Here is a 57,671-nt window from a genome sequence, read left to right on the forward strand (position 1 = left end):
CCGGATGGATGCCTGGAAAATCCCGCAATCGTCTCACTCCCGACTTGACAGAAACTTCCTCATGGATGCTCTACCGTTTGCCCGTGAAGAACGCATTTGTCTAGGAAAAATACTGTTCGCCACGAGGCAGAACGCGAGCATCGTATTGAGAATGGCTCCGAAACAGATTCTGAAGTCTGATTTCGTTCTCTCAAACTCTGTAGACGTCAGTGAGAAAAGCGACGATTCCACAAGTTTTCTGGCCGGTTCGGTACCAAATTCGGCTGGAAATATGCGTTCAGCCTCTTGAAGTTCAGCACTCTTGCTGAAAGAACCGTTTCTTCACATGCACAAATTTTCACAGGCACAAAAAACAGAGAAATCCTCTTTTTCGCACAGATTCGAGGCGGCAAAAGATGGGCTTTCGCTCATGAACCGGTTTTATCATGAGCGTTTTTTGATGCAACGCAGCATTTTCTAGAAGAACAATCGGAATAATCGTTATTTTCGTAAAGTTCTTCTCATGTAACGTCCTCCCAAGAGTCGAAAACGAAGATAGCTGGAACTTGGACGGAAAAGTTGTTCCGGAAATTTACGAATCAGAATCATTGACTGAATCGCGTTCAAACGGATTTGAATGCCTCGTGAGTTATCACAAGTCAGTCGAACCGGGGTTTTGTTTGACTCAAACCTCACTGCGGCAGGGAGAATCACATGCGACGGAGTGCGTGCTTTCTAACAATCGTTGGTCTCAGCTTGAACAGCGTCGCTGCTCAAGACGTGTTTGGTCCCTCTGCTGTCCAGCCGAAACCAGCTGGAACAAGCCTTCAGTATTTCAGTTCCGGACAAAATAAGACACAAGAGCAAACGCAAAGCCAGCGTTCTGCCGGGCTGAAGCAAGCTCCGCAACCGGTCACCATTTCTCCGGCAGCTCAGACTCCGAATTACTATTCGGAACTATTCGGTAGTAATACTGAAACGAGCAAAGCCGAAACGAGTGAATCCCGATCACGGCTCAAACCTATCATTACACCTCAGAATTCGAATGCAACATTTGGACCACAAGGTGTGGTTCAAGCTGCTTTCGAAGAGGACACAGAAGTCGCTGGCTCACAAATTGAACAAGTCCGGGCTGAAGGCCGAGGAGCTCGACCATTCCCCGGCGTCTCGCCAGTCGCGACTCAATCAAAATTCGCTCCTGTTGCTCCGCGCGTGCCTGTTGCAAACCCGAATACCGCTAATCCGAATGATGCAGTTCCTGGCCAGAGAACTTCACTGACAACACCGATCGCTGTTGAGACCACTTCACCAGCGATGAGTGCAAAAGCAAGTGAGACAGCTCCTGCAAATCGAGGAAATGTCACTTTCAGCCAACGATTTACCAAAGCTCCTCTCGCGGAACCGGTTCCAACCGTCTCAACGATCGAAGCCTCCGGACCACAAACTCCGACTGTCACAATTGAGTGGAAGCAGCAGGGAGCGATCAATGTTGGACAGGAATGCCAATGTGATCTTGTCGTGAAAAACTCTGGGGAAACCGATGCCTCGGGCGTTGAAGTCGAAGCATACTTCCCAAACAACGTGCGACTACTCGATGCCAGTCCAAAGCCTTCAAAGAGCGAAACCTTCTTAGGCTGGCAATTCGCAGCTCTCAAAGCAGGTGAAGAGCGGGTCATCAGAATCAAGATGCTTCCTTTAGAACGAGGAAATATCGCCACACGAGCCAACGTCCGCTTCACTGGGACAGCAAATAATGTCTTCACAGTGGCAGAACCTTTGCTGGCTGTGAAAGTGCAAGGTCCACAGCAAGTCATGATCGGTGAAAGTGCTCCACATACTGTCGTGGTCACCAATCCGGGAAATGGAATTACCTCGAACGTCCAAATCGAAGCTGTCATTCCCGACGGACTTGAGCATGCTCGCGGAAAACGTTTACTCATGGAGATCGGGTCATTGAACCCGGGAGAATCTCGGAGTATCCGACTTGCAATGGCTGCAGTCACCGGCGGGGAACATCAAATTCAAGTACAGGCGAGTGCCGACGCAGGGTTGATTCAAAGAACCGTCGCTGAAGTTTCTGTCATCGCTCCAAGTTTGAATGCCACGATCGACGGCCCTGGTCTTCGTTATCTGGGACGTCAGGGAGTCTTCACTCTCACAGTTGCCAACGACGGAGCTGCTGCCACGAGCAATGTTCAGCTGATGCACAAAGTCCCGACTGGATTCGAGTTCATCAGTGCAGACAAAGGTGTTCAGTTTGATAAATCAACACGACTGCTGACCTGGTTCGTCGGACGCCTTGAAAAGGGTGAGAAAAGCGAACTCAACGTCACGCTCTCTGCCAAGACACTCGGCGAACACAAACACCTGGTTCGTGCAACTTCAGAGCACGGAAGTCTGGCAGATGCTGAGTTCACCACACGAATTGAAGGAACGTCCTCCCTCTCAGTGGAAGTCGTCGACCTCGACGATCCTGTCGAAACCGGCACAGAAGCCATTTACGAAGTCCGCTTGAAGAACGAAGGCTCAGCCGCTGCCAAAGATGTTGGACTCGCTTGCGAGATGGCAACCGGAGTCAGCTTCGTAGGAGCGACTGGACCAACACAGCACATCGCTGAACAGCAAAACATTGTGTTCCGAACGATTCCAGAACTCGGCCCAGGGAAAGTGGCTGTCTACCGCGTCAGAGTGACTTCCCAGACATCCGGAAACGCTCGTTTCCGAGCCCGAGTCACCAGCGAATCGGTCGAAGAAGCACTCACTGCTGACGAGTTGACCAAGTTCTACGGTGAGTAAAATTCCTGCTGACCACACTCGCTGTGGCACCTGACATGTTGAGATCATTCGATCTGCACTCCGAAAAGCCGCGACTGAGGAATCAGTCGCGGTTTTTTTATGCGCCGAGATCATTGCAGAATAATGAGAATTTGTAGATGCTGATGGGATTAACGAAGTCCAAATTCAATCATTACGGACGGAATCACGCGCGGTGCGAGGAAGTCCATCGAGGGATCAGATGAAACCAATTCAAAAACTTTCAGCCATTGTCATACTTCTCTGTCTGGGGGCGCTCACGAGTGTGGCATCTGCTCAGGACTGGACGCGATTCCGAGGACCGAACGGAGAGGGCAAAAGTGACCTGCAAGGTCTTCCGACTCAGTGGTCGAAGGATCAGTATGAATGGGTGATCGAACTTCCAGGCAAAGGGCATTCCTCACCGACTGTTGTGGATAATTTCTTGTTTCTGGCCAGCGGCGAAGCGAACGGAAATCGAACACTGCACTGCTTCAACGCGACCACTGGAGAACAGATCTGGAAAGATTCGATCAAACTCGAAGCGAATCAACTGCATCGCAAAAACAGCTACGCCTCGGGAACTCCAGCCGTGGGAGATGGTTTTGTGTATGTGGCCTTCGCGGATGAGCAGCATTACGTGTTGCTGGCCTACAATTTCAAGGGCGAACGTCAATGGTCACAAGACCTGGGAACGTTCACCAGTTCCCATGGTCAAGGTGTTTCACCAATTGTGTACGACGGAAAAGTGATTGTCCCCTCGGATCAAGCAGGACCGAGCAAAGTCGTCGCCCTGGATGCCAAAACTGGAGAGCATGTTTGGACTTCCGAGCGGAACTTTCGCAAAGCATCGTACGCCACTCCGATCATCATCAACGTGAATGGTGAGGACCAACTGGTCTGCTTGTGCGGAGCTTTGGGACTCACAGGACTCGACCCACAAACCGGCAAGTCACTCTGGCAATCCGGTGAACTCCCAAAACGAACAGTCGCCTCACCGGTTTATGGGAATGGGTTGCTCTTCGCCACTTGTGGCTCAGGTGGACGGGGCTCGAACCTTGTCGGAGTCGACCCGGCAGAGCAGGGGGCTGTGAAAAGTGAGCGCAAACAAAACCTGCCTTACGTTCCAACTCCGATCGTTCACGAAGGACACATCTACCTATGGAACGATGACGGCATTGTCTGTTGCGTCGACCTCAGTGGAGACTTTTCTAAGAACGTCTGGCGCGAGCGTGTCGGCGGAACCTATTCCGGTTCGCCAGTCATGATCGATGGAAAGATTTACTGCATCGCAGAAGATGGAGAGATCGCCGTTATTGATGCCAAACCCGAATACAAATTCTACGGAAAAAGTCCCCTCGGCGACGAGTCCTACGCCACCCCCACCGTTGCCAACGGAAGAGCCTACTTCCGTGGCTTCCACACATTGGCCTGCCTGAAAGCCCAAAACGATTAGAGCAGTTTGCTCTACCGTGTGCCCGTGAAGAACGCATTTTTCTAGAACTGATCCTGAAACTTGAAATTGCTCACTCAAACGTTGAGGAAAGCATCTATTCCAGAGGTTTTCGGACTGGTTCTAATAAAAATGCTTTCCGCCACGAGGCAGATCCTGCAAACCAATTCGAAAGATGCTTTAGAACTCTCCTCACACCGGCCGTTCATGAAAAAAACTGCCATGTGAGTAGGATGCTCGGAATAGCCATCGCAACGCACCAGATTGGACCTCCAGTCTGGTGCGTTTCGCAATGGCATCGCGCCCCAACGGGATTACCCTTACAAGACATCACCGTTCACCGGGTCGCGAAGAGCAACATTAACTTCAAAACCGTTAAAATTGCGCCACTGTGTGCAACGGATGTTATCCGCCGGTGGCGACTTCCAACTGCAGAGTCGGCACCGTGGTCGTGCCGTCGCTGGCAACGATAATATAGGGCTGGTTACGGCGCCACTCCGTGACGGCAAACCGTGAATCAGGATCTGGCTCTAGATGGTATTGGTATTGTCCCGGAGTCAGGGGGCGGTGAAGAGGAGCCAAGCCTGACTCTTGCGTGACAAAACAATAAAAACCACCATCACCGCCGTCTGGTCCGATCAAAGTCATCCCGATAATAGTCCCCTCGACTGGTTCTCCGCTATCAATCGCAACGACCTTTGCTAACGGAGAGCCGGTGACATTCGCCTGCTTTTTAACGACACGCTGATAGAACGCTGCCCGGTTGATCGCTCGTTGAGCATTGGCTTCTCGATGCTTGAATTGAACGAAGGCGAAGATCGCCGCTGCAACCGCCGTCGTAGCGAGTAGTGAAAACAGTTTGATTCGCTTGCGTTGAGTGAAAAGCATCGGTCTCAGCAGGCTCCGGTGACTGGGGAGGTTCATTTGCACTTCATTGCAGAGAACATGTCATCCTACAGAATTGAATTCCGTAGGACACTTTTAGTATCCTGAACGACATATAAACAGCTGTCAATTCGAAACAGGTTGATGTTTTTCGAACGCTGTGAATTCGCCGAAGCGAATGCATATTCTGATACGGGTGAAGGGCTGTGCAATTCTCAGCGATCAATCCTTGAGTCAAATGAATTGCCGAGTCCATCCCGACCGGAAAAGTGGCTGGGGAGAATCTATATTTTTTGATATTTGAACCCTTAACGAGACGCAAGCAGATTGCCCCTAGAGACTCGGCTTCTCAGCCAACGTCGACGGACAACTTTCACGTTGCGTCAGGCGAAAAGAGCCTGACCTACTTCACTTATTACCCTGAACAATTCTTTCAGACTCGGGTCTGAATCCGAAAAGGAACAAGTCTAATCGGCTAGCTTGAAGTGATCTGGAGTTGAGAGTGATGTCGGAGAAGGAAACTAATTTGAGCGACGACGTCTTACAGTTCCATCGAGCTGTAGAGAATGCTCCGTTGGAGAGTCTCAGAAAGATTTTGGCGACCGGCACGAACGTAAACGCACCGGGACGACTAGAGCAGACAGCACTGATGGTTGCGATCGCTGCAAAGGATCTTGATAAGGTCCAGCTGCTGCTGGAATATGGAGCCGACCCTGAGTTGACCGATTGTTTCAATTCAACAGCTCTTGGACATGCTGTTGATCATGATTTTGTCGAAGCTGTCCAATTTCTCATCACACATGGCGTCGACCGTGGATATCACCCTAGGTATCCGCTCAAGCAAGTCCATTACGATTGGGATCTGCTTGAGAGCATGCAAGTACCAATGCCAGAGGAACTTCGAGGCATTATGTCCGAAGACGAATGGAAGCTTTCGACGAACCCTCGGGACATTCTCGAAGAGCATGGACAGAATCCATCTGTCGAGCCACTGATTACTCAGGTCCAAAGTGTGGAATGCCTACAATTGTTTCTCGATGTTGGAGATAACCTGAGTCTGGCTCCAACCGAAATCCAACGTGACTATATAGGTATAGGGAGCACGACAAAGTTCCAGTGCACAAAGAAGGAGTATTGGTCCCACAAGTCACCTCGTTTCGGGAGCAGCAACCCGGAAGTTATAGGCAATCCGTTCTGGAACGACATGATCAGGATTGGCTGTAATGCTTACGTGGCACGCAAACGCTTTAAGGATGATGATCCCTTTTCAAACCCAGGTCCTGTCTGGTGCTACGACCGTTTTGGAGCTACCTTGACCCCGTTGTCGGATGGTCGATTTGTCCAAATCGGGGGAGAGCACGAAGATTATTACGATCCTGATTTCTGCATCTACAACGATGTTGTCGTCCATGATGGAACGGGAGGATTTCAGATTTACGGGTATCCGAAGGAGAATTTTCCGCCAACGGACTTCCACACGGCGACGCTTGTTGAGAATGCGATCTACGTCATCGGCTGTCTCGGATATGTCGATCAAAGAGAGATTGGGGTCACTCCTGTCTATCGACTCGAACTGGATACTTGGTGTTTCGAAAAGGTCGAGACGGACGGAGACATGCCGAGTTGGTTGCATCGTCATTGTGCAAAGTTTGATGCATCTAGAAACGTCATTACTGTTGAGGCGGGAGACGTTCAGGTCTCTGGGGATGACGACAACGCAACACTCTCCCCCAACACGGACCAATTCGAGCTTGATCTTGGCTCGCTGAAATGGCGGACGGTGGATCATCAACCGAAATGAGTAATCGTAGGTTGGGTGAAGCGAATGAGAGTTTGCTTTGGTTGCTGGAAACCGTTGGGATTGTTTCTGGCAACTCTGTTTCAATTGGAGATTCACGTAACCCAACAAAGCTGAGGACGATGGTCATTCACTCGAAATGTTGCAATTCAACCCGCACATCGTGAATTGCTTCATTGTTGTAGTTCCTTCCGAGCTACGTAGGCAAGATCGATGCCAGACGGTTTGTGACAACCGTAAAGAAAATGACTTGTCGGAATTCGACCGACGATAAATCGCAATGATTTCAAGTACTCCAAATGTTGGGTTACGCGAATCTCTGCTGCGATCAACGCAAGAATACGATTTCACTCCTTGACGATTGCATGGGATCACATTTCATCATTCGCTTCACCTGAACGTTCCCCACATCTTTGCTCGAAATCTCGCCTGTTTCCCTGCGTTTTTTGATATTCCAGAGGCAACTTCACGGCATAGGATATGCGGTTAGCGAACTTCTGCCTCTTGACGAGGAAGACATTTCATAGATTCGCCACTCAAGCTCTTTCATACAATCATTCTATTTCATTACTGACTATCGAGTTACGAAGTGTCGTGCTTTCGTTGGTGAGCATCACGTGAAAGGTACGCGCTGAAATCATTACAATTCATGATTGTAAATGTGGGTAACGTTGACCCAACCTACGATTACTAAACAAGGCCACCACCCTGCCCAAATTAAACGTCCATTGGCACTGCTGGACAAGCCAGCAGTGGCACTCTGAGCCTGACCTGCTTCATAGAGCATCTTTCGAATTGGTTTGCAGGTTCTGCCTCGTGGCGAACAGCATTTTTACTAGAACCAGTCCGAAAACCTCTGGAATAGCCGCTTTCCTCAACGTTTGAGAGAGCAATTTCATGTTTCAGGATCAGTTCTAGAAAAATGCGTTCTTCACGGGCAAACGGTAGAGCAAACTGCTCTAGTGCAGCGTGCTTGAATTCATCACCGGGCGACCTCGTCATTGTTCCTTCATTTTACGGGACAGCATGATAGGACAGTGGTCTGTTCTACTGGAAAAGACAAGCTGCGAGGCAATATGTGATGAGGTGTCAAATCATGTTCTTGCCAGTCATTGCATCAATGGCATTTGATTCACGCGGAAACGATCGTTGAACGCTACAATGGGCCAAGCGATTCGTTCCATCGTCTGAAACTTTTGCCTGTTGAGAGAATTGACGCCTTGTTAGACCGGACTGAGATATCACGCACTTACGCCGAAGTGACGCAAGCTGCCTTTCTGGGGCTTGTCGTGAACCTGTTGCTGGGAGTCGTGAAACTGATCGGTGGCATCTTCGGCAACTCATTTTCGCTGATTGCGGATGCAGTCAACTCGATTGGTGACGTGGTGGCGACCATCGTGGTCCTGTTTGCTCTCCGCGTCGCTCAACGTCCAGCTGACGCCGAACACCCATATGGACACACACGAGCAGAAGGGATCGCTGCCTCAAATGTAGCGTTGCTCATCATCGTCTCCGCGGTGTTCGTCGGTTGGGAAGCGATTCAACGGATCAACGCGCAACACGAAATCCCGCCAGTCTGGACGCTCTGGATTGCAGGAGCCAATGTTCTCATCAAGGAGGGGCTGTACCAGTATAATGTGCGAGTCGGAATTCGAACGGGATCATCCTCGATCATCGCCAATGCTTGGGATCACCGTAGCGACGCGTTCTGCTCTCTTGCGGTCCTGACGGGGCTCGCTGTCATTCTTCTCGGTGGGCCTCAATATATCTGGGCCGACAAGGTTGCCTCTCTCGTTGTTGTTGCCGCCATCGTCTGGTCCGGCACACAACTCTTTCGTTCCAGCGCCAGCGAACTGATGGACGTGCAGGCCAATTCCGAGTTTGTAGATCACATCCGAGAAGTGGCGATGTCGGTTGAGGGCGTGGAGGATGTGGAAACGCTCTGGGTACGAAAGTCGGGGCTGGAGTTCTTTGCCGACATCCACATCGAGGTCGATCAGCACCTCTCCGTTGCTACGGGGCATCGCATCGGGCACCAAGTGAAAGACAGGCTCTTACTGGAGTTTTCAAACTTGAGAGATGTTCTGGTCCATCTGGAGCCTTTTCCTCATACGCACGAACTCCTCCAAACCGTTGAAGAGTCACCTGAGAACAGCGAAGAGTGACAACCAGGCGGCTCGATGAAATTTGCTCGCACCAGAGCATCTTTCGAATTGGTTTGCAGGTTCTGCCTCGTGGCGAACAGCATTTTTTAGTAGAGAAATGCGTTCTTCACGGGTACATGGTAGAGCAAACTGCTCTAATCCAGGTCGAGTTGCAAGCTCTGCCGTCGTTTGAAGCACGGAAAAGTGACACAGAGAATCTGTTTTTCGTTGTCATTAACACTTCACTGGCCCATCCGGGGGGGATCTTTCTCTCATTAAAAGTCGACTTGAAAAGAAAGCTCATGGTGAGTTCATCTTGTCGCTCAATCGCCCCAACCGACAAGTCAGTCGGGCCAGCCCGCCTATTACTGAACCAGGATTTATAGAATAAAACTACTTAAATCAGGCGTATTCTGATTTAATGAACTGTCCCAAGCCTGTTTATAATGAACTATTACATTCAGAAATCCAGGATTATTTTCGTTAGACATATCTGGAAGCTCTCCTTCATAGTCGTCCCATTCTCTCACGTCAGATTCAATCGAACTTCCAACGATTAGCCCCTTCGGGGGAACAGTGAAGCGTTTCTTATGCCAATCATAAAAAGCGTCTCCACTCCAGGATACCCATTTTTTTTTGTATGTCTTACTTCTTTGAGAGATGCAAGAAATGGCTGTAAGTCTGAAGCTCTTGCCGTCAATTTCAAAATCTGTTGGTTGATCAAACTTGACTGTCAAAACAAATGCCTTTCCTGGTTCAGAAGGTTCAGCATCCTTATGAGTTGTGAACAACTCACGTAGAAACCAGTTGAACACAGGCTTGCCTTGCCAGAGCACAGACTCGCTATCAAACTTGAAAGGTGTGTTGTGTATAGTCTCGGGAGCAAAATGAATTTGTAAAGAGGTGTTTCGCCATAGATCCACGACACCATAGAACATTTGACCGATGCTGAAGCCTGCTTGATCAGGATCATCGGGAAGTAAGGACAAGCATCCGATATTTTCATGCTCAGCCAATCTCAGCGCTTGTTGTGTAAACCCCTTTCTCGAAAAAAATAATCTGAAGTTGGCTCTCAAGTGCTCAGTCTTCTTGGCAAAGGCTTCAATTTCATCCGGCCCTTTTTTTCTTGAATGATCTTTGCATTCAATGATTCCAAGTATTGGCCAGCCAGCATACTCCCCACGGATCACAACATCGCATTGCCGATTGTTTCCAATCCGGTCCAGAAGTATTTCATCATGAAGAACCTCTGAGTTCGGGGCCATCATTTTCTGAATCCTGGCGACTGCTATCTCAAGGCTAACCCCGGGTAAACTTGACTTCTTCTTTGCTGACATTGAAATAGCCCCAAGGTTTCTGAATTCCAGGAATGCGATCAGCAAACTCTGTCTACTTTAATTTACTGCAAATCGACATCTTGCGCTGGGTGGCCCGACCGAGACGGTTGGGTGCTGTAAGCACAAGATGTTCTACCATTCCCTGTCGATGTTCAATAGAAGGCACTGTCATCGACAGCTTTTAGAGCATCTTTCGAATTGGTTTGCAGGTTCTGCCTCGTGGCGAACAGCATTTTATAGTAGAACCGACGGGCTCGACTGACTTGTTCGGTTGGATTGTGTGGCACGACCCAGAACGGAACGGAGTGGAGTGATGGGCGTGGCGAGTATGAAGTAGAGACTCAATCATCGACAAGGTCTCGAATAAAATGAGAGTTCACGACTCAAATAACGGCAAGACGTACTTTCTCAAGCAGCGTCGGCGATACGATCAGCGGGGTACCATAACGGCTTTCCCGGATTGTTTGAATTTGTTTCCATACCAGAGGCGCAGGGGGGAGAAAATTGAACAGCGATCTGGTGGGTTACGTCCTCGTCATACCTTGTTCAAAAGATATGATTTCTTTCTTAATTAAGTTGCGAATCCCACCATTAACACCGATCGACGAAGTCCACCCACCTTGCTAGCTGAGACAGCAGTTGATTGAAAATGGTCGAGTGCTCGCTGGTATGCAGGAGAAGAAGGCGTCCCGCTTCAAATGGATAGAACATTACCAATGGTGGAAGAATGAGAGTCAATACGAAATTCGCCACGCCCATCCTTGCGCTTCGCTCCAGTCTGAGCGTGCCACCCACCCCGCTGGTACGCAGGAGAAGAAGGCGTCCCGCTTCAAATGGATAGAACATTTACCAATGGTGGAAGAATGAGAGTCAACGCGAAATTCGCCACGCCCATCCTTGCGCTTCGCTCCAGTCTGAGCGTGCCACCCACCCCGCTGGTACGCAGGAGAAGAAGGCGTCCCGCTTCAAATGGATAGAACCTTACCAATGGTGGAAGAATGAGAGTCAACGCGAAATTCGCCACGCCCATCCGTCCGCTTCGCTCCAGTCTGAGCGTGCCACCCGCCGCTTCAGTCTGAGCGTGTTATCCGTCCGCCACCATCTGAGCTTGCCACCCGTCGCTAAATTGAAATGCTCTCTACAGGTCAGAGTCTCCTCAAGAATGAAGCGAGAAAGTTTATCCTGTGAACTTGCCCGGCTTCAGGAACGGTTTCAGCGACTCGAATCTCCATTCGATTTCGGCGATTTCCTCATTCGAGAGTGTCAGGTCTTGAATGATCGGTTGAGCGGGAGTAGTCCCATTTGGACCATATTGCCTCGAAACCATCGTGCTGAAGACACCACGCATTTTTAACAGGTAAAGACTATAGCCACGTAAATTGCCGGGGTGGGTTTGCGAAAGATTGAACATCAGCGTCAGCTTGCTGTACATATCCTTGAGCATAGCGGGATCGTCACCGCTTCTCATCAGCTTCCAGATTTTTGCGAGGATGTCGGCGTAGGCGAGACGTTCCGTCACAAGCCCTTCGGTTCCGAGGCGCGACTCATAGAGCCATCCATAGGCCCCTCTGGCGCTGAACACACTACGAATCGACGGTGATTCGAGTAACTTGCGCACGCGAGGGATGACCGGATTCGATTCTTCCTTAACGTATCCGAAATTGGGGAACTCTTCAGCCAGTTCGATTAGCAATTCAGTAGAAGGGGAGACTCCACCGCGGCGGGCGGTTGTCTGGATCATCACTGGCTGCTCGGTGATGACAGAGGCGAGTGCTCGCCAGTATTGTCGCAAGTCCTCTTGTGTCTTGCCGGTGTCGGGTGGTCGAGAGATGATCGCTGTGGGTGAGAGCTTCCTGGCATGTTTGGCATAGACGAGCATGTCGTCGGTATCCTCACCCTGTACACCGAGGCAAAGGGCTGTCGTTTTCAGGTTTCGACTCGTCTTGGCGAGTACTTCCATCCCTTCGAGTTTTTCGTTTTGGGTTAACAGATCGACACTATCATTCGACTGCGGCCAGATCATGCCGGGGCTCTCACACCAATCGGCAAACCGTGCCTCGCGGGCAAGCACCTCGAAGTCCACGTCACCAGAGTTGGTAAAAGGAGTTGAGAGAATTGGAAACGGTCCGCGAAATCGAGGATAGTCAGGGCTTCTCAATTTCACTGGAACTTGCTTCGCAATTGTTTCTGAAGGTGCCGCACCGATCGAAGTCTGCAACAGCGTACCAGTTGCGACGCTCGAGGCCCCCAGCAGAGTGGACTTCAATAGACTTCGTCTGGAGACAAGTTCTTCGTTCTTCATCGGTGTTCCTCATTCAGAGATGCTTCGTAAAGGTTGCCAGCGGTTATACTGAAATCTGTAGAGATCGGCCAGAAAACGTAGCGCTCGATGATTGGATTGTGACGAAATCTAATCGAACAGCTGTCGGCACTGGTTTCAGTTTTGTGTCACAAAGAGAAATCGAGAAGTGACGTCGTTACCCAAAATGGTCATGACATGTCGGACAGAAAACTCATCCAACAGTTTGTCGATTCATTCGCAAAACTTGACGACATGCTTCTATTGGAATCAAACTATCCCGAACTCGTTGTAGATCAAACAGCTGAGGACTGGGAGACATGGAACACGATTCCAGTTTGGCAACCTGCAAGCATTTCAACACCACTGGAAACTCTTGGCTCACTCTACAATGCTATCGGGGGCGGTCCGCTCCCGTGCTTGTACGAAGCTCTTGTACTTTCCTTTCGCTGGTTAGAGGTGGATCTCAAAGTTTTCCAGCTATTCGCAAACCCTCCAGGCGAAGGGCTTGAGGGGCTTATCAATTCGATTTCCCAAAGCCAATATTCCACAGAGAGTTTACTGTTCCCTCGGTACATTCCATTTGCCAGAGCAGGTGCCGGGCTCCACGACCCAGTCTGTTTTGACATTAGCCAAATGAGTGATCAGCTGGATTGTCCAATTGTTCGGATCGACCACGAAGCTCTCCTGTGCGACTCTAAAATCGTTGAACGTGCGTGGCCTTGGAAATCCTTTCGAGATGCTGTCATCGAAGTCATCTTCTCGAGCTAACGATTTCCAACATTTACCATTCCTGAGGTAGACAGTCGACGCAATCAGGCTGGCCTGGAATAGAAAGATAAGCCTGAAGCAAGGAAGATCAGTTCCTTAAGGTGAATGGCTCAATCTGTTGATGCGGTCGTGAATGAATCATTTTTTGAACTCCTTGACGCCTCTTGAATTTTTTTGATACGTTGCAAAGCGGGCTGTCGCATTTTTCCTCAGCGACTCTCAAAGAATATCCTAGAGTCACCTTCAGATGTCGATCGTTACTGGAAATAAACCAGGAGATACAATGCACTACAAAGGGCAATTGCTAACTTTCACTTTGATGCTGGGCACATTGGCGACAAGTTGCGCGCCGTCATTTGCAGAAGACAAAATCGTGGGCATCATTTGGCAAATCGGCACAAAGGGGGATGATGGAAAGACTGGCAAGTTGAAATGGGGCCCCCGATTCCGGGCCACGCCTGATGGGAAAGTTTGGAATTCTCCAAACCAAGGTGTTCCTGTGGTCATCGGCAGTTGGAACGGTGACGAAGAAAAAACAAAAATGAAAATCGACAAAGTTCCATCTTCGATGAATCAGGACGGCGAAGGTGACTACGAATTCGTACTCGTCGGAAAAGATCCCAAGATCTGGCAGGGGATGTTTACGCGACAAAGTTCCGGTGCCAAAATCCCGTTTCTCATACGTCTCGTCAAAGACTGAGCAAGGTACCAAGCCAGAAGTTAGGGCAGGCTATGCGTGTCCGAATTAGCGGGCGATTGCTCAATAAAAAATGCAAGACCGGATTGCGATTCGAGTGATCTTTCGACGGTACTCGAAACGTACCCAACGGTGCTCAATCAAAAAATACACACCCTGAATGCGTACTTTGCAGTGCTCGTCGAACGTGTTCCATTCATCAAGATGGTGTCTTTCGCCACGAGGCAGAACGCGATCACCAGCTCTAAATTGTGATAGTGAAGTCCTGTTTGTGTTCCTTGTCATTGTGAGGGGCGGGGCATTTTCAGTGACTACCAATGAGCGGATGCTCCACCAAAGCTCGTGGTTCGATTTCATTGTGGATCGCCGATTCTCGCGATATAATTCAACTCACATCCAAGCACTTCAATGCACTTCCATTTCGAATGGACGTGAAAAACTCTTACGACTCACTCTCTTCGAACACTTTTCATCCGTTGTCAAATCGCAGTGGGCGAAGCCTGTCCTCACTTATTATTGTTGGATATCGATATGAAGATTCTGCTGCTTTCCGTTTCGATTTTCCTCTTGGGCTGCGTTTCCTCGCACCACGCAATTGCACAGGAGTCTGCTAAGGCGGACTCTGCGAACCCTCGAGACCCTGAGGTCGCTGCGATCCGTCAACAATCAAAATTGTTTGCAGACGCTTTCAACAAACATGATGCTAAAGCGGTCGCGGGATTCTGGACTGAGGATGGTGAATACATTGATGAAACGAGAAATGGTGGCACGCTGACCGGTCGAGAAGCGATCGAGAAAGCGTACGTCGGATTCTTTAAAGCGAATCCCAAGGCGAAGATCAGCATTGCGATCGCTTCCGTAAAAATACTAAGCGATGATGCTGCTATTGAAGATGGGCGTACGTCGGTAGAACCCGCGACTCCCGGTTCAACAGGAATGGCTCAATATCGAGCCATTCACGTGAAGGTCGCTGGCAAGTGGAAGATGGCTTCGGTTCGTGATAGCGAGATTCAGGCACCGGCTGCTTACCATTCTCTCAAGGATCTTGATTGGCTCGTTGGTTCTTGGGTGGCGGAAGAAAATGGAGTCAAGCTTGAATCGACTTGCCGCTGGATTGCGAACAAGACATTCCTCGAACGACGCCATTCTGCGACTCATTTAGACGGGTCGACAAGCGAGGGTTTGCAGATCATCGGCTGGAATCCGGATGCAGGTCACGTCCAGTCGTGGGAGTTCAGCTCCGATGGTGGAAGTGCTACCGGTGCCTGGCTTCCAACGGAGGGGGGCTGGACAGGGGCGATGCAGGGGGTCGCTGGAGATGGAAGCGTCACTTCGGCTGTCAACTATTACATCCGGATCGACGACAATGCCTTCACCTGGAGGTCAACCGACAGAACTCGTGGAGGCTTTTCACTTCCCGAGGCGGACGAAGTGGTCATCAGACGCAGCGTTCCAGTTAAGTAAAATCACAGATTTCAAAATCGTTCTTTAATCTTAAAGAAAGTCCAACCGATGGTTCGACAAACTTCGCGCATCGTGCTCATGGTGGTTCTCTCAGTTTCTCTTCCCGCAGAGACCTGTTGGGGACGAGGTTTCGGCGGAGGCGGTTTTGGAGGTGGTGCTCACCTAGGTGGTGGGGGTGGCTTTGGCGGCGGTGCTCATCTGGGTGGAGGTGGTTTCGGCGGAGGCGGCGGTTTTGGTGGTGGGGCTCATCTCGGCGGAGGCAGCTTCGGTGGTGGATCTCATCTCGGCGGAAGTGGTTTCGGCGGGGGCAACTTCGGTGGTGGATCTCACTTCGGTGGAGGTGGTGGCAACTTCGGCGGTGATCATTTTGGTGGTGGTGCTGGAGGCTTTGGCGGTGGTGACCGTGGTGCAGGATTAGGCAGCGGTGGCCGAATGAATAGCGGAGGCTTTGGAAGTGGCGGAGGCTTCGGAAGTGATCGCCCCGGCGGTGGAGGTCTTCCAGGATTTGGTGGTGGGGCAGGGGCCTCAGGCCATAATGGACTTGGCTCTGGATCGTTTGGTTCTGTTAACCGTTCACAGCTGAACAGTTTTCTTGGCCTCCCCTCGGATGGCGGCGCGAACCATCTCAATAATACGACTCACTCGAATAATTACTCTCGTCCCAACGACTTTGATTTCAATCACGGGGCGGCTCAGGGTCCTCGTGGCGGAGTCGCTGCCGGGGCAAGCGTCACAGGTCCACAAGGCAATACAGTCTATCGCGGCGGAGCAGTGGGGCCAAACGGTGGATCAGCTGCCGTACGCGGAGCAGACGGAGCAAATGGTGGAAACGTGCAGCAGGGAGCGGTAAGAGGCCCCAACGGGGGAGTCGCTGCTGGTGGAAGTGTGACTGGACCAGGTGGTAATACGGCGTATCGCGGTGCGGCTGTTGGCCCTAACGGAGGAGCTGCTGCGACACGCGGTTTCAACGGCGCCAACGGTGTTGATGCCCGGGAAAGCGCCGCTGTCGGTCCTCGCGGAAACGCCGCAGCAGGCGCAACTGTTCGTGGTCCCAATGGTGGATACGCTGCGGGGCGAGCTTACTCAGGTCGATACGGGGCAGGAGTCGTCTACGGTGCAATGACTCCCGCTGGCCGATACGCCGCAGGTGCAGCCGTTCGCACAAACTTCAATCACTGGGGCTACTACGGAGCTGGCTGGTACGGAGCACATCCCGGGGCCTGGTACGCAGCTGGCTGGGCAGCAAATTCAGCATGGCGCTGGGCGACGTGGGGTTCCGTCGGAGCCTGGATGGCTTACGAAGATGCGACTCCCGTGTATTACGACTATGGGAACACAATCGTCTACGAAAACAACAATGTCTATGTGAATGGGCAGGAGACCGCCACGACCAACGAGTACTATGAACAGGCCAAAAAGCTGGCGATGGTCGGAGTCGAAGCTCAAGTTTCCAAGGATGAAGAATGGATGCCACTTGGCGTCTTCGCGTTGAGCCCCCCTAATTCACAGAAATCTGAAATCACGTTGCAAATCGCGGTCAATAAGGCAGGCATCATTCGTGGAAACGACACGAACGATCAGTCAAACCAAACGCAGATTTTACAAGGTTCCGTTGACAAAAAAACGCAGCGAGTCGCATTTTTCGAAGGCACGAATTACTCCGACGTTTTCGACACCGGGATCTATAACCTGACCAAAAACGAAGCACCGATCCTGCTGCACTTCGGCCCGGAAAAGACTGAGACCTGGCAGCTCACTCGACTGAAGCAACCAGCGAGCGGGGATCAATCCAAAGACGACAATTCCTCAGAGAGCAACTCCTCGAACGAGAATTAATTTCGAGGTTTTTGGAAAATCGTGGACGCGGTCTGTCTCGTAGCGTTCAGCCTTTCCCTCTGATGGAAGACGTTCTTCGCGATCACGAAAAACACGAAGGAGTTGAGCATTTTCAATGATGTCGTTTCTCGTGAAGATCACTTTCATGGCTTCTTAAACAGCTTGCTACGAGGCAGCACGTACAGGCCATTCTGGATTTACTAAAGGACTACACCATGATTCGACCATCCAAATTCGCTCTCAGAGTTTTTGGTTCCTCTCTCCTCACGTTGATATTTGTGGCAGCGACCGGGAGCAATACTCTTGCTCAGCAAGCGACACCACCCCCCTCAGGATCACCCGCTGCCACGACGACAATCGATGGAAAACAACTTCCCGCGCCAGATCCAAAATTCGGCGGTGTCATCAAACCGGATGCTCTGAATTCGAAGCCATGGTGGGCACCTCGAATCGTTCCACCTCAAGACGCACCAAACGTGCTGTTGATCATTACAGATGATTCCGGATTCGGAGTGCCAAGCACCTTTGGCGGAGTCATTCCAACTCCTGCAATGGATCGCGTTGCGAACAACGGTTTGCGGTATAACAACATTCACTCGACCGCGCTCTGTTCGCCGACACGTGCCGCGCTCATCACCGGTCGAAACCATCACTCGGTCGGGTTCGGGGTCATTTCCGAACAGTCGACTGGATTCCCCGGTTACAACAGTATCATTCCTAAAGACAAGGCAACGATCGGGCGAACTTTGCTTGATAACGGTTACGCCACTTCATGGTTCGGAAAGGATCACAACACTCCGGCGTTTGCCGCCAGCCAAGTTGGCCCGTTCGACCAGTGGCCGACAGGTCTTGGATTCGAGTATTTCTACGGATTTGTGGGTGGGGATGCGAATCAGTGGCAACCGAATTTGTTCCGTAATACGACTCAGATCTTCCCATTCAAGGGGAAGCCTGGCTGGAATCTTGTCACCGGCATGGCCGACGATGCAATTGATTATCTGAATCGCATGAACCAGACGATGCCCGACAAACCATTCTTCGTTAAATACGCTCCTGGCGCGACTCATGCCCCTCACCATCCGACCAAAGAGTGGGTCGAAAAAATCCACAACATGCACCTCTTCGATGATGGGTACAACAAGCTTCGTGAGACAATTTTTGAAAACCAAAAGAAGCTCGGCGTGATTCCAGCTGACACAGAACTGGCCCCATGGCCTGACGAAGTGCTGAAACCCTGGGACCAACTGACTGCTGAAGAACAGAAACTCTTCATCAAACAGGTCGAAGTCTTTGCTGCATATGCTGCTTACAACGACCACGAAATCGGTCGAGTGATCCAGTCTATTGAGGACATGGGCAAGCTTGAGAACACACTGATCATTTACATTAATGGCGACAACGGCACCAGTGCCGAAGGTGGTCCTCTCGGAACACCTAACGAAGTTGCGTTCTTCAACGGTGTCAACATGATGCCGGTCGAAGAGCAAATGAAATGGTATGACACATGGGGAACCGAACATACCTACAACCATATGTCAGCAGGCTGGTCGTGGGCATTCGACACGCCGTTTACCTGGTTCAAACAGAACGCTTCGAAACTTGGTGGCATCCGTCAAAATATGGCGATCTCCTGGCCAGCCCGAATCAAGGACAAGGGGGGATTGCGTGAGCAGTTCTGTCACGTGATCGATATCGTCCCAACCATTCTCGAAGCGGCAGGCATTGACCCGCCTGAAACCGTAGACGGCATTCCTCAGAAACCGATTGAGGGAACAAGCCTTGTTTACACATTCGACAAAAAGAACGAGAAAGCACCTTCGCAGCATAAGACTCAGTACTTCGAGATGATGGGGCAATGGGCGCTCTACCATGAAGGCTGGTTGCTTAGCACGAAAGTCAATCGCGCACCGTGGGAAGCGTTCGGATCGGCAAATCCTGACCCGCTCAACAATCAGGTGCTCGAACTTTATAACCTCAACGAGGACTTCAGCCAATCTCGGAACATCGCAGATGAGAATGCCGACAAGCTGAAGGAGATGAAGAAATTGTTTATCGCCGAAGCGAAAAAATACCAGGTCTTCCCGATGGACGCTTCAGTCGCAGCCCGACTTGTGGCTCCCCGGCCAAACATCACTGCCGGTCGCACGGAGTTTGTTTACACACTCCCGATGACTGGTCTGCCGCAAGGTGATTCGCCTTCCATCCTGAATAGTTCTTACACGATCACGGCTGACATCACTGTGCCTGAAGAGGGAGCCGAAGGAATGATCCTCACTTCGGGAGGTCGTTTCTGTGGCTACGGTTTCTACCTTCTCAAAGGCAAGCCAGTCTTCCTTTGGAACTTACTCGACTTACAACGAATTAAGTGGGAAGGGAAAGAAGCACTCAGCCCGGGACAACATACTCTTGAGTTCGATTTCAAGTATGAAGGCCTCGGAGCAGGGACTCTCATGTTCAACAGCATGAGTGGACTGGCACGTCCCGGAACAGGTACTCTCAAGGTCGATGGCAAAGTCGTTGCGACTCAAAAAATGGAAAAGACGATTCCCATGATTCTTCAATGGGATGAAAGCTTCGACATCGGCTCCGACACCCTGACTGGGGTCAACGATGCCGACTACCTGCCGCCATTCCCGTTGACCGCCAAGCTCAATAAGCTGACGCTCAATATCAACCGCCCGCAAATGTCGCCTGCCGACATCAAAAAGCTTGAAGCAGCCATGCGAAATAACCAGTCCAGTGAATAAGGACTGAAGAGAAGCTGTTCCTGCACAACTCGAGCCTGACTCTTTGTCTTTCGAACGACGAAGAATCAGGCTCTTTCTACGTCTGTACTGACGAAAAGTTTTCGCAGCACGCTTTTTCATCAATGAAATGAATTAGAACTGATCCTGAAACTTGAAATTGCTCTCTCAAACGTTGAGGAAAGCGGCTATTCCAGAGGTTTTCGGACTGGTTCTACTGTTCGCCACGAGGCAGAACCTGCAAACCAATTCGAAAGATGCTCCAGATAAGTACTGTTCGACCAGCACTGTTTGTCTGACGAAACCGGTTGTTCAGATGAGCAGCTCGCTGATCGACTCACCTTCACAGAGTGGAATGGGGCGACCGTCGTGAGACTGGAAGGTGATTGACTGAGAGTCATACCCAAGTGCACGGTAAACAGTAGCGTGGATGTCTGCGGGGGAGACAGGGCGTGTTTCTGGATGGGCTCCGATTTTGTCAGACGAACCAATCACCTGGCCACCGCGGATTCCTCCACCAGCCAGCACAACCGAATAGCAACTGGGCCAATGGTCTCGACCGGCATCGGTATTGATTTTGGGAGTTCGTCCAAAGTCTCCCATCCAGATGACGAGGGTTTCATCCAGCAGTCCACGTTCTTCCAGGTCGTCCAGCAAGGCGGCGTAAGCCTGTTCCATTGGAGGGACGAGCCGAGTCTTCATGCTGTTGAAGTTGTCTTTGTGTGTATCCCAGGTGATGCTGGGACCGTTGACTGTTGAAACGAATCGGGTCCCGGATTCGATCAGGCGCCGAGCGAGAAGATGTGATTGCCCCCAACTGTGTCGGCCGTATCGATCTCGGACTTCGTCCGATTCCTGAGTCAAATCGAAAGCTCGACCTGCATCCCCGCGTGAAATCACATTCACAGCTGTTTCATGAAAGGTGTCTCGGGTTTCTGCAGTTGAGGAAACCACTGACTGCTGGTGATCACCAAACTGACGCAGGATATCGAGCCGATCCTTGAAGCGTGCTTGTGTGATCGCGCTGTTCAGATTCAAGTCACGGACCTGGAAATTTTTGGCGTTTGGATCGTCGTTGAGGACGAACGGATCATATTTGACCCCAAGGCAACCACCGAACTGTCCGGGCGTCAAATAAACAAAGCTGTCGCAATGCGGCTTCGGAGTAATGACATACGGCGGGACCGCTGAGTTGTATCCATCTTGTTGAGCCAGCCATCCGATCAATGTTCCAAATCCAGGCAGGTCCGCCGGGCTGGGGGTGATGAGAGTCGAGTCCAGCCGATAGGGACGTCCTGCAATCGACCAATACATCCCTGAATTGTGGGCAGAATGTTTGTGATGGACGCTTCGCACAATCGCCAGCTTATCCATTCGCTGCGCCATTCGAGGCAACATCTCTGTCACCTGTATCCCGGGGACAGAGGTCCCGATCGTTTGAAACTCTCCACGGATGGCAGGGTCTGCGTCCGGTTTCGGGTCCCAAAGGTCGATATGACTGGGAGCACCACAATTAAAAATCATGATGACCCGCTTCGCTTTTCCAGAAGCGGACGGAGAGGCTTGCTGTGCCATCGCCAAGGGTGAGGAGAAGGCTCCCAATGCAGCGGTCAGAGCTCCGAACTCACGACGGGACATTTGTTCCGATTTGAGGGAGCGTTGGTGCTTGTTTCTCGATTTAGTTGACCGAACTGTCATGCTCATACTCCGTATGACTCTGCAGTAATGTTCCCAAAGGAAAGAAGAAATCGCGAGCAGCTGATCGACATTACAGATTAATTCAATGCAGTACCAAAAGGAACCCCAGGCAGCTCACTCGGTGGAGGAGCATCCAGCCCCGGAAAGAACTGAATGGGATTACCGCAGGGCAGGGTGGTTCGGCCGTTTTTCCCGGCTGTGTTGCCGAACGACAACAGGTTTTACCACCAGCATCCAGAGCAGTTTGCTCTACCATGTGCCGGGAAGAACGCGTTTGATCCATAAAATTACTGCTCGCACGAGGCAGAACCTGTACACCAACTCGAAAGATGCTCTAGAACTGGACTCAAAAACTTGCGGTTCGCTTCTCCGGTACAGAGAAAGGTCGCAATTCAATAGGTTTTGAGACTGCTTGTAGTGTTCAAGAATAGTATCGGTTTACTCGAAGAGTCAGGAATAGTTCTCCCGGACCTGCCTACCCAATTCTCCCGGTCAGCCCACTCGGCATATCAATCAAATACGTCCCCGTCGCGACGTTCTTCCATGCAGCTCACAGTAGAACATTTGGAGACCGGGGCGAGCCGTGGGAGGCGAGAATCGGCTTGAAGTCACTGGCAGGAATCTCAACTTACGTCACTCTTTTTTACTGTTGAGTTCCAACACCTTGGATTCGTCGAAGAAGCTGACGAGTTGACCGTTGATGATTCGTCCGTCTGGAGTGGTCCCGTCATGCGCGATCTTGCAAACGATCATCGGAGCGGTCCACTTGGCGATGTATTGTGACTGCATCACAGGTCGACGTATGCGGAAGCTTTCGAGTTGCTTCCGCAATTCCTTGACGAAACTTCGATCCTGGGTATTGATCTGGTACTTTCCGACGAGCCGGATGCGGTTGTCCTTCTCAGTTTCTTCTGCGAGCAGAAGCGAGCGAAGATCGCCGGCGGAGTTCGTGAAAAAACCGATGATGATGTAGTCTTTTTGGAACCGTTTGGATTTGTCGACTGGTACAGTTGTGTGGACTACGACAGGCCCCGTCGACGGCAGCTTGTCACCTGCTGATGGATTTTCAGAATCCGTCTGTGTGTCTGATTGAGGATCAGCTGTTACTCCCTGACCTGCAGAATCTCCATCATTATTGAGTCCAGATTCGCCAGCGAAGTTGACCAGAACATCTTCAATATCGTCTGAGACCGGCCCAGCTGAACCTGATGGTGCACTTTCCGCGGCTGTACTAATCAGATCGGCCATTGCACTCGATGTGTCCGGATTCCCGTCTGCACCTGCGTTCTCTGACTGAGCAGAGGCCATGTTGCCAGCGACAAAGACGACCCACTTCAATGGATTGAAAGAGGAATTCCGTTTGAAGTAGTCCGGGTGGAACAAATTCCCATAGTCGAGCCCCACAAACAGGACGGCGTAGAGCACAGCTGCCAGACCCCAACTCCCAGCCATCACGGTTTTGCGGACTTCAGGCATCCGTTCAAAAATCGTTTTCCAGATTACCGTTGGCGACCAGAATATCGAGATGAAGTTAATGTCTTCGTTAAGCTCTGAAGCAATCATGTAGGCTCGCATGTGCGCGAGTCCCAACACATTCACACCGATGAAGATCTGGAAGATGGCAATAGGGGAGCGGTCTTGCACGGAAGGAAAAGCGACGCGGACTGCCACACTTTCCACCAGCAGGGCGATGAGTCCTCCTATGAGGACGTAGGCCCAGCGAGGGACCATCTGCAACATTGTTTTTGTGTCGAGTTTAACTTCCTCTGCACTTTCCTCTTCGTCACCGAGATCGACGACTTTTTTCCCGAACTTGGGGTAATAGCCACATTTCGGGCACCACGAGCTGCCTCCCCATGGTTCTGTTGAATCACAACCGGGGCAAGTTCTGGAAGCTGAATAACTTTGACGCACTCGCTGTTGAAGATTAGTTTGAGGGCGTTCCTCTGGCGCATCAGGGTCCAAACGGACCGATTCCAGCATTTTCATGAGACGTTCCTGCACTTGTTGCAGGTCGTCATCTTCTGTCGTTGTCTCCGACATTTTTCGTAGATCGTGCTTTAAGGGGAAGCCCAATTATTAGTCTGTAAGAACAGTCTCCTGCCTCTTAAACATAGGGTTCAGATTGACTGGGCGTAGCGAAAAAACACCAAGGACGCTACAATCTTTTGTAAAACCAAATGAAATCAGCATTTCAGACACCAATCGCTAAAGACATGACTGGTGCATCTCTGAAAATCGATTCAACCTCCGTAACACACCTGATGCCCGCAACGGAAACCCTCCCCACGTTTGAGTCTCTGAACTTAAACAGTGAACTTTTGAACACAGTTAAGTCTCTTGGATTTACGGCCCCTACGCCGATCCAACAGGAATTGATTCCAGTCGCTTTAACCGGTGTCGACTGCATCGGTCAGGCACGGACCGGAACGGGAAAGACCGCAGCTTTCGCGCTCCCGATTTTGCAGAATCTGAACCCGAAGAGTCAGCACATTCAGGCACTTGTTCTGGCTCCAACTCGAGAGTTGAGTGAACAGGTCGCGCAAGAATTTCGCTACCTGGCTGGCGGGTCGCCCTGTGAAGTTGTTCTGACTGTCGGGGGACGTCCATTAGGGCCGCAAATCAAATCGCTGGAACGATACCCACAAGTTGTGATTGGAACTCCCGGCCGAGTGATCGATCTGATCCAACGCAAAGTTCTTAAACTCGACCAGATCAGCACAATGGTCCTCGACGAAGCGGACCGGATGCTCGACATCGGTTTCAGGAAAGACATCGAGCGGATTCTTCGTTCATGTAATGAGGATCGTCAAACACTGCTGCTCTCTGCAACGTTACCCGATCAAGTTCAGCAACTTGCCAATCGGTACATGCGAGAGCCAAGACGGATTGACCTGTCGGATGATCATGTCGTCGTCGACACAATTGAACAGTTCTATTGCACTGTCGAACGGAAAAACAAATTCCAACTGCTGATCAAACTTCTCATTCAAGAGCGCCCGTCGCAAGCGATCGTGTTCTGTCGTACAAAACGGAGCGCGCACGACATCTACACCAAAATTCAAAAATATCTTTCGGATGTCGAAGCAATTCATGGTGATTTGCAACAACGAAAACGTGATCAAGTAATTCGTCGCCTGCGAGATGGACGAGCCAGACTTGTCATCGCGACCGACATCGTCGGACGCGGGATCGACATTTCGGGAATCTCACACATCATCAACTACGACATTCCAGAAGGTTCTGATGACTACATCCATCGCGTCGGGAGAACAGGCCGCATGTCCTCCGACAGCGACGGTCGCGCCTTCACATTCGTGACTCCCGAGCAGGGTGGGGAGCTGACAAAAATTGAGATGAGAATCAATCAATTGTTGCAGGAATATCAGTTCGAAGGTTACGATGCTTTTGCAGCACGTGAAATTAAAACGGTTCCGGAGAACGAAGCTTTTGTCCCGACACCTGCCAGCGAGCAGGAATGGGATTCGATTTTCGACGAGTTAAGCTAACGTACTCAAACCAAACCTGATGAACGACCTTACTCCCGGCAAGTGACAATGATTTCGAAGTATTGTGGTTGCTGAAGTCACGTGAGGTGTTCTCAGGAAAACAACAGTGAGACATCTGGCAACGGCTGATGGATCAAATTTCCCGTGACAGCAGAATCGAAGAATAGGGACTTGAACGAATTCGCCTGACTGCGACATCAACCTGAGGAGCAACCCGTGTTCCAAGAAGCAATTGGACGCCCGATGGAAATCCTCCTTGTCGAGGATAGTCTCGTCGCTGCAAAGTTTGCGATTGGTGCTCTCAAGCGAAGTGAAGTCAAACACCGATTGACTTGGATGACCGATGGCGAAGATGCCCGGCAGTTCTTATTTCGAGAGCAACGATTCTCTCTGGCACCCCGTCCTGATCTGGTTTTGCTCGATCTGAATCTTCCTCGTCTTAGCGGCAAACAAATTCTGGAACTTGTTCGGAATGACGACCATCTGAAAAAAACTGCCGTAGTGATTATGACAGGCGAGCTTGGGCAAGACGGGATTCACGAATTCGATGAACTCGACGTTCAAGGGTATCTTGTCAAACCGGTCGACCTTGAAAACTTCGTCGCACTTGTCGAGCAACTGAAGAGTTACTGGAAGTCTGAAATGATTCTTCCCAACTCAGCTTGAGTCTGAGAACCTGTTCCCAGCATCCCTGTTTTTCGGTTGATTATCCAATGTTGCTATCATTAAGGTGACACATTCCCGAACTCTACTCTCTTCATTCCAATAAGTCCCACGACGATGTCTCAAACTTCATTACCTGACGGGCTCACTCCAGAACAGATTCAGGAATGTCAGGCAATCCTTGGGTATGAATTCAAGGATCAGGATATCCTCATTCTCAGTCTCACACACGCCTCTGCGTCCCGTGTTCGGTTGGAATCCAATGAGCGTTTAGAGTTCCTCGGCGATGCGATCCTCGGCGCTGCCGTTTGTGAATCATTGTTCCAGAGATTCCCAGAAGCATCGGAAGGCGAACTGACTCGAATCAAGTCTGTCGTTGTCAGCCGTGCAACATGTGCTCGAATTGTCAGGCAATGGAGGTTGCATGATTATCTGATCCTCGGAAAAGGGATCACCATGAGTTCGCACATTCCAAATTCTGTTCTCGCAACAGTTTTCGAAGCGATCATCGGCGGTATTTATCTCGATCGAGGATTCGATGCAGCCAAATCGTTCATCCAGCGAATTATTGACCAGGAGATCACGCAAGCTGCGGACTCGGAAGTCGGCGTCAATTACAAGAGTATCCTCCAGCAGCGAATTCAAAAGCTGTCTGGTGAAACTCCTGTTTACGAAGTTCTCGATGAGGAAGGACCGGACCATTCCAAGTCGTTTCAAATTGCCGTGATTGTCGGGTCTGATAACTTCACTCCTGCCTGGGGACCGAGTAAAAAAATTGCTGAACAACGGGCAGCCCAGAATGCATTGTCGAAAATGAACGGTGAAGATCCCCCGAATCCAGCAGAGTTGGCTAAGAAACGCTAACAATTTTGCTGAAATCGTCCGTAATCATTGCTGTTTCGAGATGGTGTGCGGGCTTGGTGAGAGCGATTACATTGTTCAAATTACCGTTAAAGAAATCATGAAAGTCGCTTTCGCGGGCAGGACATGCATTAAAAATTAGAGCAGTTTGCTCTACCGTGTGCCCGTGAAGAACGCGTTTCATCAATAAAATTGCTGTTCGCCGCGAGGCAGAACCTGTCACCAATTCGAGAGATGCTCTGATCAGAAGCCACCAGCGACTCTTCAGGTGGATTCTTAAGCCTCTCGCCACGTGAACGGTCGAATCTTCTATTTTGGGGAACGTTTTTCACAAGGCTGTTACACGCGCTGCAATAATTCGCGTTGAATTCAAGAACTGGCTTTGCATCACATCGGCGTTCGCTGTTATGTTGTGTTGGGCTGATCACAGTCGGCACCTGTAAAATTCAGACAGGAAGTTGGTCGTAGTCAAGCGGGCTTCACAGTCAATCCCAGTGAGGACGAGACGATGCCAATGCCCGATGAAATGTACGCTGAAGCAAAAAAGTGTATTCAGGAAAAACGATTCGCCGATGCGGTTCAATGTCTTGAACAAACAATCCAGGCGGACTCTCAACATGTGCTCGCCCATGAGACACTCGCTGGGCTTTGCTTTCTGACCAAGGACTATGACCGGTCAATCCAACTCTATCAGAGGGTTCAAGCTCTTGATCCCAGAAATACTGGAGCTCTCGTTAACGTCGGGGCAGTGCAGAATAAAAAGAAGGAATACGCAGCAGCAGTTAAGACTCTGAGGTTGGCACTCTCGAAAGACCGCCGCTGTCCCGAAGCTTACTACAACCTTGGAATTGCCCAACGGGGGCTTCATCAAAACTCGATGGCGGTTTCAGCTTACAAAGAAGCGATTCGATTGCAGCCAAATTTTGTCGAAGCATATACAAACTTGGGGAATGTGCTTTTGGAAATGAAAAACCATAGCCAAGCGATTTTGCAGTTTCGAAAGGCATTAGAAATTCAACCAGATTTTGAAAGAGCAAAGATTGGACTCAGTGCCGCTTTAGAGCAAACAGAACAGGCAAAGTCCGCGATCAGTCCCTTCGGTCGACTTGTTGATATGGAGCAAGTGGAAAAAATGAACCGGGCTGTTGCGAAGCGTTTGCAACTAACACCGCAGCAACGTTTTGAAGACCGCGAAGAAGTTCACAAGCTAGCAAAAGAGTCCGAGTTGCAAGCCATTGAGTTGCTGAAGCAAATAAAAGAGGAGCTCTCCCCCATTATTCTTGAATTGTCGCGACTCTCTTCGGAAGAGACCTCCGGTCGTGTCTGGGAAGACGGCTTGAATAAATGTCAGGAAGCAAGTCGGCGATTTAATCTGCATCTCGAAAATCTGAATGAGACCACCGACAAACTGACCGAGCACGAAAAAGAGATCCAACGGCACTCAGAGTAATTTCGATTTTAGAGCAGTTTGCTCTACCGTGTGCCCGTGAAGAACGCATTTCGCTAGTAAAAATACTGTTCACCACGAGGCAGAACCTGCAAATCAATTCGATAGATGCTTGTAGCATTCTTTGGATGGCTGTTCGACGCGATCAGTCAATGAAGCCCTGAAAGTGACCTTCACGGACATGGTAAGCAGTGGAAGTGTTTTATAGCCGGCCGCTTCTCAGAATTCCCCACACGAGCCAGAGTCCGAGAAACCCGGACATCATGAAGAGCGGAATTGCGATGAAGAGCGATTCAGTCATTGTCGTTCGAATAATAAGCGCCGTCGAAACCAGCAGCGACGACACAACCAGCCCCACGACAATCCGATTGCTCGATCTGTCAAATTCATGGATGAGTCGGTCGAGACCTTTATGTTCAAACTGAACTTTCAATTCGTCCTGACTCGCTTTCTGAAGTGTTCGCCCTAAGTGTAGCGGCAGATCATGTGCGGTTCGGAACAGCTGTTTAATATCTGATATCGCCTTCTCAGCAATTCGTTTCGGATCGTAGCGTTGTTTGACAAGCTTTTCGATCGCAGGCGCAATCACCTCAGCCAGGTTGAATTTTGGATCCAACTGGCGGCCTATCCCCTCTAACGTGATGATTGCCCGGATCAGCAACATCATATCACCGGGACAACGTAATCCATGGTTTGAAAGGATCGAAACAAAGTCGTTGAGGAGTTGTCTGATGTTCAGTTTTCCGAGATCAACGCCATAGTAGGCGTCGATAAAATCTCTGGCATCGGCACGAAGTGCAGGGCGGTCGACTGGCAGGGTCGGCTGACCAAGAGCCAGAATCGTTCGAATGGTACTATCGACATCATGCCGCGCAATGGACAAAAACAGGTCCACGAGCAACTCACGTTTCTCTTCTTCCAGAAATCCAATCATGCCGTAATCGAGCAAAACGATAGAGCCGTCTCGCTTTACTCGAATGTTCCCGGGGTGCGGGTCTCCATGAAACATTCCGAAGTCGAACGCCTGCTTCAGAAAAATCTGTGCTCCTTGTCGTGCAATCGTTTTGGGATTGAGAGCTGAGTCCTGAATTGCATCAAGGTCATCGACATGTAGACCTTCCATAAACTCCATCGTCAGGACAGCATCGGTCGAACGTTCTTCATCGACAATCGGGACACACAATCGAGGGTCGTCTTCGAACAGTCGCGAAAACTCCTGCATCGCGCGGGCTTCTCGTTGAAAACTCATTTCCCGCCGGATTGTGCGTGTGAAGTGATTGACCAGGCCCACTGGATCGAAAATGCGATATTCAGGGATGTGTCGCTCGATAAGCTGCGCGATTTCAAGCATGAGTGCAACATCACGCTCGACCTCTTGTACAACTCCAGGTCGACGAATCTTCACAGCTAATTGTTTGCCTTTCTCGTTCCGGGCAAGATGCACTTGCCCCAATGACCCAGCTGCTAAGGGCTCGTCTTCAAAAGAGACAAAGACGTCCTGTGCCGGTTTCCTGAACTCTTTCTGAATCGTTTCGTGGACTTTTTCGGTCGCGAAAACGGGAACATTCTCTTGCAGCAAGCAGAGTTCCTCGATGATCTCAGTAGGGATCAGATCGGGCCGAGTACTAAGAATTTGGCCGAACTTGACGAACGACGGGCCTAATTCCTGGAGCGCCAGACGAATTCGCTGCGCCGAGGTGAACTCTTCAAACTCTTCATGTTTTTTCAGTGAGATCATACGACGACCCCACTTTAAATACTTCAGCAGCCCGAGCCGTTCCAGAAGGTCTCCGAATCCGTAATTGATCAGGACCGTAATCACTTCCCGGCCACGATTCAGGTTCTTCAGAAATCTCAGAGGGTATGGTTCCACAGCGACAGTATTCCACTTCAAGAATCAAGGAAGGACTATTGTGGCAACCATGAGAACGAAACACAAATCGTGGTTCAATGAGTGTCTGCCTCGTAGAAAGCAGACAATGCAGTCTTGGAAGTGACCTTCACGGAAAGGACAAGAATTGAAAATGCATTCAGCGAAGAATTTCCTTAAGAAGTACGTTGAGCCAGACCAACGCCACGGTAACTCATATCGAGTATCTCCATCGGATGCAAAACTTTGACATCGGGACGATCCTGATTCTTGAGTGTTGATTGAATCTGCAGAGAACACCCGGCATTCCCCATAATGACTGCCTGAGCACCGGTGTCGAGAATATGGTCCGTCTTTCGCTTCCCGAGACGATCCGCCATCTCGGGCTCGGTTAAGTTGTAGGACCCGGCGGCTCCGCAACAGATTTCGGATTCCGCTAATGGAACGACTTCAAGATCGGGAATCATATTGAGTAGCTGTCTCGGTTGAGACCGAATTTGCTGTGCATGACAAAGATGGCACGCATCGTGATAGGTCACTTTCATTGGGACTCGATGTTGCGGCGTGAGGGGACCAAGTTCCGCTAGAAACTCCGAAACATCTTTGACCTTGGAAGCGAACTGGCTCAGCTGAGTCGATGTTGAACTTTCCGCACCCAACTCCTGAGCAATATGGCCGTAATCCTTGAGCATCGATCCGCAGCCAGCCACGTTGACAATGACTGAGTCGACACCTTGAATATCAAACGCCTCCTGGTTCTGGGACGCCATGCCCAAGGCAGGGTCGCCCTGGCCGGAGTGATAGTGGATCGCTCCACAACAGGATTGTGATCTCGGAATGTGAACATCGCAGCCGTTCTGTTGCAGCACTCGAGCTGTTGCCCAGTTCACATGATGGAACATTGCATCGGCAACACACCCGGTGAACATCGCCACGCTGGCGCGTTTCTTCCCAATTGCAGGCAGGAACGCCGGCAAATCCGCTTCGCGCGGCTGTAGTTCCGGGAGAAGTCGCTGCATCCGTTGCAGCTTCTGTGGAAGCAGCTTCACGACGCCTGTCGCGTCCATCAGTCGATCCAGTTTCAAAGCTTGCATGATGCGAGCAGGGAGCAATGCCCAGCGAATTCGATTGGCGTATGGGAAGATCCCATACATGATCCAGCGATGAAACCAGTCCTGCTTCACAGGTTTGCCATCCGCTCCTTCGTGCATTTTGACACGAAACGGCTCAATGAGACGACCATACTCAACCCCAGAAGGGCAGGCCGTTTCACAGCTGCGGCAATCCAGACAGAGATCAAGGTGCCGCGTCACAGATTCCGTAAGTTCAAGCCGTCCATCAGTGACAGCTCGCATTAAGTAGATCCGCCCGCGCGGACCATCGTTCTCATTCCCTGTCTCCAAATACGTCGGACAGGCAGAAGTACAGAGTCCGCAATGCACACAATCGAGGAACTTCTCATACTGCAATCCAGTAGAAGGACTCTCATTTGTGGGCGAAGTCGTAGAAGTTGTCACTTGATCAGTCATCGTTCAACGCAATCTTTATCGTTTGCGAAAATACTTGTCATTCACGTCGGGCAATCCAAGGGGATTGCATCTTAGCTGTCTGCCGATGACGCAACTACCCATGGGGAACTTTGTGCATCGAGGAACTCGCATAAGTCAGCCATCGAATCTGACCACCAGACTGGTCTTGTCCGCTCCATCCCTCTGTGTCTGCTTTGACCGTTTGTTTTTAGCAGTATGTTTCACTTAGTGCAGTTTGCTCCACCGTTTGCCCGTGATGAACGCATTTCTCCAGTAAAAATGCTGTTCGCCACGAAGCAGAACGTGGAAACCGATTCGAAAGATGCTCCAGGTCTTCAGTATCCCATTTTGCTCCGGTGACTCATGGGGCAAAAATATTGAACGTGAACACATTCCGGGGAGAATGATCGCAAAAAAAGTGGAACTCGGGAGGGTTCTCGCTGCTATGTCTTCCTGGCTGAAATTATCGGGTGGCAGCAACTCGATTGAGTTTATTCAGAATTCTACGGCCGATTTCTACTCATACGAACAAGCAAAACCGGCTGGAATTGCCGGAATAACTGCTTCATCCGTAAAAATCCACATGAGCATCATAATCGGTACAGTTTTACAAATCAGCGGTCCGATAAGAGCATCAAGGTCTTGCCGGTCTGCGCGATTGTATTCTCAAAATGCAAAAGCAAGGGCAGGGGAGTCTCGATAAATAATGGTGAATTCCTGGCTCGTCGGCATGTTCAATCTCTGAACAGCATGTCGGCCAACCTGTCAAGGACATACTGATGCGGATTCAGCCCTGGATGATAACAGTTGCAAGTATACTCGTACTTGTCGCTGTTCAAGCGGAAACATCTGGCCAACAACCCGGCGGCTACCCGGGAAGTGTGCCTCCTGGTGCACCCATGGTTCCTATGCAAGGGCAATACGGACCTGGTCCCCACCAATCTCCGTATGCCACAAATCATCCACAACAAATTTACCCACCGGGGACTCCTGCTGAGTATCAGCCTTGGCCACAGATTAGCCCGTTCAACGCACCCAACGTTGCGATGGACCAACACTACAACAAGGACGGAGTGTGGTTCCGAGACATCGTCTACCGAAAGCGAAAGTATTTCGGCTCGGTAGAGTTGATGTCCATCGCGTTTCGCAATCCCGGAAACTCGACCATCGGATCTCCATACGCAACACGTGCCGATTTTGACACAATGTTCCCATTGGGAGTCCCAATCGACTTCGCCAATATGGAAGCTCCAGATCCAAACATCTTTGGAACTCCAACCCCTGGCTGGATGACTGTTGATGACCGAATCTTCCCGATTCCTTCAGTAGATGGCGGGAATGCACAGTTCGATCAGGTTTTGGGATACCTTTATCCTATTCGCAACACCAACCAGATGTCGAACCTGGGAAGAACCCTCGGGACACAGATTCGCTGGGGATTTGAAAACGAAGATGGAACGGGTCTCCAGCTGACTGGATGGTGGGCCTTTGATGATTCAGCTCGCTTCAAGTCGGGTTCAGACGAAATCAACGGAGTTCCTGTCACACAGGCAATGAGCTTGGCAGCTGGTGGTCAGAACCTGCTGATCCGTGGAGTCATCCCTTACTACACAGGGGAACCGATTGCTCAACTCGCATCGACCTTCGGTCCGGGACGAACAGCAAAATACGACATCCTCTTTGAGATGGAACAGACGACACGGGCAGCTGGGACGAGCATTAGCCTTTACACACAACCCATTTACAAAAGCAAAGGTGTGAAAGTTCGTCCTCTCTGGGGAGCACGTTACACCTACCTTGATGAGAACTTCCGTTTCCGTGGAATCGATTCTGGTCTCACATACGACATCGACGAAGAGACCTATCGGCCAGATGGAGCCATCAGCCCGGCTCATGCACTTTACGAAGCAAGACTGAACAGCGAAGTCCGCAGCCACGTCGCTGGACCTGAAGTTGGACTCCGATTCGATCTTGGTGATAGTGACGCGGCATTCAAAGTCTGGGCGGAAACGATCTTCGGATTGAATGCAAACCAGGAGAACATCTCAATCTGGGGTGACAACATCGGTGATCCGTTGCACGAAGCACGATTCGAGAACATCGGGAATCCACGAATGCTGGACCCAACTGTTCAGTCCGAATTTTTAGACAAGAAGAGCAGCACACATGTCTCTCCTTCATTCCAACAATCGATCTTTGCTGAAGTCGCAGCCTTCCGTAACTTGCCTTTGATCCGAAATGCCTCGATCTTCGAAGACACTTCATTCCGATTCGGTTACACATTCTTCTGGCTGGGAGAAGTGGCCCGTCCTGCGGAATCGATCAAATGGCAAGGCTTCCCACTGTTTCCTGAAGTCCAATCCAACCGAACATCCTGGTGGATGCATCAGTTGAACTTTGCAGTTGACTGGACCTTCTAGAGTATCTTTCGAATTGGTTTGCAGGTTCTGCCTCGTGGCGAACAGCATTTTTATTAAGAAATGCGTTCTTCACGGGCACACGGTAGAGCAAACTGCTTTAGAAACCTTTTGAAAATGATGTACATGTTCTGAGTGTATTTTTGACTCGCAATCTGAACACGATTCGCGATCAGACGATTTTCGAAATTTAATTTTACGAGACTCTGAATTCTGACAAGTCCGATTCCGCTCATTTTGAATTGAGACTTGTTCACGCAAACTACTGCCGGACTGGAAAAAAGCGGGGAGCCTGTCTTCCCGCTTTTTTTGCAGGTTGGCTCCCAGGAGAAGACGATGGCTTTGTTGCAGAAAACTCAACTTGGACTTGCACTCATTCTGCTCGTTGGCTGTGGTTCCGCAGAGCAGGGGGGAGCAACGAATCCAGTACAGCAGCCAGTGACAAAGGTCGAAATCTCCAGCATTGACTGGAAATCACCTGTGACTCAGCAGGACCTGAAAGATTTCAAAGCCATTGTTGACCAACTTCCACTTCAACAAGTTCCTGAATTTGCTCGTGCCGATCTTGGTGACCAAAACGGCTCGACAATGAATGTAAAGCAGTACATCGCGCACCTGCGTGGACGTTACCGCTCCGCCATTGATCCGCAAAGACAAGGGGATGCCTGGCTGGAAGATTCAGAAGTTGCAAAGTCATTTCAAAGAGTGAATGTCGACCCACACAACTTCGCGGCTCTTGCAACCAAAATCAGTCTTGCGTGGTCCGCCTCAACTGTCAAAGGGGAAGTCCCCATTCTGGCAACTCAACGACGACTCAAAGAGCAACTCGAAGCCCTTGTTTTTGATGTCGAGCACCCATCGCCCGAAGAGTCTGTCCATCAACGTGAACAACGACTTTCTGTGATTCGAGAAACAATCGCTCTCAGCGAATTTCTGGCATTCATCAAAGAGGTTCCTGAAGAAAGTCTGGCAGTCGTTCAAGCAAACTCTGATGTCCTCCAGCGTTACCTTCCGCAAGCGAGTCTCCAGAATCGCTTCGAGCAACGTCATGAAAGCTCGCCGTCGGTGATTCACGTTGGTCACTCCTCAGAGTAAGCGGCAGAGTAAGCCGCCAGAGTATGCCAACGCCAGCGACGCATCGAGCAACTCGCTTACGACCGCCGATCCTTCTCTGATCGCCCGGGTTTTCCCGACCTCTGAGGCTGCTGGCCACGGGGCAGAACGCGAAGCCAAAATTGGATTTGCGACAGGCATTGCGTTGTCAGTTTCCTGTCAACGACTAGTATGGGCGCAAATCTTTGCCGTGTGCGGTATTTTACAGAGACCGACCCCGACATCGCGAATGATTCAGGATCAGCCAAAGACTTTTGTGATTTAAGCATCAATTCAAGCGTCAATTCAACGTTGACGAGTTTCTGAAACGGAGAAAAACAGAATGCCAGAACAGGTTGTCATTATTGGCTCAGGCCCCGCTGGATGGACCGCCGGAATTTATGCTGCTCGTGCAAGCCTGGAACCCCTTTGTATTGAGGGTGAAAACACCCAGGAGAACTGGGATCTTGGACGTCCTCCACAAGGGCAACTTGCCATCACCACCGAAGTCGAAAACTTTCCAGGTTTCCCACATGGAGACTTAGGTGGTTATCTCTCCTCTTCGATTTCTGCTGAACGTCAATACATGCTCAGCGAACATCAAAAGGCAGGGGTGAGTGGACCTGAATTGATGGAGTTGATGCGTCAACAGGCGATCAACTTTGGAACGCGGACAATTACCGAAGACGTTATCGAAGTCGATTTCTCTCAGCGACCATTCAAGCTGAAAACAACAAGCGGTCTGGAATTCGAAACACTCTCAGTCATCGTTGCCACTGGGGCACGTGCCAATTACCTCGGGCTCGATTCGGAAAAGCAATATAAAAACGCAGGGGTCTCAGCCTGTGCGGTCTGCGATGGGGCACTCCCAAGATTTCGCGATCAACCATTGGTTGTTGTGGGCGGAGGAGACAGCGCCATGGAAGAAGCGGATTACCTGGCCAAGTTCGGCTCGAAGGTCTATATCGTCCACCGACGCGATGAATTTCGTGCGAGTAAAGTGATGGCGCAACGTGCCATCGACAACCCAAAAATCGATATCAAGTGGAATTCCACCATTGATGAAATTCTAGGGACCGACGAGGCAGGGGTCACCGCTGTCAGAATTCGCAGCACAGAAGACGAGAGCAAAACTGAAGAGCTCGAAGCTGCGGGCTATTTCGCTGCCATCGGACATACTCCGAATACAGAATTCCTCAAAGGCCATCTCGACATGAACGAAAAGGGTTATGTCAAATGGACTGTCCCGTTCCGGACGAACACCAGTGTGGAAGGTGTCTTCGCCGCTGGGGATGTCGCTGACGACCATTATCGTCAAGCCGTGACAGCTGCCGGGACCGGATGTATGTCCGCTCTCGATGCCGAGCGATTCCTCGGTTTAGATGGTCTCACTTAATTGAGAGCGTTTTCAATGCTTGTGGCCTCCAGTGACTCACCGGAGGCTAAATGGGAGACTGAAGACCCAAGTGTAACTTGCTCAAGAAAGCCTCACTCAGTCGAGAAAATTTTAGCCGGGCACATGAGAAGTGCCCGGCTATTTTTGCTTTCCTCGATGACTCTCTCACTGGCTTGAATATTGTCTCGAATCTTGCGAACAACCTGAAGCCGCTTTTCTTCTTGTCTTTCGCGAACCCCCTCTTTTGACACTGGATCAACTCTCTGAGATCCGGGCTTTACCTGAACTGCCTGCCCTACATAGACTCCCGTTTACAGATCTTCTGGTAACGGAGTGAAGAGATCATGTGGTATGACATATTGGTATTGGCCATCCTCATTTATTTTGCCGTGCGCGGTGCCGCACGCGGGATGGTTTTACAACTTGCCGGCATCGCCGGGATTGTACTCTGCTTTGCATTTGCGGATGGAATTTCTCAATTCGCTGGCCCATATGTCACTCTCGAAGAGCCACTCAATACCTGGGTCATTCTGTTTGGCGCCTATATTTTCTTCACACTGATCGCATACGTGATCGCAGGACGGATTTCTGAGTATCTGGTGCGCGTGAAACTCAAAGAGTTTGACAGCCACCTCGGAGCGGTTTTGGGATTCGTCAAAGGGGTCATTTTGTGCCTGATCATGACGTTCGCAATCGTGACCGTTTCCGAGGATGCCCGTGAAGCGTTGAGAAAATCTCGCAGCGGAATTGCAGCTGCCCGAATTGTGAAAACTGGTCATTCCTACTTAGAAGTCCTCCCTCCAAATCTCGTTGAAGCGCTTGAAAAGTATATCCATCTTTTGGATGACGACGATCTGGCCAATCACTACGCTGGCGAGCACGCTCATCACGGGCATGATCATCTCCCCGGAACAAATATCTCTCTGGGTGATTCCGGAACGATCGACCATGGGGCCACTCCTAATCCCAGTCAGCCTGGTTTTGACCCAGTCGCTGAACTTAAAAATCTCGTCAGCCAGCAAACCCAGCAGCTTCTCATTTCTGCGATTCAAAGCGAATCCAATCCGCAAACGCAAAACGAACTCGCCAGTCGTCTGGTCGAAAATTTAAAAAGCGCAAGCCCTCAGGAACGCTCAGAATTTGAAACGCTCTTGCAGCCGTTTCGCAATCAAGGCTCGCAAATCCTGTTGAGCCGTCTCTCCAGTTTCCTGAATGTTCCAACAACTCCAAAACCTGTTGATCCGGGACTTCCCGTTCAGCCCCCCACAACGCCACCACAGCCGAATCTCAAAGCAGAGATCGCTTCATACACCAAGCAAGTGGCAGCTGTTTACAGCAGAGATCCTGTGCAACAACAAAACTTCGAAACTCAGATCAGTCAATTTTTAGGAGCACTCCCAGATGAGATTTATCTGGGAGTCCTGAAAGACTGGAACGCAGACATCCGCTCGCTGCCAGATCCGGATCGGCAGACAACGGGACAAAGCACACTCGAACAAAGAATTTACCGCCAGGCAGAACTGGCAAACATCCCGATCTGGAAGCTCGCACCAGAGATTCAAGATCGACTCAAGGCGGTGAGCAATCCGCGCAGCGGATCGATTCGATAGATCATCATCAACGCTTGTCGTTCCCGTGGTCAATCAGTCCGAACAGAGGCAGCTCTGAACCCTACGATGCAGGCCTGAACGCCGCTTACGGATAGAGGATACAGGAAGGGGAAGCACGAACGTTTCGAAGCCATCCTCAATACAGACCAGACTCGAAAGAAGACCGTCAGTTGAGGCAGGCTTGAAGAGACAGAAAGAGGCGATGACGCAGGTTCGAAATACGACCCTGAAACCGTATTTGTGATCTGCGACATCCCCAGGGAATTCACATTCCCTCGTAAAAGGACCAGACCCCAACGTCCGATAATGTCCGTTATGTTCGATTCGGGTACGGCAAATAGGCAGCCAAACCTATATTGAGGGTTGTGCTGCTTAAATGCGAGCGGAGAGTTCTGCTCTCGGTTCGTTCTAAGAACGTGTCCGAGAGCGACTATCCCGGATCCGGTCCCGAACCGGTTATGCTTCCGATTCCAACGGGGCTGCTTGCACCGTTTCTTCGAAGACTCCGATCTTGCGGAACTTGTCGTAGCGGCGGTTGATGAGCTCGTCTTTCGGGATCTCAGAAAGCTGCTTGAGAGCACTGTTCAGCGAGGCTGTCATGAAAGTCGCCATCTGGCGGTGATTGCGATGAGCTCCGCCGAGTGGCTCATCGATGACTTCGTCGACGATGCCCATTTTGAGCAGGTCCGAACTCGTAAACTTCAGTGCGAGCGCGGCCTTGTCAGCGAACTTGGCGTGCTTCCAGAGAATGCCTGCACATCCTTCTGGACTAATCACCGAGTAGTAAGCGAAACGGAGCATGGAGATGTGGTCTCCAATCCCGATTCCGAGTGCGCCTCCACTCCCCCCTTCCCCGATTACCACGCAAACGATGGGGGTGTTGATCTTGGACATCTCGCGCAGGTTCAAAGCAATCTGATACGCCTGTCCGCGTTCTTCCGCTTCGATTCCGGGATATGCTCCGGCGGTGTCGATGAGACACACGATCGGCAGGTTGTACTTAGCTGCCATCTGCATTTTCCCAAGAGCCTTTCGGTAGCCCTCGGGATGAGCCATTCCATAATTGTGCTCAAGACGCTCTTTGAGATTCCGTCCTTTCTGCTGCGCGATCAGCATCACTTTACGGTCGCCGATTTTTGCGAATCCGGTCAGGATGGCTCGATCATCTCCGAAGGATTTATCTCCGTGGAGTTCCACGAATTCATCAAAGACCAATTCGATGTAATCCAGCGCCTTGGGGCGTTCATCGTGCCGAGCCACTTGCACAATTTGCCAAGCGTCAAGTTGCTCGTATGTTTCTCTTTTCAGTTTCGTAAGTTCGGTTCGAATGTTCCGGATCGACTCTCGCGTGGAAGCCGTAGGATTCGGTTGAGACTCCAGACTTTCTAACTGCTTTTCCAGATCAAAAATAGGACGTTCGAAAGGGAGCGGAAGTGGTGCGGACATAGTAATAGAATCGTTATTTGTCGTGATGGATTTCTGTATGGAACTTTAGGGGAATTGATTAGAGCTGGTCCTGAAACTTGAAATTGCTCTCTCAAACGTTGAGGAAAGCGACGATTCCAGAGGTTTTCGGACTGGTTCTATTCAATTTCGAGGTCATCAAAGGTCGCTAAAGGGATATCCTCTTTCGGCTTTTGTTGCTCAGCTGGCGGAGCAGACGGGGCAGAGGGTTGTGGCCTCTGAGTTTGCTGCGGCGCGGTTGGCGGTGCTGTCGGCGGCGATTGCTGCTGCGGTGCGCCTGGTGTTGGAGCAGGTGCTCCAGGTTGTGGAGGCTGAGCTCCTTGCTGCGCAGCTGGCGGTCCGGGTTGCGGAGGCATTCCCCCCGGTTGAGGTGCTCCGGGATACGGCATCCCAGGTTGTGGATAACCGGGAGGCATTCCTGGTTGTGGCGGATAGCCAGGGGGCATCTGGCCCGGCATCATACCGGGCTGTTGAGGAAACCCTGGCATTCCTCCGGGGTAACCTGGCATCATCCCGGGAGCCATCGGATAACCGGGTGGCATTTGACCGGGCATCGTTCCGGGGTAACCCGGCATGGGCATCCCTGGATGAGGCATTCCCGGTTGTGGCATGCCTGGCTGTGGTGGATACCCTGGCATGGGCTGTTGTTGTTGAGGCGGCGGTGGCTGAGGCTTTTTCTCTGCGACCGGAATCGGCTTTGGTTTTGGCTTTGGTGCTGGTTTCGATTCGCCATCTTTGCTGCGATCACGACTGGCATCTCGACGACTGTCGAGTCGATCCTCAGCAGCTTGCGCATCAGACATTTCGAGAGCTTCCTTACGCTCTCGCTGCACTTTGACAGGATCTTCTTTGAAGAAAGTAATCCCGCGAACAGCAGCGAAGACTTCCTGCATTGAAGCGGGACGTTCTTTCACCTGCTTGGCAAGAAGTCTTAACACCAGATCGTCTGCATCGGGAGAGATGTTGTCATCAATTTCGGAAGGTCTCACCGGCTTGTCTCGAACGTGCATCATCAACAAGTCGTTTGGATTGGCTGTTCGAAATGGAGGATTTCCCGTGAGTGCTTCATAGAGCAAAACACCCAAGCTGTAGATATCTGCAGAAGGTGTGAGCGCCTCACGACGAATCAATTCTGGAGCGAGGTACGTCCGCGTTCCCTGGATGACAATTCGACTCTTCTTTGTCATCGCCCGTAAAATGGCGTTTGATGGCTTACTACTTAGTGAAAAGTCAATGAGCCGAACTTCTCCCCCTTTGTTCAAGAGCACATTGTCCGGTTTGACATCACGATGGACCCAGCCTTTGTCGTGAAAGTAACCCAGCGCTTGCGAGAGCGCCTCCATGACTTTCTTAACGCGTCCCTGTGCCTGGGCATGGTCATTGCGAATCAGAGACTTCAGGTTTCCAGACCGGAAGAACTCCATTGTGTAGTAGCCGAGCTTCTTCGTGATTTTCAGGTCGTAGATCTGAATGATCGAAGGGTGCTCCATCGATTTACCGATGGTCGCTTCATGCTTGAGCGACTTCTTCTGTTCAGGATCAAGAAGTGCTTCTTCGAGCAGCAGCTTCATCGCCAGCGGTTGCGCACTTCCGCTCTTTTTGACTTCCCAAATCTGTGTTGCCGATCCTGTAGCAATACAGTTGATCAGTTCATATTCGTCGATCTTGTCACTCTCAGACACGTACTTACCTCAATTTGCAGAATTGTTTGAGAACCGCTGACAACGCTCCTGAAATCGCAATCATTCACTGAATTTTCGATCTCTTGTTCTGGCTTGGCTTCAACGAGTCAAAACAATTCGTGTATTTCTTTCTTGCCGAAATCGACCAGTGGGAACGGTCGACCGGCTGGCCCCGGCAGATGAGTTTCCAAGTCAAACCCCATGCTATGGAAAATGGTCGCCACAATGTTCCCGGGGTCGACGGGGCGATCCGCTGGAACTCCGCCGACAGGATCACTCGCTCCGACAACTTGCCCCCCCTGCACTCCACCACCAGCGAAGTAGGATGTGAAGCACTGCGGCCAATGGTCTCGGCCGCCAGCGGGGTTCACTTTCGGAGTTCGTCCGAATTCCGCAATATTGCAAACGAGCGTGTCGTCGAGCATTCCCCGGTCGCTCAGGTCCTGAATGAGTGACGCGTAGGCCTGATCGTACATCGGGCAAACGATATCCTTCATCCCTGCAATGGATGTAAACGGCTTCGAGCCATGTATGTCCCAAGTCACTTCGTTGAAGACTGTCAGGAAGGTATTGATAGTGACAAAGCGAACGCCAGCTTCGACTAACCGACGAGCAAGCAGACAGCTCTGGCCAAATCGATTCATGCCGTATCGTTGACGCACCTTGGCTGACTCTTTGGTGAGATCGAATGCGTCACGCGCCTGAGAACTGGTCATCATGCGAAATGCGGCGCTGAAGTTGCTGTTGAGGAGATCCGCACTTTCGGTCGCTTCGAAGTTTTTCACGGTCGAATCGACGATGTCCCGCATTTTCCGACGTCGTTCGAGTCGAACTGTTCCGACTTCGGGAGGTGGAAGCAAATCAGGAACCTTGAAATTCTTCTCCGATGGATCGGCATTCAAAGCAAACGGATCGTTCGCTTTTCCCAGGAATCCACCAGCCTGACCGTTCGGAAGGTTCCCCCCTCCCCTGCCCATCAGTTCCGGCAGAACCACAAATGGCGGTAAGTCGGTTTTTCGACCACGTAAATAACTGACAACCGCACCAGCATGAGGCGTATTGACGCCACCGGTGAACTGACGTCCAGTTTGTAGCATTTGCCATCCAGCATCGTGAACAGCAGCTCCAGTGTGGTGACAGGAACGCACAAGTGAGAATTTATCGGCAATTTTTGCATGTTCAGGAAGAATCTCTGAAATCTGCACACCGTCCGCTACGGTCGAAATTGGCTTGAACGGCCCTCGCACTTCAGCGGCAGCTTCCGGCTTCATATCGAACAGGTCGATATGGCTGGGAGCCCCCAGATTAAAAATCATGATACAGGCTTTATTATCGTTGCCGGGACGGATTTTCCCTGCTTCTTTGGCCTGCAGGTAGTGCGGAAGAGAAAGTCCCATCGCTCCCAGAGAGCCGACCTGCATGAAATCGCGCCTCGTCATTCCATCGCAAGTTTGCGCTTTCCCTTTCCCTTCAAGGCTTAACATCATTTCTTCCTTTGCCAGTTTGTGTGAAACTGTATCGTCTTGAACCAATGCAACGGTATGGGAACTTTCGTCAATTCTAACGTTTTTCATTGGGATATTGCCAACCGAATTGCAGATTCTCCCGCAAATCCCCTCTGCTGCCTCAATCCGAGATCTCTCTCAGTCTTGTTTTCGACTTCAAAGGGAGAGACTGACTGTCGCTTTTGAGGCCGATTTCTCCGCACTGAGACCTGCGATATCGGAGTGGATTGATGTCATTCCGGCACTGGAGCGGTCTTGACCGAAAATTCGAACCTGCCGTATTCTGCTGCTCCTCTCTCATCTCATCCAATAATACATTCGAACGCCCCCGAAATTTGGCCAGAAGCTCTCATTACTCAAATGAGGCGAATCGCTTGGTCAGGTTTTGGATCAGTTCAACAGGCCGTTCAGTTCTGGACGGTTCCTCCCCCACCAATCCCCTCATCTCAATCTCAAAAGACGATTGACGTCACGATGCCGTCGGTCGAAATGGTGTTTTCATGCAGGCAAAACGCCCCGCATCCAAGAATCACGATGATTCCAAGGTCAACTCACAAGATGCGTCGCAATCGCGACGGGCATTTTTAAAAGCGACCGCAGCCTCGTTTGCTTTGGGTAGCGTGTTCAGCGGCTGTCATGAACTCAATTTGAGGAAGTGGTTCGACAAAGATGAAGTCATGCGGCAGAAGGTGCGCTCTGCAATTCGAGGAGAAGAAGGTCACTCCCGCCTGATTGGTGATTACATCAAGATCGCCGAATCGACTTTGGGGTACATCAAAGTCCAGGGTGTAGGTTTCGTACACAGCCTCGAAGGAACTGGCGAAGACCCCCCTGCCTCGCCTCTCCGAAAACGGCTCCTTGATGATTTACGACTTGAGCAAATCAAAGACCCAAACACCATGTTGCGTTCACCCGATACCTGTCTGGTGGTTGTGACCGCTTACATCCCTCCGATTGTTCGGAAGGGAGACAAGATGGATATTGAAGTCACGCTTCCAGATGGAAGTCAGGCCAAGAGTCTCGCAGGTGGATGGTTGATGCCCTGCCTGTTGAGTGAGCATGCCCTTCTCGAAGGACAGGTTCGCGAGGGAAGTAACATCGGCATTGCAGTCGGCCCCATCCTCGTCAACAGCTTGACGAGCACAGATTCGAAATCGACAACAGGACTGAAAAGAGGCGTCATTCCAGGTGGAGGCCGATACACCGGCGATGATCGAGTTTTGACAGTTGCGATTCGAAATGATTACCGAACGGTCCGGATGTCTACCACGATCGCCGACCGAATTGGACACCGTTTCTACGATTACGACCGTAGCGGAATTCAACGGAAGTTGTGTGAGGCGAAAAGTAACGCTCATCTGGAACTCATCGTTCACGAACGGTATCGAGACAACTACCCTCGCTACTTACAATGTATTCGCCACATGGCATTGACTGAAACACCGGTCGAAAAACATATGCGAATGCAACAACTCGAAGACGCGATTCAGTTTGGTCCGACGTCTCAGAAAGCAGCTTTGCAACTCGAAGCAACCGGACCGGATGGCATTCCGATTTTGAAAATCGGACTCGCATCAAAATCACCCGAAGCGAGATTCCGAGCTGCAGAAGCACTTGCCTACCTCGGAAACGGAGATGGCGTCGCGATTCTCAAAGAATCGGCAGCACAGGAACCAGCGTTCCGAATTTTTGCACTGGCAGCCCTTGCAGCTCTGCCGAATTCTGATTCAGCTGAAGCACTTCGCGAATTGATGGACCATGAAAGTTTGGAAACTCGGTATGGTGCGTTTCGTGCCCTTTCGACGATGTCTCCAAACGATCCAAACCTGAATCGAATCGACATGAAGGGTGACTATTCCCTTCACTTGATCGACTCAGAGACTGAACCGTTCATCCATATCACGCGGAACAAGAAAGCGGAAGTTGTTCTGTTTAACCAAAACCAGAAATTTCAGTTACCGATGTTCGTTCGAGCCAGTTCCAAGATTCTGGTCCAGGGAAACCCTTCCGCCAATGGAATTGTCATCAAACGAATTGCCGCTGGCGAAGAGACACAAACACTTGAAGTCTCGGCTCGTGTTGTCGATGTGATTAAAGGTGCGACCGAGTTGGGAGCAACCTATGCCGACATTGTTCAAATGCTCGTGCAGGCCGAACAGCAGCACAACCTGCCTGGCGAAATCGCCATCGACAAACTTCCGAAACCTGGTCGCGTTTACCATCGGATTCCAGAAGACATGGGCAATAATTCAAGCGGCGATTCAAGCACTGTTCCAATTGGAAACGACGGACTGATGCCGAACCTGTTCGAAGAGCTCCCCAACAAGCCGATCCTCCCCACTTCAACACTACCAACAGGCAAGGCTGACAAAGCTGCCGCCGGAGGGCCCAACAGTTTCGAAGTGCTGTAGAAGCTCGTGACGGGTTCGTTGCCCCGATGGCGACGAACCCAGAACCGCTGAAAGTCCAGCGGTCCACATTGAAAGTGTGGCACTCACTCAACCTGATTCCCAACCCCCAATTCCCGATTTCTGTCGATGTTAAAGTCCCTGGAACTGTTCGGATTCAAGAGTTTTGCGGATCGGACACTGTTCGAATTTTCGCCGGGGATCACGTGCGTCGTTGGGCCAAATGGAAGTGGGAAAAGTAACGTTGTTGATGCCCTCAAATGGATCTTGGGGGATCAGTCTGCGAAGAGTCTTCGCGGGAAAGATATGTCCGATGTGATCTTCAACGGATCATCGGGACGACGCGCCAGCGGGTTTGCAGAAGCGACGCTTGCCTTCGACAACACACAGGGACTCCTTCCGATCGATTCAGCAGAGGTCTCTATCGGTCGCCGCCTGTATCAAAGTGGAGATTCAGAATATCTTCTCAACGGATCTGCCGTTCGTCTCAAGGATATCCGTGATGTCTTTATGGGAACAGGGGCCGGAACCGCAGCTTACAGCATCATCGAACAGGGCCGCGTCGATCAAATTCTGCAGGCCAATCCGACGACTCGACGTCTTGTTTTCGAGGAAGCTGCCGGAATCAGTAAGTTCAAAGCACGGCGAATCGATGCCGAGCGAAGGCTGGAACGGGTCGCACAAAACCTGTTGCGACTGACCGACATCGTTGACGAAGTCGAATCGCAGCTGAATTCGACGCGATCTCAGGCGACGAAAGCGGCTCGCTTTCGAGAAGTTTCCACCGAGTTGAAAGCACTCTGGACCGGACTTGCCGCAGACGATTTCAGGCACCTCTCGCAAAAGCTCGACGAAAAGCACGACCGACTGGACCTGCTCAAGCAACAGGAAGCGGACATTCTGGAACGTGTCGCCAAGATCGAACAACAGCGACACGAAACAGATCAATCCATCTCTGAATTTGATGACAAGTTGATCGACCATGAAAGAACCATCGCCAGTAATCGTCAGGCCATGGCTACGCATGAATCGACAATGCACCATCAGTCGACACGACTTCAAGAGATCACCGTTGAACTTGACCGACTGCGGACTCAGCGCGCCAGCCTGAAACATCAGGTCCATGGTGTCGAATCCGAGTACCATCTCGCCCAGCAACAACTCCACGATTTCGCCAAAGAATACGAAACTGTACGCGAGGAACTGGAGCAGAAAGAAATCCAAACGAGCCAGATTCGCGAACGCATTTCAATATGGCGCTCAACGATCGCGGAATCGAATTCACAATTGAAAGTGATCGAAAGAAACAAGTCGACAGCGATCGAACGCTCGGCTGTTCTAAGATCACAAGCAGAGGCCTATTCTAAACGGTCGTCAGATCTTCAACACGAAATCCAACGATCTGACGAACTTCTGGAAAGAGCGAATACTGGCAAACGGGAACGCCAGAAACTTGTCGAAGAAGCTGAGGTCGCCTACCGTGCCGTTCAACAAGCAATCGAAAATCTGCAGTCGAATCGCGCCACGCTTTCCGATCAAAAAACACTCGCCGGAAATCAGCTCAGTGAGCTGAAAGAACGCCGCAGTGCGGAAGCCGCTCGCTTGGCGGTACTCGATGAGCTTGAACAGCGCCAGGAAGGAATCGCGATTGGAGTTCAGGAAATTCTGAAGCGATCAAAGACCTCGCACTTCCCCCCCTGGAATCGGATGCTCGGTCTCGTTCGTGACCTCATCGATGTTCCGATGGAACTGGCGCCGATCATTGACGCAGCTTTGGCAGAGCGGGCACAGTATATTGCGACTTCAGATTTGGAATCTCTTCTCGATTACCTCGACCGAGGAGCAGCTCCCATTGACGGCCGAGTCGGCTTTGTGGGTGTGAAGACAAAGCCGTCACAGTCGCATCCCCCCTCCCCTGCCCTGCCCCAGAGTGCAACACCTCTAAGTTCAGAGGCGCGTACTTCAGGCTCATCGGCAGTGGAAGTCGAATTGACAGGTCAGCCCGGGGTCTTTGGACGTGCCGATCGTTTAATTGCAGATTCAGAACGGTCGCCCGGCATTGCAGCTGCGGTTTTAAGCGATACCTGGATTGTCGAAACGCTTGACGATGCGCGGAGATTGATCGCGTCGCACTCAGCTGAACAAAAAATTCGCTTCGTCACATTGCAAGGAGAAGTCCTTTCGCCAGCCGGGGAATTGTTCGTCGGGACCGTGCCGCACGAATCGTCGATCGTCTCGCGAAAAAGTGAACTTCGCCAGTTGCGAAACAATATTCATCAACATGATCGCAACATCGAAGCGTTGCTGGAGCGGCAGTCCGTTCTGGGGAGTTCGATTGAATCAAAGCAAACCGAACTCGCCTCAGCCCGGCGTGAACTCGAGGAGAAAGCAAGCTCTCTCTCCGAATGTTCAGCATTGCTCGCAGGTGAAGAAAAGGAAGGACAGCGCCTTTCTGCAGAACGGAATCAAAAGCAACAACAACTCGATCAACTCAGCACCAAATCCCAGGAAGCCGAGCAGGAAATTGCCGAGCTGCAAAATGAACTCAATCAATTTATTGAAGAAGAACAAAAGCTGAAGCAGTCGATTCAAGAAATTGAATCCGAAATCCAAGGTGCCGAGAAGGAAATTCAGAAGCTCGCACAGGAAATGAAATCTCAACAACTGGAAATGGCGAAGCACGAAGAACGCCTCTCCAGTTTGAGGGACCGACAGGCACACCTCGAGAAAGAGCATCGCCAGACCTTACGGCAATCCGAAGAAGCGCAACAGCAATCGCAACAAGCTGAGCAGTCGCTGCGACGTGGTCGCATGACGATTTTGAACGCCGAACAAAACATTGCGACCCACGCCATCGCACTCGAAACAACAGTGAAGGAAACTCGGCAGTTCTTCCTTGAACGAGACTCACTGAGAGCATTGAGAAAAGCTCTTTCAAAGCAGGAAGATGCCGAACACAAACAGCGTCGAGTCTTTCAGGATCAGCAGCATGAACTTGAAATTGCCATCCAAAACCTGCGGCATCAACTGACTGGCACCGCTGACAGAATTTTTGAAGAGTTTCAAATCCCGTTAGACAAACTCGTCTCCAGCGGAGTCTCTGCTTATCGAATCTACCTTGAAGAACGGTATGGCGAAGATGTCGCAGCAAAACTGAACACTGAAGGCGACTCGCTCGAAGAGTCCGAGAACGAGACGGCGACTGAAGCTGATGCTCATGAGCTTGAAGCGGGTGCAAGTTCTGAAAACGAGTCAGAGTTGTCCGATGGATCAGAAGATTCAATCGACGACATCATCCTTCCCTCCTTTGAAGAAATTCGCGAAGAGCTCGAATCCCGCGTTGATCGATTACGAAGAAAAATCAAGTCAATGGGGCACGTGAACACGGAAGCGCTCGAGAGTCTCGAAGAGCTTGAAAATCGCTACAATCACATGAACCACCAGTTGCTTGACCTCCAGGAAGCGAAGGCAGCACTGGAAGATATCATCAGAACAATCAACGGAGAGAGCGAACGAATCTTTATCGAAACTTTCGAAACGATCCGCACTCACTTCCAGGAACTCTTCCGCAAGTTATTCGGCGGAGGTGACGCCGATATCATCCTCGAAGACCCCAATGATGTCCTCGAATGTGGCATCGATATCGTCGCACGTCCCCCCGGAAAAGAACTTCGGTCGATCTCTCTTCTATCTGGGGGAGAGAAAACCATGACCGCCGTCGGCTTGCTTTTTGCCATGTTCAAAAGCAAACCAAGCCCGTATTGCGTGCTGGACGAAGTCGATGCCGCTCTTGATGAAGCGAACGTCGATCGATATGTCGCCGTTGTCAAAGAGTTTGTCGAAATGACACAATTCGTGGTCATTACACACCGCAAACGGACAATGACCGCCGCGAACATCCTCTATGGCGTGACCATGGAACAGGCTGGCGTCTCCAAACGGATCTCTGTCAGTTTCGAGGATGTCAACGACAACGGCGAGATTCGCAACGCCGCGTAATCACCTTTTGATTCTCATCAGAGACAAGAGTTTTGCCGTACACTTGAAGTGTACGGCGATCCATTCAACAATCCGTTCTCTAAGCAGCCCCGACAATACTGTTGAAGCCGTTATTGTTGAAATCGTTGTGATTCACACGGTTTTCGATAACTTGGACAGATTTCGTCAAAGCTGATACATCAAAAAACTGAGAGAAAGAAACGGATCAATGTCTGCCAATCCTGAAGTCATTTTGAGTGCGTTCGCTGATGAAGCGGCCAATCGCAAGACCGCTGTCGAGCAAATGGCCTCGCTCGCTGCCCTCGGCCTCAAATACTACAGCCCACGTTTTGTCGATGTGACTGGCTCTGGCGAAGTGAAACATGTCGTCGAACTTAGCGACGAAGAACTTTCGCAACTTAAAGATATTCACGCGGAATACGGAATGTCTGTCGCCAGCATCGGCTCGCGAATCGGCAAGATCAAACTTCTCGATCAAGAAGATGGCTCGCACAACAAGTTCGTTCCTTTCGACGAATACATGGAGACCGAAGTCGCAAACACCATCCGAGCGGCTCTTGCTCTCGATGCAAAATTGATTCGCGGCTTCTCCTTCTACCAACCTAAGGGCGAAGCTCCCGATGGGTATGTCGATCAGGCTGTTGAGCTGGTCGCCAAAATTACTGACGAATTCGCCAAACACGGAATTGTTTATGGCCTTGAGGTCGAAGCAAACCTCATCGGGCAAAACGGAAAAATGCTGGCCGAACTGGCTACCAAAATCAACCGTGAAAACCTTGTCGTGATCTACGATGGCGGAAACCTTTCCTCCCAGAACATGAGCCCTGTTCAATGTTTTGAAGAATACGAACTGATGCGACCACACATTGGTTGGATTCACATCAAAGATTATGAAATTGACCCCGCGATGGAATGGCTCGGCTACGTCGACGAAGAACGCCTCAAAAACTTCGTCCCTGCCGATGTTGGTGACAGCGGCCACGAAGCGATCCTCCGAGATTTCCGCGACCACATCCCTGCCCTGGATGAACGCATGAAAAAACTCGGCGGCCCAGGTGTCTTCCTCGAACTCGAACCACACCTCAAAGGTGGCGGCCAGTTCGGCGGTTTCAGCGGTCCCGATGGAATGGGCGTCGCAGTCCGTGCCCTGTGCTCGCTCCTCGATTACACCAACATCGACTACCGTCTGAGAAACATGGCAGACATCAAAGAGCTTCGCGGTTTTTAATCTGAAGCGTTCAGCTAGAGCAGTTTGCTCTACCGTGTGCCCGTGAAGAACGCATTTCTCAAGTAAAAATGCTGTTCGCCACGAGGCAGAACCTGCAAACCAATTCGAAAGATGCTCTAGAAATTTGCCGGACACTTCAAGTGTCCGGCAAAATTTCAGTTGCACGAACCAGTCGGTTGCAGCGATTCACATTGTCGATATTATACCCCAACCGATTCACAGCCCGATGGTGTAACGGTAGCACGAAAGATTCTGATTCTTTTAGTCCAGGTTCAAATCCTGGTCGGGCTAATTTTTGAGCTCTCTTTGAAGCGTATCTTGCGTTTCTTCGTCTTCGGCCGTGCAGTTCACTGGCTCGCGCTGCCAATTTCTTTTGTTTGTTCTTTAATGATTTGATCCGGCTCGCTGATCTGTCGGACGGATCTGGTCTGCTCTTTTCATCTTCGATTTGACTTATTTTGGTTGAGCGCTTGGGCAATGAAGTCTCGATTGACTCTCGATCGCGGGACTCTGCTCTCGAACCAGCTGCGGATGTCGGCTTCCAGGCCGACTCCATGCATGAAATTGTACAGCGCTTTATTGAGTCCGACGCCGAGGGAATCGTGATTGACACCTGTGGGGTCGATGAAATCAATGTCATTCTTTGCGAAGGAGACCTCAGGCAATGGGATGAGTTGAATGCCGTACTCTTCCGGATTCTTTCCGACTGGTGAGTGAACCGTACAGGTGAAACGATGGAAGAAACCGGACTGAATGCAGCCTTCCTCAAACAGCTGGCGGACGTATTCCAAAGCATCGACGGTGTCTTGCACAGTCTGTGTTGGAAACCCATACATCAGGTAAGCGTGCACCAGAATGCCGACATCGGTGAAAGCCCGCGTCACACGTGCGACCTGATCAACCGAGACTCCCTTCTTCATCAGCTTTAACAGTCGATCTGAGGCAACTTCCAACCCTCCGGAAATCGCGATGCAGCCACTGTCTGCCAATAGTTCACACAGTTCGGGAGTGAATGATTTTTCGAAGCGAATGTTCCCCCACCAGGAGACGGTCACGTTGCGACGCAGCAGCTCTTCCGCCATCGCTTTGAGTGCTTTTGGTGGTGCGGCTTCGTCTACAAAGTGAAAACCTGTCTGTCCGGTTTCTTGAATAATTGCTTCAATACGATCCACCAGGGTGGTCGCTGCAACTCCGTCATAGCGACCGATGTAGTCCAGTGTCACATCGCAAAAGCTGCACTTCTTCCAGTAGCAGCCGTGAGCAATCGTCAATTTATTCCAGCGACCATCCGACCATAACCGGTGCATCGGATTGAGCATGTCCAAGGTCGACAGATACTGATCGACCGGCAGGCCATCCCAAGTCGGAGTGCCGACTTCCGCAAAAGGCACATTTGGTTCCGGATGGTTGATGTATTGAACTTCACAAGAGTTACTCGTTGTCGATTCCGTTTCTCGCACAGATTCTCGTACAAATGTTCGCACCAGCTGGCCTCGTGGTCGTTCACCACGAAGGTGTTCCAGCAGCGCCAGGAGAGGACGTTCTCCATCATCCAGCGTGATGTAATCGAAATAGTCGAACAAGCGAGTTTCAGTAATCTCTCGCAATTCCGTATTCACAAATCCGCCACCCAGGACGGTGATGACATCGGGGTGTTCAGATTTAATTGCCTGAGCGATTCGGAATGCTGCATAGACGTTTCCGGGAAACGGAACTGACACAAGCACGAGATTTGGGAGATGTCGAGAAATGGCAGCCAGCGTCAGGTCTCGCAAGTTCCGGTCAACGAGATTCATTGGTTCGGACAATGCATCAGCCAGAGGATCGAAGGTCGGCTGACTGGCTGCCAGTGATTCGGCATACCGAACAAACTCGAACCGTGGGTCAATTCCTTCACGCAAGACGTCGGCAAGGTCGCTGAGATACAGAGTCGCAAAATGTCTGGCCCGATCCTGAACACCTAACGCTCCAAACGCCCATCCTAACGGATCACCACCATCATCCTCGTCTTCATAGACCTCCAGCGAGTCAAACCGGGCACCTTCGGGGAGGAACATGCGACTGTTAATTCGGTGCGCCAACGTGGGGTCACGACCTTGAAGGAATGCGATGACACGATCAATCGTGGCTAAATAATTGTCGAACTGTTCGCAGAATTTTCTGACGAGACGAGATGGCTTTGGATTCTCCTTGACCTGCTGATAAACATTTTGCAAACCTGTCGATGACAACAGGTTCAGTACTAATGCCAGTGCCAGGTCTTCCTGAACAGCATCGACTCCACGAGATCGCAGAAACCCGGTCAGGTATGCAGTGGACGGATAGGGAGTGTTCAGCTGAGTCATCGGGGGGATGACAGAGAGGACTCGCGGTGAGTTTTGAAGGATTGGGGTCAAGTAAAGTTTATGCCAGTGATGAAATGATGAGAACTGATCCTGAAACCTGAACATGCTTTCTCAAACAGTGAGAAAGATAATCATTCCAATAGTTTCCGGGCTGATTCTATGAACAGAAAGTGCAAAGCGTGTTGGCAAGTCCAACAAGTACCAAGCTCAGAGTGTAGCTGATCCCGCTTAAACCTCGACCCAAAGACTGCCTCCACAACCGAGCTTAAGAAAAGTGAACGTTCACTGCTCCTCTTGTGCCATCGATGCTCCCTTTCACAATAAAACACCACAATTCAATCGAGTGCAAACATAAAGAGAGATTGCGGAGTTCATTTCCAAAAGTTCTCAGAGCGGTTTCTCAGTCACTTTTGCTGAATGCCGCAAGTGGCTGCGGTTGCTTGCTGAATACATTGACTCGGCGTTGCGACAGCGTGTTACCCGTTTTCTGTCGCTGGCTGTGGATCGTTGCGTTATTACTTTCTTTTGGCCTTTGCCCCTGCTTATGATGTGATGGACTGAAGGAATACGGACCTAACACAGCCTTCACGAAAGGGCATCGATGGTTGATGATTTCTCAACGGATTCCGAAAATCCATTTGCAGCACCGACCTCAGCGAGTATTCAGGACTCCGAACCGCAAGAAGACTCCAGCGTCAAGAAAGACTTGCGGGCATTCGTAGGAAATAAGTGGGCCTATTATTACAAGCAATGGGAGTCCGTCCTCGAAGGCCGAGATCAGAAAACTGGCTTCAATTTTGTGGCATTTCTGTTTTCCGGGATCTGGCTGCCGTATCGCAAAATGTATTTCATTACATTTTTGTTCTACGGTTTCATTATTCTGGAAACAGTTCTTCAAGAGATTATCCTGCTGAAGGTCTTAAATCGGCCCGACATTTCTGAAATCCTGGACAGAGTCATTGGACTTGGCACGTCGATCGTAATCGGGATGTATGCCAACACCTGGTACCTTTCTCACTCGCGAAAAGAGGTTGACAAAATTCGCTCCGAGCATGACGACGACGAAACTGTTCGACGACTCCTGCAAAAACGAGGGGGGACAAGTTTACTCTCGGGGTTTGGCATGTTCTTTCTAGTCATCATCGCAATGATCGCTGCGCTGGTGATCATTTCTCCTGAAGATTTTTAGAACTGCCCCTACAACCCGAAGTTGCTCTCTGAAAGACTGAGAGGAGTCCCCCGCACACAAGTTTCCGGAATGGTTGCTGAGTAAAAGCCGGAGAACTCGAGTGTCAAAACTGGACAGTGAGTTTTGAGCTGCGAAGGCCGACCAGTTCTCGGGCACTCCGAACTCTCTCCAAAGTCCGGGTTTATGACAAATCGCAACGTGCCGAATTCGCAGGGCCACTGGCTAGGAGCAGTTTGCTCTGCCGTTTGCCCGTGAACAACGCATTTTTCTGGTAAAAATGCTGTTCGCCACGAGGCAGAACCTGCAAACCAATTCTCAAGATGCTCTAAAAGCATTTCGGAAATAATGTTCGTGTTCTGGCTGGGGGCCGGCTCTCTATGCAGCTGTGAGAGCGATCTTCACCGACAAACGATAGAGGAAAACACTTTTTCGCAGAGAAAACGAGTTCGTTCCTGACCTGTTCTTTTGGCGCGACGGTGGTTGTCTGGTCGACATGGATTATCTACAACGTCGAAGGCAAATCCAGTCAACACCGATTGATAAAAGAAATCATGGCCAAAACAAACGAGCTCAAACCAAATACATTCTTCGTTGAAGTTTCAGGGGCAGGCCTCCCTGAAGTGGATGGTCTCTTTGTTCCATCAACGGCACCGCCTGCCGAGTCGGAATCCGGGACTCTTTCCAGTTTGGGCTATTGGAACGGGAAGATGGCTTGGGATCGAGCTGATGGGAAATGTGCCAGAAGCCCTGCCCTTTCCTACTCCAATAGCTACAACTCCTGGAGAATTTGCCGGCTGGACGGCCATCTTGCCTACGACATCACTTCTGATGATGAGATGCCTCCGACCGATCGAAAATGGCATGTCTACAAAAAGGGAGTTGCTCCGGCACCGAAAGTTGTGGTCCACCACTTCGACCCACGTCTCCCCTGCCCGAAGCCCAATGTTGTTTTCGTTCTTGGAGGTCCCGGGACTGGAAAAGGGACGATGTGTGAACTGGCTGAAGCTCAACTTGGTTGGACTCACTTGTCCATTGGTGAACTCCTTCGCAAAGAACGTGAAGCGGGCGGAGAGACCGCTGAGACCATTGAAGATTACATCACATCAGGAAAGTTGGTCCCGAATGAAATCGTGGTGAGCCTCCTCAAAAACGCGATGGAGACATTGACCAGAACCACCGGCAAGAACAATTTTCTTCTTGATGGCTTCCCACGCTCTCTCGCGAATCTGGAAGGTTGGTACGAAATCTTTGGCCGGGAGACTGAACTTCCCAAAATGCTGTACTTCGACTGCCCATATGAAGTTCTCGTAAAGCGAATTCTTGGGCGTGCCAAGTATTCAGGAAGAAGCGATGACAATGTTGAAAGCATGAAACTGAGATTCGACACTTTCAACGAGGAAACGCTCCCGACGGTTGAGCTTTTCAAAAACAAAAATAAGTGCATTGAAATCGACACCAGCCAAGACCGGCCAGCAGTCTATACTCTTGTCGAAAGTCACCTCGCTGAGCACACCGACCAAGCCTTCACATCCAATCCGTACACCGAAAGAACTGAAATGCTTCTCGGTCTGAAACCATTCCCCGAGGCAAAGAAGTCGTGATCTGCGCACGGAGAGAGCACTCTGCTCTACCGTTTGCCTGTGAAGAACGCATTTCTCTTGTAAAAATATTGTTCGCCACGAGGCAGAACCTGCAAACCAATTTGAAAGATGCGAAAGTGGGCGATTTCCTTGCCGGACTTGAGATGCATCCGACGATTTGAAAACTGCATCGTATCAATACACAAAAAGCCCACCGGTTGACTTCAACTGGTGGGCTTTTTTTGTTTCACGACTTTCGCAATTTTCTACTTACGGAAGAAATCGCTGGGGCCTTTGTGTGTGTAGTACGGATAAACAACAGCTCCACCGGTCGCATTTTGCTGTGGATAGACCAAGTGTTTTGGGCGTTGGTATCCATAAGTGTAGTTGTGGCGTGGGTAGCAGTTGAGATCGCACCCGTACTGCTGGCAGTAAGCACCACCATAATAGTTGGCGGCTCCACCATGTCCGCCGTAATACTGTCCTCCTCCACCACTATAAACGTGTCCAGAGTAGGAATTCGCATTCACATGCTGCTGTGCATAAGCATCTGCCACTGCATCATTCACTTTTTCAACCTGGGCTTTAATGCCTCGGGTTTGTTGAATTTGCGGTTGCTGGCTTTGCAACTGTTGGTTTTGTTGTGGGAACTGTTGTGGAAATTGCTGTGGCATTTGCCGTTGGCTTTGAGCGTTTGCCGTCACTGCCGGGATGAGGCAGACTGCCATCGCCAAGAGATGAATTCGTTTCATGTGTGCCGTCCTCAGTTTGTTGAGGCTCCCGCCCCTGGATCAGATTCCGAGCGTTCTGGCATGAATTGCCTGAAACGCTTCGGGACCGTGACTTGAGATATCTTTCATGGCAAAATCTGCCACTTGGAGGAACTGTTTGTTCTCCTTACATCGATTATCGGCATACCGTCCCGTAAAATACGGAGAATCTGGAAGAATCCAACAACTGATGCAAGACGTAGGTTTTGACGATCTTGCAGTATTTCGCTAACCGGAATAGAGTACGTTAGCCCTACCACTCGCGCAGCTTGCGTGATTTCCTATTGATGCTTTGGAATGTGTCCAGAGTCATAGGATCTGGTGGGACAGGTATGTTGCAAGGGAGTGAATGCGTGTTTGTGGCTGCATCGACAAGATGCTTTTCAGAATTGGATTTCTGGCAAGCTCTAACGCTGATTAATGATCTCGAATACGACAAAGTAGAGATCTACCTGGATGAAAACGGAGCCTTGAAACCATCTTATGTGACAAGCTCCCCGGATGAGTTTCACGCCCACCTGCGAGATCGAACTCGCTTAACACCGGTGGCACTCACACTTGCGAACGCAATCGAATTGAAGCCGTTCACCGAGCTTTGCAAACTTGCCAAGGCATTGCGTGTGACGCAGATCAATATCCCTTCAGAAGTTGTGGGGACACCTTTCAATTCGGAAATTGACCGTTTGAAAACATTGGTGGCCGCGGCATCCAAAGAGGGTGTTCGTGTTGCAATTCGAACCGAGCGAGGGCGGCTTTCTGAAGATGCCCATACTGCCGTCGAACTGTGCCAATCCGTGGATGGCCTTGGCTTGGGATTCGACCCCAGCTACTTCCTGGGTGAAGAAAAGTTTGAAACGACACTCGAACTCGTCACCGGCTACACCAGCCACGTCTTCCTGCGAGACTCCACTGAAAAGCAGTTGCAAGTTCAAGTTGGTCTGGGTGAAGTCGATTACGCCCGGTTGATTTCGCAACTCGACAAACACCGCTATGATCGGGCACTCTCCGTGGAACTCTTCCCGGACGAGATGGACAAGGACCAACGAACGCTGGAATTGCGTAAGTTGCGAATGTTGATTGACTCACTGCTGTAGGGCGCCCTGAGATCGCAGATCGGCCAACAGGTTGAGTCCTGGCGTTTCAAGAAAGGTTGGCTGTGAAAGATCCTCGAATTTCTGCCCTGGCAGATGTCCTCATTCAACATAGTTG

General features: G+C 50.7%; 37 protein-coding genes and 1 tRNA gene (1 of these 38 running past the window's edge). 25 read left to right on the top strand and 13 right to left on the bottom strand.

From position 1 onward, the window contains the following. Positions 1 to 693 precede the first annotated feature (693 nt). Together ACN0YR_RS22400 and ACN0YR_RS22405 are read left to right on the top strand one after the other, a co-directional pair. Entirely contained in the window at positions 694 to 2,775 is a 2,082-nt protein-coding gene (locus tag ACN0YR_RS22400; protein ID WP_417851439.1) for a hypothetical protein, read from the top strand. Between the two features lie 220 nt (positions 2,776 to 2,995). Beyond that, positions 2,996 to 4,228, top strand: coding sequence for a PQQ-binding-like beta-propeller repeat protein (locus tag ACN0YR_RS22405; protein ID WP_417851440.1), 1,233 nt, complete (start codon positions 2,996 to 2,998; stop codon positions 4,226 to 4,228). Positions 4,229 to 4,630: 402 nt separating this feature from the next. On the opposite strand, the gene ACN0YR_RS22410 is transcribed toward ACN0YR_RS22405, so the two are convergent. Continuing rightward, positions 4,631 to 5,149, bottom strand: coding sequence for a hypothetical protein (locus ACN0YR_RS22410; protein WP_417851441.1), 519 nt, complete (start codon positions 5,147 to 5,149; stop codon positions 4,631 to 4,633). A 466-nt stretch (positions 5,150 to 5,615) separates the two neighbouring features. Here ACN0YR_RS22410 and ACN0YR_RS22415 point away from each other — a divergent pair, with 466 nt between their 5' ends. Further along, positions 5,616 to 6,911, top strand: coding sequence for an ankyrin repeat domain-containing protein (locus tag ACN0YR_RS22415; RefSeq protein ID WP_417851442.1), 1,296 nt, complete (start codon positions 5,616 to 5,618; stop codon positions 6,909 to 6,911). 1,217 nt (positions 6,912 to 8,128) lie between these two features. Continuing rightward, a complete protein-coding gene (locus ACN0YR_RS22420; protein ID WP_417851443.1) occupies positions 8,129 to 9,073 on the top strand; it encodes a cation diffusion facilitator family transporter in 945 nt (314 codons plus the stop codon). Between the two features lie 359 nt (positions 9,074 to 9,432). On the opposite strand, the gene ACN0YR_RS22425 is transcribed toward ACN0YR_RS22420, so the two are convergent. Then, on the bottom strand, positions 9,433 to 10,389 hold the full coding sequence (locus tag ACN0YR_RS22425; protein ID WP_417851444.1) for a restriction endonuclease: 957 nt from the start codon (positions 10,387 to 10,389) through the stop codon (positions 9,433 to 9,435). 1,177 nt (positions 10,390 to 11,566) lie between these two features. Then, on the bottom strand, positions 11,567 to 12,691 hold the full coding sequence (locus ACN0YR_RS22430) for a dihydrodipicolinate synthase family protein (RefSeq protein ID WP_417851445.1): 1,125 nt from the start codon (positions 12,689 to 12,691) through the stop codon (positions 11,567 to 11,569). Positions 12,692 to 12,886: 195 nt separating this feature from the next. Here ACN0YR_RS22430 and ACN0YR_RS22435 point away from each other — a divergent pair, with 195 nt between their 5' ends. The 5 genes from ACN0YR_RS22435 to ACN0YR_RS22455 all read left to right on the top strand — a co-directional run bounded on the left by ACN0YR_RS22435 (position 12,887) and on the right by ACN0YR_RS22455 (position 20,203). Continuing rightward, positions 12,887 to 13,459 (top strand): hypothetical protein, encoded by a 573-nt coding sequence (locus ACN0YR_RS22435; RefSeq protein ID WP_417851446.1) that lies wholly within the window; start codon positions 12,887 to 12,889, stop codon positions 13,457 to 13,459. Between the two features lie 247 nt (positions 13,460 to 13,706). Further along, positions 13,707 to 14,159, top strand: coding sequence for a hypothetical protein (locus ACN0YR_RS22440; protein ID WP_417851447.1), 453 nt, complete (start codon positions 13,707 to 13,709; stop codon positions 14,157 to 14,159). A gap of 528 nt (positions 14,160 to 14,687) precedes the next feature. Then, positions 14,688 to 15,620 (top strand): YybH family protein, encoded by a 933-nt coding sequence (locus ACN0YR_RS22445; protein ID WP_417851448.1) that lies wholly within the window; start codon positions 14,688 to 14,690, stop codon positions 15,618 to 15,620. Positions 15,621 to 15,668: 48 nt separating this feature from the next. Next, entirely contained in the window at positions 15,669 to 17,456 is a 1,788-nt protein-coding gene (locus ACN0YR_RS22450; protein ID WP_417851449.1) for a protocadherin, read from the top strand. Positions 17,457 to 17,671: 215 nt separating this feature from the next. Then, positions 17,672 to 20,203: an arylsulfatase gene (locus ACN0YR_RS22455; protein ID WP_417851450.1), complete on the top strand. Its 2,532-nt coding sequence runs from the start codon at positions 17,672 to 17,674 to the stop codon at positions 20,201 to 20,203. Between the two features lie 309 nt (positions 20,204 to 20,512). Here ACN0YR_RS22455 and ACN0YR_RS22460 read toward each other — a convergent pair whose 3' ends face one another. Then, a complete protein-coding gene (locus ACN0YR_RS22460) occupies positions 20,513 to 21,838 on the bottom strand; it encodes a DUF1501 domain-containing protein (RefSeq protein WP_417851451.1) in 1,326 nt (441 codons plus the stop codon). A gap of 693 nt (positions 21,839 to 22,531) precedes the next feature. Continuing rightward, positions 22,532 to 23,941 (bottom strand): hypothetical protein, encoded by a 1,410-nt coding sequence (locus ACN0YR_RS22465; RefSeq protein ID WP_417851452.1) that lies wholly within the window; start codon positions 23,939 to 23,941, stop codon positions 22,532 to 22,534. A gap of 137 nt (positions 23,942 to 24,078) precedes the next feature. Here ACN0YR_RS22465 and ACN0YR_RS22470 point away from each other — a divergent pair, with 137 nt between their 5' ends. The 4 genes from ACN0YR_RS22470 to ACN0YR_RS22485 all read left to right on the top strand — a co-directional run bounded on the left by ACN0YR_RS22470 (position 24,079) and on the right by ACN0YR_RS22485 (position 28,381). Continuing rightward, complete coding sequence (locus ACN0YR_RS22470; RefSeq protein WP_417851453.1) at positions 24,079 to 25,407, top strand: DEAD/DEAH box helicase; 1,329 nt, start codon at positions 24,079 to 24,081, stop codon at positions 25,405 to 25,407. Positions 25,408 to 25,623: 216 nt separating this feature from the next. Next, positions 25,624 to 26,073 carry a response regulator gene (locus tag ACN0YR_RS22475; protein ID WP_417851454.1) on the top strand — a complete coding sequence of 150 codons (450 nt, stop codon included), beginning with the start codon at positions 25,624 to 25,626 and terminating at the stop codon, positions 26,071 to 26,073. A gap of 114 nt (positions 26,074 to 26,187) precedes the next feature. Then, positions 26,188 to 26,934: a ribonuclease III gene (gene rnc / locus ACN0YR_RS22480; RefSeq protein WP_417851455.1), complete on the top strand. Its 747-nt coding sequence runs from the start codon at positions 26,188 to 26,190 to the stop codon at positions 26,932 to 26,934. 505 nt (positions 26,935 to 27,439) lie between these two features. Next, on the top strand, positions 27,440 to 28,381 hold the full coding sequence (locus ACN0YR_RS22485; RefSeq protein ID WP_417851456.1) for a tetratricopeptide repeat protein: 942 nt from the start codon (positions 27,440 to 27,442) through the stop codon (positions 28,379 to 28,381). A 199-nt stretch (positions 28,382 to 28,580) separates the two neighbouring features. Here ACN0YR_RS22485 and ACN0YR_RS22490 read toward each other — a convergent pair whose 3' ends face one another. Together ACN0YR_RS22490 and ACN0YR_RS22495 are read right to left on the bottom strand one after the other, a co-directional pair. Beyond that, positions 28,581 to 30,251, bottom strand: coding sequence for an ABC1 kinase family protein (locus ACN0YR_RS22490; protein ID WP_417851457.1), 1,671 nt, complete (start codon positions 30,249 to 30,251; stop codon positions 28,581 to 28,583). A gap of 173 nt (positions 30,252 to 30,424) precedes the next feature. Further along, a complete protein-coding gene (locus ACN0YR_RS22495) occupies positions 30,425 to 31,777 on the bottom strand; it encodes a (Fe-S)-binding protein (RefSeq protein WP_417851458.1) in 1,353 nt (450 codons plus the stop codon). Positions 31,778 to 32,556: 779 nt separating this feature from the next. Between ACN0YR_RS22495 and ACN0YR_RS22500 the strand changes: the two genes are divergently transcribed. Together ACN0YR_RS22500 and ACN0YR_RS22505 are read left to right on the top strand one after the other, a co-directional pair. After that, a complete protein-coding gene (locus tag ACN0YR_RS22500; protein ID WP_417851459.1) occupies positions 32,557 to 34,197 on the top strand; it encodes a hypothetical protein in 1,641 nt (546 codons plus the stop codon). 333 nt (positions 34,198 to 34,530) lie between these two features. Beyond that, positions 34,531 to 35,289, top strand: a complete 759-nt coding sequence (locus ACN0YR_RS22505) for a hypothetical protein (protein WP_417851460.1) — start codon at positions 34,531 to 34,533, stop codon at positions 35,287 to 35,289. Here ACN0YR_RS22505 and ACN0YR_RS22510 read toward each other — a convergent pair. Further along, positions 35,281 to 35,448, bottom strand: coding sequence for a hypothetical protein (locus tag ACN0YR_RS22510; protein WP_417851461.1), 168 nt, complete (start codon positions 35,446 to 35,448; stop codon positions 35,281 to 35,283). The two genes, ACN0YR_RS22505 and ACN0YR_RS22510, sit on opposite strands and share 9 nt — an antisense overlap. A 181-nt stretch (positions 35,449 to 35,629) precedes the next feature. Between ACN0YR_RS22510 and ACN0YR_RS22515 the strand changes: the two genes are divergently transcribed. Together ACN0YR_RS22515 and ACN0YR_RS22520 are read left to right on the top strand one after the other, a co-directional pair. Continuing rightward, positions 35,630 to 36,682, top strand: coding sequence for a thioredoxin-disulfide reductase (locus ACN0YR_RS22515; protein ID WP_417851462.1), 1,053 nt, complete (start codon positions 35,630 to 35,632; stop codon positions 36,680 to 36,682). A 344-nt stretch (positions 36,683 to 37,026) separates the two neighbouring features. After that, the gene (locus ACN0YR_RS22520) at positions 37,027 to 38,292 is read left to right on the top strand and encodes a CvpA family protein (protein WP_417851463.1); all 1,266 of its coding nucleotides are present in this window, start codon (positions 37,027 to 37,029) and stop codon (positions 38,290 to 38,292) included. A gap of 456 nt (positions 38,293 to 38,748) precedes the next feature. On the opposite strand, the gene ACN0YR_RS22525 is transcribed toward ACN0YR_RS22520, so the two are convergent. The 3 genes from ACN0YR_RS22525 to ACN0YR_RS22535 form a co-directional block, all read right to left on the bottom strand. Continuing rightward, positions 38,749 to 39,738 carry an acetyl-CoA carboxylase carboxyltransferase subunit alpha gene (locus ACN0YR_RS22525; RefSeq protein WP_417851464.1) on the bottom strand — a complete coding sequence of 330 codons (990 nt, stop codon included), beginning with the start codon at positions 39,736 to 39,738 and terminating at the stop codon, positions 38,749 to 38,751. Between the two features lie 137 nt (positions 39,739 to 39,875). Beyond that, a complete protein-coding gene (locus tag ACN0YR_RS22530) occupies positions 39,876 to 41,438 on the bottom strand; it encodes a protein kinase domain-containing protein (RefSeq protein ID WP_417851465.1) in 1,563 nt (520 codons plus the stop codon). A gap of 107 nt (positions 41,439 to 41,545) precedes the next feature. After that, positions 41,546 to 42,922 (bottom strand): DUF1501 domain-containing protein, encoded by a 1,377-nt coding sequence (locus tag ACN0YR_RS22535; RefSeq protein ID WP_417851476.1) that lies wholly within the window; start codon positions 42,920 to 42,922, stop codon positions 41,546 to 41,548. A gap of 521 nt (positions 42,923 to 43,443) precedes the next feature. Between ACN0YR_RS22535 and ACN0YR_RS22540 the strand changes: the two genes are divergently transcribed. The 4 genes from ACN0YR_RS22540 to ACN0YR_RS22555 all read left to right on the top strand — a co-directional run bounded on the left by ACN0YR_RS22540 (position 43,444) and on the right by ACN0YR_RS22555 (position 50,869). After that, positions 43,444 to 45,354, top strand: coding sequence for a flagellar basal body P-ring protein FlgI (locus ACN0YR_RS22540; protein WP_417851466.1), 1,911 nt, complete (start codon positions 43,444 to 43,446; stop codon positions 45,352 to 45,354). Positions 45,355 to 45,480: 126 nt separating this feature from the next. Continuing rightward, a complete protein-coding gene (gene smc / locus ACN0YR_RS22545; RefSeq protein WP_417851467.1) occupies positions 45,481 to 49,350 on the top strand; it encodes a chromosome segregation protein SMC in 3,870 nt (1,289 codons plus the stop codon). Between the two features lie 208 nt (positions 49,351 to 49,558). Next, positions 49,559 to 50,578, top strand: coding sequence for a sugar phosphate isomerase/epimerase family protein (locus tag ACN0YR_RS22550; protein ID WP_417851468.1), 1,020 nt, complete (start codon positions 49,559 to 49,561; stop codon positions 50,576 to 50,578). A 220-nt stretch (positions 50,579 to 50,798) separates the two neighbouring features. After that, a tRNA-Gln gene (locus ACN0YR_RS22555) sits at positions 50,799 to 50,869 on the top strand. Between the two features lie 146 nt (positions 50,870 to 51,015). Here ACN0YR_RS22555 and ACN0YR_RS22560 read toward each other — a convergent pair. Then, positions 51,016 to 52,923, bottom strand: coding sequence for a B12-binding domain-containing radical SAM protein (locus ACN0YR_RS22560; RefSeq protein ID WP_417851477.1), 1,908 nt, complete (start codon positions 52,921 to 52,923; stop codon positions 51,016 to 51,018). A gap of 601 nt (positions 52,924 to 53,524) precedes the next feature. On the opposite strand from ACN0YR_RS22560, the gene ACN0YR_RS22565 reads away from it, so the two are divergent. After that, the gene (locus ACN0YR_RS22565; RefSeq protein WP_417851469.1) at positions 53,525 to 54,112 is read left to right on the top strand and encodes a DUF2628 domain-containing protein; all 588 of its coding nucleotides are present in this window, start codon (positions 53,525 to 53,527) and stop codon (positions 54,110 to 54,112) included. A 551-nt stretch (positions 54,113 to 54,663) separates the two neighbouring features. Continuing rightward, positions 54,664 to 55,713, top strand: coding sequence for a nucleoside monophosphate kinase (locus ACN0YR_RS22570; RefSeq protein WP_417851470.1), 1,050 nt, complete (start codon positions 54,664 to 54,666; stop codon positions 55,711 to 55,713). A 245-nt stretch (positions 55,714 to 55,958) separates the two neighbouring features. Here ACN0YR_RS22570 and ACN0YR_RS22575 read toward each other — a convergent pair whose 3' ends face one another. Continuing rightward, complete coding sequence (locus ACN0YR_RS22575) at positions 55,959 to 56,444, bottom strand: hypothetical protein (protein ID WP_417851471.1); 486 nt, start codon at positions 56,442 to 56,444, stop codon at positions 55,959 to 55,961. Positions 56,445 to 56,815: 371 nt separating this feature from the next. On the opposite strand from ACN0YR_RS22575, the gene ACN0YR_RS22580 reads away from it, so the two are divergent. Together ACN0YR_RS22580 and ACN0YR_RS22585 are read left to right on the top strand one after the other, a co-directional pair. Continuing rightward, on the top strand, positions 56,816 to 57,556 hold the full coding sequence (locus ACN0YR_RS22580; RefSeq protein ID WP_417851472.1) for a sugar phosphate isomerase/epimerase family protein: 741 nt from the start codon (positions 56,816 to 56,818) through the stop codon (positions 57,554 to 57,556). A 62-nt stretch (positions 57,557 to 57,618) separates the two neighbouring features. Then, positions 57,619 to 57,671 carry the beginning of an aminopeptidase gene (locus ACN0YR_RS22585; protein WP_417851473.1) on the top strand. Its footprint extends 1,066 nt past the window's final position, so 53 of the gene's 1,119 nt are visible here — the first part of the coding sequence; the start codon lies at positions 57,619 to 57,621; its stop codon lies beyond the right edge, outside the window.

It is taken from the genome of Thalassoglobus sp. (assembly GCF_048270125.1).
Classification (GTDB): Bacteria; Planctomycetota; Planctomycetia; order Planctomycetales; family Planctomycetaceae; genus Thalassoglobus.

Bases quoted from the DNA above. Each gene is read 5' to 3' on its own strand.
- ACN0YR_RS22430 (WP_417851445.1), bottom strand. From the start codon at position 12,691: ATGAAGAACGAAGAACTTGTCTCCAGACGAAGTCTATTGAAGTCCACT.
- ACN0YR_RS22535 (WP_417851476.1), bottom strand. From the start codon at position 42,922: ATGTTAAGCCTTGAAGGGAAAGGGAAAGCGCAAACTTGCGATGGAATG.
- ACN0YR_RS22505 (WP_417851460.1), top strand. From the start codon at position 34,531: ATGGCTTTGTTGCAGAAAACTCAACTTGGACTTGCACTCATTCTGCTC.
- ACN0YR_RS22495 (WP_417851458.1), bottom strand. From the start codon at position 31,777: ATGACTGATCAAGTGACAACTTCTACGACTTCGCCCACAAATGAGAGT.
- smc (WP_417851467.1), top strand. From the start codon at position 45,481: ATGTTAAAGTCCCTGGAACTGTTCGGATTCAAGAGTTTTGCGGATCGG.
- ACN0YR_RS22560 (WP_417851477.1), bottom strand. From the start codon at position 52,923: ATGACTCAGCTGAACACTCCCTATCCGTCCACTGCATACCTGACCGGG.
- ACN0YR_RS22500 (WP_417851459.1), top strand. From the start codon at position 32,557: ATGCGGATTCAGCCCTGGATGATAACAGTTGCAAGTATACTCGTACTT.
- ACN0YR_RS22520 (WP_417851463.1), top strand. From the start codon at position 37,027: ATGTGGTATGACATATTGGTATTGGCCATCCTCATTTATTTTGCCGTG.
- ACN0YR_RS22525 (WP_417851464.1), bottom strand. From the start codon at position 39,738: ATGTCCGCACCACTTCCGCTCCCTTTCGAACGTCCTATTTTTGATCTG.
- ACN0YR_RS22550 (WP_417851468.1), top strand. From the start codon at position 49,559: ATGTCTGCCAATCCTGAAGTCATTTTGAGTGCGTTCGCTGATGAAGCG.
- ACN0YR_RS22440 (WP_417851447.1), top strand. From the start codon at position 13,707: ATGTCGATCGTTACTGGAAATAAACCAGGAGATACAATGCACTACAAA.
- ACN0YR_RS22435 (WP_417851446.1), top strand. From the start codon at position 12,887: ATGTCGGACAGAAAACTCATCCAACAGTTTGTCGATTCATTCGCAAAA.
- ACN0YR_RS22510 (WP_417851461.1), bottom strand. From the start codon at position 35,448: ATGCCTGTCGCAAATCCAATTTTGGCTTCGCGTTCTGCCCCGTGGCCA.
- ACN0YR_RS22465 (WP_417851452.1), bottom strand. From the start codon at position 23,941: ATGTCGGAGACAACGACAGAAGATGACGACCTGCAACAAGTGCAGGAA.
- ACN0YR_RS22565 (WP_417851469.1), top strand. From the start codon at position 53,525: ATGGTTGATGATTTCTCAACGGATTCCGAAAATCCATTTGCAGCACCG.
- ACN0YR_RS22445 (WP_417851448.1), top strand. From the start codon at position 14,688: ATGAAGATTCTGCTGCTTTCCGTTTCGATTTTCCTCTTGGGCTGCGTT.
- ACN0YR_RS22415 (WP_417851442.1), top strand. From the start codon at position 5,616: ATGTCGGAGAAGGAAACTAATTTGAGCGACGACGTCTTACAGTTCCAT.
- ACN0YR_RS22425 (WP_417851444.1), bottom strand. From the start codon at position 10,389: ATGTCAGCAAAGAAGAAGTCAAGTTTACCCGGGGTTAGCCTTGAGATA.
- ACN0YR_RS22410 (WP_417851441.1), bottom strand. From the start codon at position 5,149: ATGAACCTCCCCAGTCACCGGAGCCTGCTGAGACCGATGCTTTTCACT.
- ACN0YR_RS22515 (WP_417851462.1), top strand. From the start codon at position 35,630: ATGCCAGAACAGGTTGTCATTATTGGCTCAGGCCCCGCTGGATGGACC.
- ACN0YR_RS22455 (WP_417851450.1), top strand. From the start codon at position 17,672: ATGATTCGACCATCCAAATTCGCTCTCAGAGTTTTTGGTTCCTCTCTC.
- ACN0YR_RS22400 (WP_417851439.1), top strand. From the start codon at position 694: ATGCGACGGAGTGCGTGCTTTCTAACAATCGTTGGTCTCAGCTTGAAC.
- ACN0YR_RS22485 (WP_417851456.1), top strand. From the start codon at position 27,440: ATGCCAATGCCCGATGAAATGTACGCTGAAGCAAAAAAGTGTATTCAG.
- ACN0YR_RS22540 (WP_417851466.1), top strand. From the start codon at position 43,444: ATGCAGGCAAAACGCCCCGCATCCAAGAATCACGATGATTCCAAGGTC.
- ACN0YR_RS22570 (WP_417851470.1), top strand. From the start codon at position 54,664: ATGGCCAAAACAAACGAGCTCAAACCAAATACATTCTTCGTTGAAGTT.
- ACN0YR_RS22405 (WP_417851440.1), top strand. From the start codon at position 2,996: ATGAAACCAATTCAAAAACTTTCAGCCATTGTCATACTTCTCTGTCTG.
- rnc (WP_417851455.1), top strand. From the start codon at position 26,188: ATGTCTCAAACTTCATTACCTGACGGGCTCACTCCAGAACAGATTCAG.
- ACN0YR_RS22470 (WP_417851453.1), top strand. From the start codon at position 24,079: ATGAAATCAGCATTTCAGACACCAATCGCTAAAGACATGACTGGTGCA.
- ACN0YR_RS22575 (WP_417851471.1), bottom strand. From the start codon at position 56,444: ATGAAACGAATTCATCTCTTGGCGATGGCAGTCTGCCTCATCCCGGCA.
- ACN0YR_RS22450 (WP_417851449.1), top strand. From the start codon at position 15,669: ATGGTTCGACAAACTTCGCGCATCGTGCTCATGGTGGTTCTCTCAGTT.
- ACN0YR_RS22460 (WP_417851451.1), bottom strand. From the start codon at position 21,838: ATGTCCCGTCGTGAGTTCGGAGCTCTGACCGCTGCATTGGGAGCCTTC.